Genomic DNA, 56475 nt, shown 5'->3' on the forward strand with positions numbered 1-56475 from the left:
TCACGTGAATGACGGTACTGAGGTACGCGAGTCCTCGGAAAATCATTCTCGCTGCTATTGTTTGGAAAATTAATCTATTCTTCTACTGATATTTTTCTAGTACAGAATTTTTTCAGGAAAACCTCATATGATTTATTGATCCTGAGATAAAAGAAAAGTATGAACTATGATAAGTATTCCATTCGGTTTTTTATTATTCTGATTTGCATTTTGGAATTATGTTGTATTTCAATAATCGCAGAAACCACTGAGTCAGATTCAGAACAAGCATATATTGATCTCACCGTTTCTTCGTCTGCTGTAGAAATCGGAGACACTTTTACCATTGAAGGATTTATTGTCCCCTCCCTTCTTTCCCGACCGGGAGATAAAATTCTCCTGCAGGTTACATCACCTAAAGAGAGTCGGGCGGATACATATTATCAGATAAAAGTAGGGGCGGATGGAATTTTTAGTCTGGAACTCCCTGCTGATGCAATGGGAGACTGGAGTTTTGTAAGTAGATATGAAAGTTACTCCAGTGATGTTGTTCCCCTTACGGTAACCGGTCGGGCAAAAGTAAAAGAGACTGAACTTACAATATCCGGACCTTTTTCAATACTTCATGTCGGAGATAAAGCCCGGTTAAGTGGCTGGCTGAATGATATTGATGGAAATGGAGTTCCCTACCGTCAGGTTTGGTATTCGTTTGGTCTGCCATCATACAGTTGTGTACTTTGTGATGATGATGGACGGAGAATCTGGCAGACACTGGGCCCGGTGACAACAGATGAGATTGGATATTTTGAGTTTGCATTTGATATTCGTGAAAAAGGAACATATGCAGTAAAAGCTTCATTCCCCGGTGATGAAATCTATGCTGCAACAGAATCTGAAACGCATTATCCTCAGGTTTTCTAAAAAATAATCCGGGTTATCCCGGAATTGCAAACTTTTTCTCAAGTGCACTCGCACCAAAAGTTGTGATTGTTACCAATGCAAGGTATACAAGTGCAACGGCAAAAAAAGTCTCATTGTAAGCAAAATATTTTGTTGCGATAAGTTTGCTTGCTCCGGTTAGTTCTATTACCGTTATCATGTATGCCAGTGATGAATACTTTATAAGATAGATAAATTCATTTGAAATGCCCGGAATTGATCGTCTTAAAGCCTGGGGTAGAACAATATTAATTATTGCCTGATTGCGAGTCATTCCAAGTGCTTTTGCTGCAATGAGCTGGCCTTCTTTTATAGAAATTATTGAGCCCCTAATATATTCGGAATTGTAAGCACTGTTACAAAAAATAAATCCGAGAACGGATGCGACAAATGGGGTAAATACAATTCCAATTGATGGCAGACCAAAATACAAGATAAAAAGAAGAAGAAGTAAAGGACAACCCCTGAAAAAAATGGCATACAGTTGCATCAGCCATGAAAGACCCTTTCCGCCATATACTCTCCCACAGGCAACTCCTATACCTATGAGTAGTCCAATCGGGGCAGTAACTGCGACAAGAGCTAAAGTCATAAGGAGGCCGCTTTCGAAGGCCGGAACCATAACGTCAAGAATAAATGTAATCTGGTCCATTGTTCTGGTTTATTGACTATATTCCCTGAATTCACCGATAAAAGCTTTACATCTTTCAAATTCCGGATTATTCAGTAGTTCAGCCGGAGATCCTTCTTCTTTAATGTGGCCATGTTCCATAAAACAGATTTTATTTGCAACAGAGCATGCAAAACCCATTTCATGGGTAACCACAAGCATGGTCATACCTTGTAGTGCCAGTTTTTTCATTACTTCAAGGACTTCCCTGGTAAGTTCAGGATCAAGTGCACTGGTAGGTTCATCAAAGAGCATGATTTCAGGATCCATGGCAAGAGCCCGGGCAATTGATACTCGTTGTGCCTGACCTCCGGATAACTCTGCAGGATAATGGTCTGCCCAGTCAGCCATTCCAACCTGACGAAGTTCATATAATGCCTTTTCACGAGCTTCTTTCGGAGGTAATTTTTTGACTTTCAACAGAGCAATCTCTACATTTCTTACCGCTGTCAGATGATCGAAGAGGAAGAAGTTTTGAAAGACCATTCCGATTTTTTGTCTGAAATAATTTATTCGCGGTCCTGCATGAGTCACTTCTTCGTCATTGAGGAATATTTTCCCGCTATCCGGAATCGTCAGCTGATTGATACAGCGTAAAAGGGTACTTTTCCCGGTACCGGAAGGACCAATAAAACAAACTGTCTCACCTTTTCTGACATTAACAGAAACTCCCTGTAAGACCTGATTTGTCCCAAATGCTTTTTTAATATTTTCGACCCGTAAGATGTATTTTTCTTCAGTCATGTTCTCTATGATCCTCCTGGTCCAAAACCTGGTATTGCAATTTTTTTCTCGAGAATATGGATGCCTGAGGTGCCTGCATAACTTAACAGAATAAAAATGACTGCACATGCAAGATAGATCGGCATTGTAACATATGTTTGCGAAACAATCTGCGATGAGCGTGTTAGGAGTTCAGCAACACCAATGGCATAACATACAGATGACTCGGTAAGAATCTCCGGATATTGGTTTGACCATCCTGGCAGGGCAATTCGCATTGCCTGAGGTAATATAACTGAACGGATTGCCTGAAACCTGGACATGCCCAGAGATCTTGCTGCAGTCATCTGTCCTTCTGATATTGATTGTATCGCTCCCCGGAAAACCTGAGACTGGTACGCTGCACCCCAAAGACCAAGAACAATCGCTCCGACATAAAATGCGGGTAAATCCAGACCTAATGCAGGGAACAATCCAAAATAAAACAGGAAAAGTAGGACAAGGACCGGCAGTCCCCTGAAAAACCAGACATAAATGGAAATGATAAATCTGACTGGTAAGGTTCCATACACTTGTCCAAGAGCTAAAGGAAGACCAAGGCCGACTCCGATTATTAATGCTGCAGCAACAAGTCCGAGGGTAAGGACGATTCCACTGAAAAGATAAGGAAACCAGTCGATTAGAATCTCTAACGCCATAATCAGTAAAACTCCGGCCTAATCATCATGGTCGTCCGGTGAAAAACAGTTCCGCCGGATACATGGTGTATGGCATGGGTCGTGTTGTATTCAATAATAGGTGATAAGAAAAGATGAATTGTATTATTCCATCTCATATTTTTGCTTGAGTTCATCCCATTTTGAAGATGCCATTAAATGGTCAAGTCCTTCGTTCATGGTCTCAAGCAGGGTGGTATCCGTCTTTCTGATTGCGATACCATATTCTTCACCTGTGTCAATTTCTCCAATAATGTGCAGTGGTTTCCCTTCAATTGCATCAAGCATTGGTGGCCGGTCATAGATGGCAAAATCAATTCTCTTGTTCTGAAGATCGGTTGCTACGAGTGGGAAATTATCGTAGGTTATCAGCATATCCGGAGTAATAATGCTCTTATTTACCAGATTTTCTTCAACCCAGAATCCGCCGGTTGTACCGCGCTGTGCACCAACCTTCCCCTTTCCTGCGTTAAAGTCTTCCATGGTAAGACCGGTATCATCATGAGTTGCTACAGACTGGTTGACCTTCCAATATGCCTTACTGAAATTCACCACTTCTTTTCTTTCATCAGTGATGGTCATTCCTGAATAGACCATGTCGATTTTTCCTGCCTGAAGCGCCGGAATTATTCCGTCCCATGCAATGGCCTGAATTTTAACATTAAAACCCATATCATCGGCAATCCACTTAACCGATTCAACATCAAAACCCTCAGGCTCTCCATTTTTATTAATGAAACTGTATGGCGGATATTCCCCATCGATACCTACAATATATGTTGGATTTTCATTCACAACCGGAGCTTCTGTAGCCTCCGGAGCAGTTACCGCATCGGGTGTTTCTGCAGGTTTTTCAGTGCAACCACACAGGCAGACTCCAAAAAGAATGAAAAGAGCCAGAAATATGAATCCTACTTTCCTGTCCATCATCTAGAATTTTCTTGGAAGTCATTTATCCGTTTTGTTTTCATTTGAATAATCTGTCTGAAATATTACCTGACCCTCATCAGGATGCAGGAACAATTCCTAATGCATATGTGTATTCCTGACTAACACAGGAATGATGAACAGGAAAGGGTTAGCACTGGTCATTAGTTTTGGACTGGTATTGATAGTGTTACTGTGTGGATGTACGGGAACAGATAATACTGCTTCTTCACCGGAAGCAACTCCGGTAAATGAACAGCAGGCACCTGTTGAACAACCTGCCGGACAATCATTAAAAGTTGGTATTGATGCAGCCTATCAGCCATTTTCCATGATTGGTTCAGATGGCAAGGCTGCAGGATTTGATGTTGAATCAATGAAATGGATCGCAAAAGATCAGGGTTATGAAGTTGAATTCATTCCGATTGCCTGGGACGGAATAATTCCAGCGCTTCAGGCCGGAAAAATAGACCTGGTCTATGCAGGAATGACCATCACCGAAGAGAGAAAGGAGAAAGTTAACTTTTCAAAGCCATACTGGAAGGTAAATCAGATGGTTGTGGTAAAAGAAGGTTCTCCGATTACTCTTGATGATGTGAAGAATGGAAGTGTATCCATTGGAACTCAGCGCGGGTGTACAGCAGCCATATGGATTGATGAGAATCTGGTTAATACAAGTCTCATGCCGTCAGAAAACCTGAAATTATATGATAATACGCCACTGGCAGTTGATGATCTCATCTCTGGCCGGATTGATGCGGTAATGTATGACAGTACAGTCATGAATGATATTATTGCAGGTAAACCGGCATCGAAAATCGGGTTTATTGAGACCAATGAAGAGTTTGGAATTGCAGTAAGAAAGGATGATACCGAATTGCTTGAGAAACTGAACACCGGTCTTGATAATTTAATGAAATCACCCGAATGGGATGCTCTCATTGCAAAATATAACCTGGAGTAAAAATCCTCTCTTTTTTTCCGAATAACATAAAGCCGGATGACGATATACCTGTCTGGAATATCCTGACCGGATTGTTATCATCATGACTTTTCAAATTCGCCTTTATCTTCCCCTTATCTTTGCAACGTTATCAGCCGTTTTTTTTGGAAGCTGTGCTCCGGTAACAAAATATTTTATTTCAGATACCGATCCCCTGATACTCGCATCTCTCTTTTATCTTGGAAGCGGGTTTGGGATGATGCTGATAATAATCAGCCGGACCTTCATCCGGGGGGATAGGTATCCTGTGGATTCTCCGGTTACCATACATGATATTCCAAGTCTAGCCGGCATGTCATTTTTTGGGGGAATTTTAGCCCCGGTTACTCTCATGTATTCTATGCAGGATACCCCGGCAGCAACCGGATCACTCTTATTAAATTTCGAGCCTGTGGCAACCGGACTGGTTGCAGCATTTCTTTTCAGGGAAGCGGTTGGAAGAAGGATATGGGCAGCAATGGCGCTTATTACTCTTTCATGCCTTGTATTGTCCTACAATCCTGAAGGAGTGTTCGGGTTTTCTCTTGGAGCCATCGGGGTTCTTCTTGCCTGCACATTCTGGGGATTTGATAATAATATCAGTAGGAAAGTTTCAGGAAAGGATCCTTTCATGTGTATCATGATAAAAGGCCTTTCTGCCGGAATTTGCACAGGGATTATTGCTCTTATTATCGGTGAGAATATCCCCGATGTCATGAGTATCCCCTTGTTTCTTCTGATTGGGTTTTTTAGTTTCGGAGGCCTTGCCAGTGTATTCTTTTTAATGGCTCTTCGTTCACTCGGTGCTGCAAGAACAGGACTTTTTCTGGCATTGTCTCCATTTTTTGGAGTGTTATTCTCTTTTATCCTGTTTCAGGATTCCTTTCAGCAGGGATTTCCCCTGGCATTCTGTTTCATGGCTTTAGGAGTATACTTACTGGTCTCTGAAAGTCATACCCATACGCACACCCATCTCCCAATAGTTCATGAACACCGCCACGTACATGATGATTCTCACCATCACCACCAGCATGGCCCTCAGGTTCCCCCGATGTCATCATCCGGTGAACATAGTCATCTGCATGCCCACGAAGCAATAACACATGAACATCCACATAAGCCGGATCTCCATCACCAGCATGAACACGACAAAAAAAGAAGATAGGATAATCCTATAGATATCCACAACAGATAATTCTCATGAATAATGATCTGCGCCGCATCGCACTGATTCAGACGTATGCCGGATCAGATATTGCAAAAAATCTATTAAACGCTGAAACGCTGGTACTTGAAGCTGCCCGTAAGGGAGCAGATATCATCTGTCTTCCTGAATTATTTTCAACTATTTATTTTCCACAATATATCGGACTTGACATTACTCAGTTTTGTATCTCATCAGATCTTATATTTCTAAAAAAATTCAGATCAATTGCAGAAAAAGAACAGATAGTTCTTATTGTTCCTTATTGTGAAAAGGATCCGGAAGGTCGTGTATACAATAGTGCGGTGGTTATTGATACCAATGGTTCTCCGTTCTCTCCTTATCATAAAGTCCACATCCCCCAGGATCCTTTTTTTTACGAAAAAGGGTATTTCTGTCCCGGGGATGGATACAAGGTATTTCATACAAAACATGGAAAAATTGCCGTTTTAATCTGTTATGATCAGTGGTTTTGTGAAGCTGCCCGGTCTGTTGCGCTGATGGGAGCTGAGATTATCATGTATCCGACTGCCATTGGTCATATACGGGGTGAAATACCTGGAGAAGGGAACTGGAAAGACGCATGGCAGACAATTCAGCGATCACATGCCATCGCTAACAGCGTTCCGGTGGCAGCGGTGAACAGGTGTGGATGGGAGGGTGAACTGTTCTTTTTTGGAGGTTCATTTATCTGTGATGCGTTTGGAAATCTGATATCTGAAGCCGGAGAGGAGGAACAGATAATTTATGCAGACCTCTCTCTTTCTGATGGCCCTGCAATTCGTGAGGCATGGGGTTTTTTCAGAAACCGAAGGACTGATACCTATCATTCTCTGGTTTCTCCGGAATGTGAAGACGGAGATAATTCAGTACTTACTCCCGCAAACCAGGGATATCATATGCCTGCCGAGTGGGAACCGCATGAATCGGTCTGGATGTCATGGCCTCATAATGATCTTACCTTTCCTCATCTTGAAGCGGTTGAAGAGACATATCTGAAAATTCTGAAGAACCTGGAAAAATCAGAGCAATTGAACCTCCTGGTAAGGGACGGGGTTATGATGGACAGGATTATGCACATGATGCAGGTACGTAGTATTGATCCTTCGTTTGTCACATTTTATGAAGTTCAGTATTCAGATGTCTGGATCCGTGACTATGGGCCGACATTTGTCATCAATCGTGCATTACGAAAAATATCTGCAGTTTCCTGGAATTTTAATGCCTGGGGGGATAAATATGATGAACTGATTGCTGACGGGACAATTTCCCGGTACATCCCTGCAAAGCTTGGAATTCATTCATATCTTCCTGGAATAATTTTGGAAGGTGGATCAATTGATGTGAACGGTATGGGCTGTGTTTTGACAACACATCAGTGTCTGCTTAATCGAAATCGTAATCCTCACCTTTCACCAGAGGAGATAGAACAGTATCTTTCTGAATATCTCTGTGTAAAAAAAATCATCTGGCTCAATGAGGGTATTGTCGGGGATGATACTGACGGACATATTGATGATATTGCTCGTTTTGTAAACCCGTCTACTATTGTCTGTGCGATTGAGAATAATCCCGCGGATGAAAACTACACTGCCCTGCAGGAAAATCTGAAGATTTTACAAAAAGCACGTGATCAGGATAATAATCCGTTTACGATTATTCCGATACCCATGCCATCAGCGGTTTATGATGAGGAATACCGGTATCCGGCATCTTACCTGAATTTTTTTATTAGCAATTCTGTTGTTTTAGTGCCGGTATTTCAGGTTCCGGAGGATAGGCTTGCACTTGACATTCTGCAAAACCTGTTTCCGGAAAGAAGAGTGATTGGTATTGAATCACGGGAACTTGTTGAGGGATTTGGGACTATCCATTGTGCAACACAGCAGCAGCCATGCATTAATCTCATCATGGAGCGGTAAAAAGATTCATAGGCTTATCCTTATGATATACCTTTGATCTCCATGTCATTCATTACTGAATTTTTGGAATTTTTGAAAGAGTACAAGGTTGTCGCTTTGGCAATTGCTTTCATAATTGGCGTAGCTGCTACCGCTCTGGTAAAATCATTTGTTGACAACCTCATTATGCCCTGGGTAAATGTAATTACTCCCTCCGGGGACTGGAAAGAAGCAGTTCTTGCTATTGGGCCGGTTGACCTCGGCATTGGGCCATTTGCAGCAGAGTGTATCAATTTTATTATTATTGCCCTTGTAGTATTCCTGGTTGCCAAATATGTAATGAAAGAAGATAAAGTTGAAAAGAAGTAAAATGACCGCTCGTAATTATGTCCCTGACATCTGGTATATGATTGCCGGACGGATAGCACCTCCGTTCTGCTGTTCTATCCCACCTATTCCCTATCGTGTATTTCAGATGGCGATGGGTGAAGTCTCTAAAAAAGAAGGGGACATTGACCGGGCAGTTTCACTCCTGCATGATATTATTGCAAATGTACCCCCGGAGTGGATGGTTTTTGAACAGGCAAGTCAGCTTCTCAATGTTATCGGCTGGCGGAATACCTATCACCGGGAATGGTTTTCATCAGATCAGAAAGTCAGTTCTTTCAGACCTGGGACCTGTGGTCCTCATGTAGCTCATGCATATGCACTTATGCAGGCTGCTGTTGATGAGGATGCACTCTCTCTTGCTGATCGGATTATTCGTGAAAGTATTCCATACTCGGATGATTACCGGATGGCACGACTCATTCGGATTTCAATCCTGATTTGTCTGGGAAGGATTGACGAAGGAGAACAAGAACTTTCTTTGATGGATAGCCCTGGTACCTGATTCCCGAATCTTTTTTTTAGCTCTACTACAAGTTCAATAGATGAATCAGAATATTAAGGATGATGAGGGTAAATCCCGGGATGAAATAATCCGGATGCTTGAGGGGCTGGCTCCTCCTGACCTTGCAGAACCATTTGATTCCGGACGCATTGGTCTTATTGTAGAAGGAAAACCAAAGATAACAAAAATATGCACCTGTCTTGATGTTACACCTGCAGTTGTACAGGCTGCAATAAAAATGAAAGCCGATATTCTCATTGCCCATCATACTCCTATCTGGAATCCGCTTACGAGTATTGGAGGTAGTGATGCTCGGTTATTATCCAAAATTCTCAGCAATGAACTCAACATTTATGTGATGCATACGAACTGGGATCACGCCATCGGTGGAGTGAATGATATTCTTGCAGATATCCTGGGCCTTACAGATACCGTCTCCATGAGCCTCGGGCTTGTCGGGTCAGTCACGAAAAATCTCAAAGAGATTGCAGAAATTTTACATGCACCACTTCGTGTCTGGGGAGATATATCAAGTCTCAAACGCCTAGCCATTGCGGCCGGTTCTGGATTTGATATTGAAATAATAAAAGAAGCAGAAAAACTTGGTGCTGATGCATATTTATCTGCAGAATTACGGCATTCTGTCTACCGTTCTTCTCCTATTCCTCTCCTTGAGTCTACTCATTACGCCCTTGAATCTCCCTCAATGCGCGTTTTAGCTCAAAATAATGGATGGGACTACCTTGATGATCCTCCGATGCTTCATGAAATTTCATGAGAACTCCGATAGATTATCTGTTTGAAACAAATGTTCTTGATGAGCGAATGCGTAGAAGCATCTCCCGATATTACAAGAGCAGGGGTGAAAAGGCTCTTGAAATTGTTTTTCAGGATCGGGTAAAAAGATACCGTGATTTCTTTGTAGTGGTGGGTGATTCCGGAGAATATGTCGTAGAAGGGGATTATTGTTCTTGTGAGGATTTTCTCCGCCGGGGAAGTAATTGTGCACATATTCTGGCCGTTTTAATTGCCCGTGCCATTGGCAGATATGAATTGATTGATCTCTGGTATTATGAGGATCTTAAGGATGAGAGAATTAGACCCATATAGAATACAAGCAGATAGCTAAGGCATCACAGGCAATTGTCATGATGGAAGATGAATATCAGCTTGAATATTTCAGGTCCGAAGGTCTGACCCGAAATATCTGTACTTCGTGTGGGAAAGCCTTCTGGACCCGTGATCCTGATCGGACAGTTTGCGGGGATGCTCCCTGTGAACCTTATCAGTTTATAGGAAAACCCATCTTCAGGCCACATACTGTTGATGAGATGCGTGAATCTTATCTCTCTTTTTTTGAAAAACAGGGGCATACCCGGATAGACCGGTACCCGGTTGCAGCACGGTGGCGTGATGATATCTATCTGACAATTGCATCGATTGCGGATTTTCAGCCATTTGTAACCAGTGGTGTTGTTCCACCGCCTGCAAACCCTCTCACTATCTCACAGCCCTGTATCAGGCTTAATGATCTGGATTCAGTTGGTAGATCTGGTCGTCATCTGACCTGTTTTGAGATGATGGCTCATCACGCCTTCAACTCTGATGAGAAGGAGATATACTGGAAAGACAGGACTGTGGAACTTTGTGATCAACTTCTGACCTCACTTGGTGCAAACAAGGATATGGTGACCTATAAGGAACACCCGTGGATTGGAGGAGGAAATGCAGGTCCCAGTGTTGAAGTACTCATCGGTGGTCTTGAAGTTGCAACCCTGGTATTTATGAGTCTTGGGAAACAAAAAACCGAAAAACCTCCGATTAATCTTGAAGGTACCCCTTATTACCCCATGACTCTTCGTATTGTTGATACCGGTTATGGTCTTGAGCGTTTAGTCTGGGCTTCACAAGGGTCACCAACCATTTATGATGCAGTATTTCCTGAGATGGTCAGCCATGTCATGCAGGAAGCAGGTTTTGGCCATCGGCTGCATGATCCGGACTTTATTCATATTCTAGGTGAGAATGCAAAGTTTGCAGGTCTGATGGATATTTCAGGTCAGCGGATCTTTGAACTTCGGCAGAAAGTTGCGGATAAGATAGGCATTCCGGTAGATAAGCTGGAAAAGATGATCGCACCGGTTGAAAGTGTGTATGCAATCGTTGATCATACCCGGTGCCTTTCTTACATGCTTGGTGACTGTATTGTACCCTCCAATGCCAAGGATGGATATCTTGCACGGCTTGTCATCCGCCGGACACTCCGGATGATGCGGGAACTCAACCTGGAAGATGATAAACTGGCTTCCCTTATTGAACGTCAGATGAGAATCATCGGTGTTTCCAGATTTGAGCAGGATATTGATATGGTCATGGAAATTGTCGGCCGTGAGATTGAGAAATACCAGACTACCATGGACCGGGGCGCCCGGACGGTAGAACGGCTTGCCCAGACCTACAAGAAGAAATGTGAAAAGATTCCTCTTGAAGAACTGGTTACTCTGTATGATTCCCATGGTATTCCTCCGGATATGGTTCGTGACCTTGCAACCGCTCAGGGTGCTGTTGTTGACCTTCCGGACGATTTCTATTCCCAGATTGCTGATATGCATTCGGAGTCAGAGCAGGTTCAGGAAAAGAATCCTCTGTTTGATTACCTTGACCGGCTTTCCCATCTTCCTGAGACGAAAAAGCTCTATTATGATCGTCCCGGATCCATGGAATTTGAAGGAAAGGCTCTTGAAATATTTGATAATGAATACGTTGTCCTTGATCAGACCCTCTTTTATCCTGAAGGAGGAGGTCAGCCTGGTGATACCGGACTTTTCCTGACTCCAGATGGCCTCACCGTCAGGGTTTGTGATACCCTGAAACTTGGAGAAACCATTCTGCATAAGATAGCAGGAGGAGTAGTCCGGAAAGGTGATATGCTTCGCGGTATTCTTGACGAAGACCGCAGGTTATCACTGATGCGTCATCACACTGCAACTCACATCCTTCTTTTTGCGGCAAAAGAGGTGCTCGGTGCACATATCCATCAGGCCGGTGCACAGAAGGGTGAATTTAGTTCCCGAATAGATATCCGGCATTATAAGCACATCACCACTGATGAACTAAAAAAGATAGAGGTTGTTGCAAACCGGCTGGTAATGGCAAATACTGCAACTTCAATCGGGTGGGAAGATCGGACAGATGCAGAGCAAAAATACGGGTTCTGTCTATATCAGGGAGGTGTGCCTCCCGGATCAAGTATCCGCGTTGTGAAGGTTGCAGGTGATATTGAAGCATGTGCCGGTACTCATTGTGCGTATACCGGAGATGTCGGGACGATTACTATCATCCGGGTTGAACATGTCCAGGACGGTGTGGAACGACTGGAGTTTGCTGCGGGTCTTGCCGCAATCCAGTATAAACATCACCAGGAAGATATTCTGAACCAGTCCGCAGAGGCATTTTCTGTTCAGGTAGATGCACTTCCGGCAACTGCGAACCGGTTCTTTGATGAATGGAAGGATCAGAAAAAAGAGATTGAACGACTTTCTTCCCGGATATGCGAACTTGAAAGTAAAAACCTTGAAACCTATGAAATAAATGGAATATCTGTCCTTTTGAAACGAATTGATCTTCCAAATCCGGAACTGGTTAAGATTGCAACCAGGATTTCTGATAACGGTGGAATTGCGATTCTTTTAGCGGGAGGAGAAACCGCAAGAGCTGTAGTATCCTCCGGTACACCGAAGATTAAGGCCGGAGAACTCATCGCTGCTGTATGCAGTGTACTTGGCGGTAAAGGAGGAGGAAAACCAACACTGGCCCAGGGTGGAGGTCCGGATGTCTCCAGTATTGATGAGGCTCTTGCTGCTGGAGAAAATTTCATAAAAACTGCTCTTCATGCCTGAAGAATCACCATTACCAGAACATCAGAATGTTCGCCTGCTCTCTCCTGATGACGAACAGGCACGGCTTATTGGAAAGGCCATTGCGAGTGAAACCGCAGGAAAAATTTTATCCTCGATGGCGGGAAGGGAAGTCACTGCAACGGTACTTTCTGATGAACTGGCTGTTCCTGTATCAACTATTATGTATCATCTTGACAATCTGGTGGCAGCAGGCCTGGTTGAAGTCAGTAGGACGAGGTACAGTGTAAAAGGCCGGGAAATGAAAGTCTACGGTCTGGTTGATCAGGTTCTTATCGTTTCATCCGGAAAGCAGGATCTAAAATCGGTTCTGGCAAGATGCATAACACTATCTTCCATACCTCTTGCAATTGCTTCTATCCTGGCATTTTTTGCCCTTAATCAGAATTTCGTGGCAAATGTATCAACATTTGCCGAAAAGGGGGCGGGAGGCGCAGCAAAACTTCAGATGGATACGGCCTGTTATTCGTTAGAAGAAGTTATGGAAGTGGCACCAGCACCGGATGTAGCGGTACCCTCAGTTATCTATAACGCTTTGGAACCTACACTTCCATTTTTGGATATTGCTCTTGGAATAATAATCGGTGCTTTCCTGGTCATTTTTACCGGGTTATTCATTGATTATATCAAAAAAAGGTAATTTCTATTAATATCCGGAAAAGAGGGATTTTAGATTCATATCAGTATTTACTGATATATCTTTCAACTTCCCATGGATGAACAGCAAGACGGAACGCATCGTTTTCTGCAATGGCAATTTTTGTAAGGTTTTCAACAATATGCGGACCTAATGCGTCACAGATTACCTTATCTTTTAAGAGTTCTTCATTTGCTTCGATAAGTGATCCGGGAAGCATCTCGATTCCACGGTTCTTTCTTTCTTCTTCACTCAAGTGGTAGATGTTTACATCTGTTGGCGGTGGTGGAAGGATCTTGTTTTTGATTCCATCAAGTCCGGCTGCTATCATTGCCGCAAAGAGGAGATATGGATTACAGGTCGGGTCAGGGCTTCGAAGTTCTGCCCGGGTACTGTTACCACGAGCTGCCGGAACACGAATCATTGCAGAACGGTTTGCTGCACTCCAGGTAATGTATACCGGGGCTTCATATCCGGGTACCAGACGTTTATATGAGTTAATGGTCGGATTTCCAAGTCGGGCAATTGCTTTTGCATGTTTTATGAGACCGCCAATATAATAGAGCATGGTCTCTGAAAGCTGGTTTTCTGCATTTGGATCGAAGAAAACATTCTTGCCATCTTTACTCAGTGAACCATGGGTATGCATACCGGAACCATTGATGAGTCCGATTGGTTTTGCCATGAATGTTGCATGCATTCCACTCTTTAATGCAAGTGTTTTCGTAGCAAATTTAAAGGTAATAACCTTATCTGCAACTGATAATGCATCACCGTATTTAAAATCGATTTCATGCTGTGAATCTGCTACTTCATGGTGTGAAGCTTCAATTTCAAATCCCATATCGGTGAGGGCAAGGACAATATCCCGCCTCAGGTCTTCCGCCGTATCACTTGGTGCAAGATCGAAATATCCTCCATGATCGACGAATTCTGTAGTTGCCTCTCCCTTTTCATTAATTTTAAAGACAAAAAATTCTAATTCAGGTCCTGTATTAAAGGTATACCCCAATTTTGCTGCTTCGTCGAGGTTTTTCCTTAAGACAGATCGCGGGTCGCCATCAAATGGTTTGTTTCCATATGTATATACATCACAAATAAACCGGGCAACTTTTGTCTCTTCAGATCTCCACGGAAGGATTTGATATGTGTCAATGTCTGGTTTTAGAATCATATCTGATTCATCAATCCGGGCAAATCCTTCTATTGAAGAACCATCTATCCAAATCCCTTCTGTCAGGGCTTTCTCAACCTGAATAACTGGGATTGCTACATTTTTTGGAATGCCGAGGATATCATTGAACTGTAAGCGAATAAATTTTACATTGTCTGAATTTATCTGCCTCAGCATCTCGTCTACCTTTTGATCAGACATCGAAATATGCTTCTACCTGCGTGCACTTAAAATTAACTCATGGTCCTATCAAAAATTTCTGAAAAAACCATTCCTGCTCAGGTCATTTATCTCATATTAATGTCGCTGAATGCTCTTTAAAATCTTATTTTAGTTGTATTTTTGAGATTTTGATCCTCCGTAAACAGGGGCGGCGGCATGCAAGAGCATAAATACGCACTACATATATAGATGTTATACGCAGTCAGCTTCCATCTTGAGTACTAGAAAATTTATTACCTGATGTTATCTGTCGATAGAGTGTATGTGATTATATGTGTGGAATAATTGGAGTAATAGATAAGCAGCGTGAATTCATGGACGGGTCTGCCCTCAGAGATTCCCTTTCGATAATGAATGAGCGTGGAAGCGGTGAAGGGGCTGGATATGCTGCATATGGAGTTTATCCGGATTATTCAGAGCTCTATGCAATCCATGTTTTTTATGATAATCTTGTAGAGCCAAAAACCCAGGTTGAAGACCTTCTTGAAACATGGGGTATGATAGAACATGATGAAGAAATTCCAACATGGGAGCAGAATGGGATTAGAAAGATCCATATTCCCTGGAGATATTTTTTCAGGCCGAAAACCAGGCTCATGCAACGAAGCAGAACCCCGGATGATGAGATTGTCAAGTACATTGTAATGGAGGTGAATAAATCGATCAAAGGGGCACTGGTTTTTTCATCCGGAAAGAATCTCGGTGTTTTTAAAGCCTCCGGATGGCCGGAAGAAGTGGCGAATTTTTACCGGATAGAGAATTACGAAGGATATCTCTGGCTGGCTCACAACCGGTACCCGACAAATACTCCGGGTTGGTGGGGTGGAGCCCATCCGTTTAACCTGTTAAACTGGAGTGTGGTGCATAATGGGGAAATCACGTCATATGGAACAAACCGGAGGTACATTGAAAGTTTCGGGTATGACTGTTCGATGTATACTGATACTGAGGTTGTTGCATATCTGATGGATCTTCTTATTCGAAGACATGAGCTCACCCAGGAACTCGCAGTCAGGGCGTTAGCACCTCCATTCTGGGAAGAAATAGAACGAATGCCGGAAAAAGAGCAAAAATTGACAAAAGCACTTCGCCTTACCTATGGCTCTGCAATGATGAACGGGCCATTTGCAATCGCAGTAGCTTCTCCGGATTCTATGGTGGGTTTTTCAGATCGCATCAAACTCAGACCGTTGGTTATTGGAGAACATGATAACCGGTTATATATCTCAAGTGAAGAAGCGGCAATCAGGACCATTGATTCCTCAATCACCAATATCTACATGCCGAGAGCAGGAGATCCAATAGTCGGGAGGACTATTGCATGATAATAGGTTCCCGCCCGACCAAGTTTCAGGTAGCCATTGATAATGACCAGTGTATGCTCTGTGAACGATGTATTGAAAACTGTTCATATGGCGTATTCCGTCGTGATAATGAAAAAATTCTCATAAATTCCAGAAATTGCGTAGCATGTCACCGGTGTATCTCTCAGTGCCCACGAGATGCCATCATAATTAAAGAACGGCCATGTGACTATCGTTCTCACCCGGTCTGGACTGCCCAGGTGAAAGAAAATATCTTTAAGCAGGCAGAAAGCGGCAAAATTCTGCTGGGAGGAATGGGAAATGCAGCACCATATCCAATTATCTTTGATCAACTGGTTCTTGATGCCTGCCAGATTACCAACCCCTCAATTGACCCGCTTCGGGAACCGATGGAACTTCGGACATACATTGGGAAAAAGCCAAAGAAACTGGAATTTGTAAAAAATGCAACGGGGGATATGGACCTTGTTACAGAGATTGCACCAAATCTGAAGGTTGAAACCCCTATTATGATCGGGCATATGAGTTATGGTGCAATCTCATTGAACGCCCAGCTCTCCCTTGCACGTGCAGTTTCAGAAGTAGGTACCTTCATGGGGACTGGAGAAGGCGGTCTGCATAAAGCGCTCCATCCATATCAGAATAATATGATTGTTCAGATTGCTTCTGGCAGGTTCGGGGTTGATGTAAATTATCTGGAACGGGGAGCAGCCATTGAAATAAAAATCGGTCAGGGGGCAAAACCCGGAATCGGAGGGCACCTTCCCGGTGAAAAAGTTTGTACTGATGTTTCCTGTACCCGGATGATACCGGAGGGAAGTGATGCAATAAGCCCGGCTCCTCACCATGATATTTACTCAATAGAGGATCTCAAACAACTTGTCTTAAGTTTAAAAGAAGCAACAGAATGGAATAAACCGGTATTTGTTAAAGTAGCCGCTGTTCACAATGTTGCAGCAATTGCAGCTGGTATTGCACGTTCCGGAGCTGATGCGGTTGTGATTGACGGCTTTCGGGGAGGAACCGGAGCAGCCCCCACCATTTTCAGAGATCATGTGGGCATTCCGATTGAAACTGCAGTGGCTGCTGTGGATGCCAAACTTCGAAAACAGGGTATCAGAAATGAGGTTTCCATAATTGCCTCCGGAGGTATCAGACAGAGTGCAGACGTTGCAAAAGTTATCTGTCTTGGGGCCGATGCTGTGTATATCGGTACTGCAGCTCTCGTTGCTATGGGATGCAGAGTGTGTGGAACCTGCTATCGGGGCCTTTGTACATGGGGTATAGCGACCCAGAGACCTGATCTGGTTGCCCGTCTAAATCCGGACGAAGCATCTCAGAATGTGAAAAATCTCATCGATGCCTGGACACTGGAACTTGCTGAATTTATGGGAGCGGCTGGGATCAATAGTATTGAATCTCTGAGAGGGAATCGTGACAGACTTCGTGGATATATGCTTGATCAATCAATGCTGGATGTCCTGGATGTCAAAACAATTGGAGCCTGATATGACTCAGATCACGATAAATGCAGAAGGTATGCATTACACTCCCCTCAACAAACTTATCCGGCAGGCAGTTCGCGAAGGTGTTTCTGAAATAATCCTCGATAATGTCATGGGACAACGATTCATCTCTGATGGTCTTATCGGAGATGTAAAAATTACCATAAATGGAATTCCCGGAGGTGATCTCGGGATGTTTATGAAAGGCCCGACTATTGAGGTCTTTGGCAATGCAGATCACGCTCTTGGAAATACGATGGATGATGGTACAATTATTATTCATGGATCAAGCGGGGATGCTACAGCACATAGTATGAGAGGGGGCACTGTTTTCATCCGGGATGATATCGGATACCGGGGTGGAATCCATATGAAACAGTACGAGGACAAACGCCCGAATCTCATTATTGGTGGTTCAGCACGAGCATTCCTGGGAGAATATATGGCCGGTGGCCTTGTCATCATGTTCAGACTCCATGATGATACCCCTTATGCGGAAATGGGGCTCGCAAGCGGGATTCATGGCGGAGAGATTTTTATTCGTGGAACTGTTGAAGAGTGGACTCTTGGAATTGGGAGTAGTGCCCGGGAAGCAACATCTGAAGACATGGAAAAAATTACTCCATACATCCTCGAATTTTCAAAACACTTCAACCTGGCCTCTTCATTTTTACTGAATAGTTCATATACCCGGATTGCACCGGTAAGTTCGCGGCCCTTTGCAGGAAAATACACCTGGGAGTAACAATATGACCAAAAATAAAACATATACTGCATTAAAAGAGGAAGTCTGGGACACTGGAATATGTAGTGGCTGTGGTGCATGTACTGCAGTATGTCCTGCTGATGCCCTGTTTTTTTCTGATGATCCGGGAATAAATCACCCATTATCATCAGGATATTGTAAACAGGAGACTGACCAGGTTCCCTGTGGTGCTTGTTATGATGTCTGTCCCAGAACCAGACCGAAAAAAGAGGAGATACTGGGCAGTTATTTACACGTGACCGGGGCAAGATCTACTTCAGAAATTGCCCATAAGCAAAGTGGTGGAGCAGTAACCGCACTATTGGTGAATGCCTTTCAATCCGGAATGATTGATGGGGTTATTACGGTTACTGAAGATAGGTGGACACATCGTTCAATCTCAATTCTTATAACGAGTGCCGGAGAATTAATTGAACACGCAGGAAGCAGGTATAACTGGAGTGTTCCGGTATTAAAGTCACTTAAATCTGCAATTATTTCAAAGAAACTAAAGCATCTCGCAATTGTGGGTACACCATGCGTTGTCCAGGCTGCACGGTTAATGAAAGAATCATCCCATGATCTGGTTAAACCATACGGAAAATCAATCCGACTAATTATCGGGCTTTTCTGTACTGAAAGTTTTGATTATTATCCTCTGATGGATAAGATCCTAAAAGAACAGCATAATATTCCATCATATACGATAAAAAAAATGGATGTGAAGGGTAAACTTGAGCTCTCACTCACGGATGGATCGCAAACAGCGATAGCCCTTAAAGAGATTGAACCGGCAATCAGGAATGGATGTAAAACCTGTACCGATTTTTCCGCTCTTGATTCAGATATTTCTGCAGGTAGTGTCGGAACAAAAGATGGATGGACAACGCTATTGGTCAGGACCGAAAAGGGTAATCAGTTTGTCCAAAATGCAGTTAACTCACACCAGTTAGAATTATCTGATGAAATTGATATTGATGCAATTATGCATCTGGCAGAAAAAAAATTTAATCGGTAATTTTTTTACCTCAATTCTGAATTTAAATTTTCACTATTTTTAAAAAAGATATTATCTGTTCTTTTTTCCTGCAATCATAACAGCACCTGCAATACTTATGACTGCACTTACCAGTGTCAACGGAGATTTGGTTGGTGTAGGAGAAGGGGGAACTGGCACAGGGGTTGGCGGTGTAGTATTTGTATCCGGTGTTTTAACCGGTTCTATTGTTAACTTAGGAGTTGGTGTTATCGTCATTTCCGGAGTAATGCTTGTTACAACAAATGCATATTCTCCAATGTATCCATTTCTATCTGACATGCTTGCCTGGTACTCTCCGGGTATGGATACTGGAATACTGGTGGAAAACTCTCCAGAATTATCTGTATATCCCTTTTTTGTTATCATCTGTTCCGGACCATACGTAAATTGTTCAGGGCCAAAAACCCGCAGTGTTAATACCCCGTCACCAATATCTTTCATTCTTCCGGAAATGGTAAGTGCCTGGTCTTGTGGCTGTTTTTGTGGTGAAGTGATCTGAATTTCGTCAGACCTGTCTGTAATCTGGACAATTCTTCTGATGGTTGATGATGAACCTAATTGTTGTTCAACAAATAACTCATTGTCTGACATGATATTATGGACTTCAACTTTATACTGTCCCTTTTCAAGATGCCGGGTATCAAAATCAGCCCTGAACAACTGCGTTTTATCTGTTATAATTCGTATCCGTCCGACTTCACTCGCTGTATACTTGGAGTAATACAAAAGCAGGTCAAAATAGGTATCTTCCGGAAATGTTGTACTTCCGGTGACAACGAGAGGTGTGCCTTTTACAATGGTTTTTGGAGCATCAATTTCGATGATATAGCCCTGTACAATACCGACGGTCAGAATTAGCAGGATGAAAGTTGATATTAAGCCAGGTCTGAATTTTTTCATATATATTGATCTGATGAGCTGCTATATTGCGGTGATGGATATGTATTGCTATTCACAGCTCATTGCATAAAACCTGGTAAGTTGTTTCGCAGTATTCTCACCCAGAGCCTCTCGTATTCTCTCCTCAAGTTCATGAAAAAAAATATGGAGGAATACAATGAAGGCTCTCCTCTCCTGTAAAAACCAGATCAACAAGATACATGAGTTCTTCTTTTTTAGTAATTCTATCCTGCGCCTGAAATCACTGGCATTTTGCGCATAATGATTTGCTACCGGAGGAAGTAGTGAGTGGTATGGCATCCCTGACCCGCTGCAGGATTCACCTGAAAACTCAGGTGCAAGTACTTTTAAAAGGCTAATGTCTCTCTCTGATAACAATCGTGACATAAGTGTACTTCTGTATTGTTCTACCTGCTATTCTATTAGATCTGTGAAAGAGGTTTTTTCATTGAGATTCAACATGTATGTATGGTACCATTACCCTGGCATGTGAAATTGGGATGTACTCTTGTTGGTTGTTCTGTCATTGTTTATCTTCTTAAACTGACCCTGATAGATAATCTCCCGGGGACAATCGAATATATTTTCAATTCAGCCGGATTCCTGTTTATTAATGTGTTATTCGTCACCCTGGTAATCAATGGATTACTATCAAGGCGTGCAAAAAATGAACGGCTTGAAAAACTGAACATGGTTATCGGTATATTTTTTATTGAAGTCGGGAATGAACTCTTAAAACGAATTATCCCTGCTGATAATGACCGGTCAGGTTTTGGGAAATCGTTTTTTCTGGATGGAAAAGAAAAACCTGATACTCTGGCAATGCAGAATGCTGCTACCAATCATTCATTCAGATTAAATCCTGAAATAATTGATTTAAAAGAGATGCAGGACTTTTTACAGGAGAAGCGGAATTTTCTGCTTCGGCTAATGGAAAATCCGGTGATGCTTGAACATCAGAGTTTTACTTTTCTTTTACAGTCCGCTTTTCACCTGACAGCAGAACTTGGTCATCGGAAAGATCCGGATAATCTTACTGTTTCTGACAGAACTCATCTGTCTGGAGATATCAGCCGGGTTTATCAGGCTCTGACGAATGAATGGATTAATTACATGGGATATCTGTATCTTAATTACCCATACCTCTATTCACTTGCAGTCAGAACGAATCCCTATGATCCGAATGTGAGTGTGGAAGTGAAATAACCCGAAATCACGGATATTCATTTAAAAAATTATGGCTTAAGGGTGGCAGGAGGGGTGTATGTCCTTGATGCCAGTTCTTTATCAAGCATGAACAACAACCCAACTCCTTTCTCCTGGCTGATCATGGAGATCTGTTCAAGTATGGTTCTGGCATTATCTTCTTCTTCTACCTGTTCATTGACAAACCACTGAAGAAAATTCAATGTGGCATGGTCTTTTTCAGTAATTGACAGGTTTACGAGGTTATTTATGAGGTTTGTAACTTTTAATTCGTGAGCGAGCTGAGTTTCAAATGCATCTTTTGGATTGTTCCATACACTCTGCGGAGCATCAATTTTTGTCATGACTGCCCGGCCACCCCGGGTGAGAAGATAATCAAAGATCTTCATTGCATGGTCTTTCTCTTCCATTGCCTGTATTCGTTCCCAGTTTGCAAATCCCCGGAGACCTACTGAATCAAACCAGGAAGACATTGAGAGATACAGATATGAGGAGTAAAGTTCTGCATTTATCTGTTCATTCAATGCTTTTTCGACTTTTGGGTTCATGCCGCCCACAGGAGCAGCAGCTACCTTCTTTCTTGGAGGCATGAATGGTTGTTATACGTATAGGTATTTCAAGATGCGTGGATCCCTGATTGAGTCACTAGTCAGTTTCCTTCTAACCTGCTATGATAATATTTTCCATATGTCTTTTAAGAGTGACGGAAGGAAAGGGATTATACCATTCACATAGAAAGATAACTTGTTCGGATATACACCGGACTTTCCCATCCGGTAGAGAATTAGGTCTTTGATGATGGATGGTATCATGAATCATACGTCCATCTTTCATTTGAATGGTGGACCGACATTATTCTTTTACTGAATAATTACCGCTTTCATGGGACAAATTGTATAATCTCAGGTGAAATGATGAAAATTGGAATCATTGGTGGTACTGGTGATATTGGTGAGGGCCTTGCCCTTCGGGTATCAGATAAACATGAAATCATTCTTGGGTCGCGTGATCCTGCAAAAGCTGTTGAATCAGCTGATAAGATAAAAAATACCCTGAAAGAGCGAGGGATAGATGGGAACTGTCGCGGGACTACTAACGAAGATGCGGCAAAAGCTGGTGATATGGTTGTTATCTCCTTACCATTCCAACATGTTGCGCCAACTCTTGCAGGAATAAATCCGGATTGTTTTAAGGACAAGATTGTCATCTCCCCCGTAAACCCGATGGTCAGAAAGAACGGGTGTTTTCTCTATTGTCCTCCTGATGAGGGATCTGCTGCTCTTGCCATCAAAAAAATGCTTCCGGAATCATGCAAACTGGTGACCGCGTTTAATAATATAGCTGCACGAAAATGGTCCATGCTGGATTGCGTACTTGACTATACCGTTGCGGTAACCAGTGATGATACTGATGCAAAAATGCAGGTGATGGCACTTGCTCAGCAGATTTCAAAGCTACAGCCGGTTGATGCAGGTGGGCTTGAGCTCGCCGGTATTGTTGAAAGTCTGACTCCGCTTACGATAAATATCGCTCAAAATAACAAGTTAAAAGATCTCAGTATCTATATGAGATAATAATCCCTTCTTTTCAGAAAAGCAACGTCATATAATTTTACTGTACAGTCCATTATTTCGCGCCAACTCCGTTACATTTATTTTCTGCTTTATTTGGAAATCATTGTTGTCTCTTGCTCAGTTTTTGTAAATATTACTCCTGATGTTTGGATGATGTTTAAATTGCGAATTCCTTCTTAAAAGCAAAAACCTGCGCTAAATTTCTCTCATTGTATTTATTGCGGTTGGAGAATATTATTTGACATATGACAAACTTTATATTCGATGGAAGGTAACTTCTTACTTGTCTGATTATGTCTAATCAGATACAGGTCAACCCGATAGTACTGGTGCCAAGGATTCATTCTGATAAAAGGAGTCCGGAAAAGTACCATCCTGGTTGATTGATAGAATGAGGTAGGTGATAGAGAAAAAACCCGAAAAAAAAAATAAAAAAACAATCGGAGGTTGGACTCTCCTTACTGTTATTTGGTGTGGAATCCGGATAATGTTTCTCCATGGCTGGTTTATCATGTCTATGCGGGTTAACAATCCTTTTCACTCCTTACATCGTATCCGGAGTCCTTTTGATGTAGTGAACCAGCCTGGTCGCGATGGTGACAGAGCAGTGAAAGTGATGCTGATGCCTACAGAGAATTTGCATCAGAAAAAACGTGTTCTGAACTTTAGGATCATTGGGAATGATAAACCCGGGAAACAGGTTTAGTATCTCGTCAGGGGTTCATAGACATGAAAGGATGCATGGTTGTGAAAAATAACGGTTTAAGACGAAAAATGACTGCAATTGTCGGATTTTCTCATCCGAAAAAAACAAGGTGCATTATGCAGCATGTCAAAGCAATACTTCATCCAGAAAGGTTCGATGAAGTGAAAGGTGCTCTTGAAAAAGCCGGATTTAAGGACATGGTTACTGATGAAGTCCATAACCGGAACGATAAGGGCGGAATATTTGTTGAATACAGCCATGGCAATATCATAATCAATACAATCCCCATGAGTGAAATTGAGGTTTTTGTTGATGATACAGAGGTAAAAAATGTTGTTGAATCAGTCAGAAAATTTGCCAATTATGGAAAAATTGGTGGATTTAAGGTCTTTATCTGGCCTGAGGCTGTGTCAAATTCATTGCAACTCTCTGATGAAATAACGGAGTGATTATCAGGAAACTCAAACGAAACGAGTTCGGAATATCTGATGATTATGGAAAACTCACTAATGATTCGGGGTCTTTCAGCGGTTAATTACTTTGTATCTGATGTGCCTACTGCGAAAAAATGGTATATGGAACTACTCGGTGTCGTTCCACACCGTGAAAGCCCGGACTATGTTGAATTTCACATAGGAGCCTCTAAACACGAATTAGCCCTGATTGACAAGAAATACGAATGTAAAAATATGCCTGCTGCCCCTTCTGGTGCTGTTGTATACTGGCACACAGACGATGTGGAGGCATTCATGGAAAAATTACTAACGATGGGTGCAAAGGAACATGAACCAATCCGGGACTTTGGTGGAGGGTACTCAACCGCTTCTGTAGTGGATCCCTTTGGGAATATCCTGGGAATTATGTCAAACCCACAATATCACTCGTTAAATCCTCATCCGCTGGTTCTGCTTGATTTCCATGAAAATCCAATGGAATCTGTTGAAAACGGATAAAAAAGGGAAGAAAAGAGGTGTAATTTGGTCATCCTCTAATCCTCTCTGGTTTCACATCATATTTCTCTCTCACGATATTTATATCTGACATCGCCCTGATGAGAGAAGAGATTTTTTCTGTTTTGTCTGACCTTATCAGAAAGATGTTTCCTATATGTTTTATATTTAAGAATGTTGTATCTGTTTTGTCAAATGTGTTCTATTAAAAAATAGAATATGACAAATAACAGTAACAGGGAGAAAAACATGTCAAAGGTAAACCCGTTTGAGATGGCTCAACAACAACTCCTGGATTGTGCAAAGATCCTCAATCTGGAACAGGGCGTTGTTGACATTCTTTTGCAACCACAGAAACAAATTCAGGTTTCCATCCCGGTCAAGATGGATAATGGCACAACCCGGGTGTTCCAGGGATTTCGTGTTCAATACAACAATGCGCTTGGTCCATACAAAGGTGGTATCCGGTTCCATCCTGATGAAACAATTGATACCGTTCGTGCACTTGCCGCATGGATGACCTGGAAGGGTTCTGTTCTTGGTCTGCCCCTTGGAGGAGGAAAAGGAGGAGTTATCTGTAACCCGAAGGAGATGTCCGAGGGTGAACTGGAACGATTAAGCCGTGGGTACATTCGTGCACTTTGGCAGCACATTGGACCAGACATGGATGTTCCGGCACCTGATGTCTATACCACTGGTCAGATCATGGCATGGATGATGGATGAGTACTCCGTTATCAGCGGAAAGAACCAGTATGGTGTTGTCACGGGTAAGCCGATTGTCGTTGGTGGATCACTTGGTCGTGGAGATGCAACCGCAAAAGGTGGTATGTATACCCTTCGTGAAGCCGCAAAAGAACTCAAACTTGATCTTTCCAAGGCTAAAGTGGCAGTTCTCGGTTTTGGAAATGCAGGAACATTTGCAGCAACTCTTGCCCAGGAGATGTTTGGATCAAAGATTGTTGCAGTTACTGACTCCAAGGGTGGTGTGTATGATGAAAACGGTCTTGACATCGCTGCATTAGCCGACCACAAGAACAAAACACGCTCTGTCATCGGATTTAAGGGATTAAAGACGCTGACCAATGAAGACGTCCTTGCTCTTCCTGTTGATATTATTGTAGCAGCTGCACCTGATGAGGGAGCAATCAACGGTAAGGTTGCTGCAACTATTAAGGCAAAAGTAATCTGTGAACTTGCAAACGGGCCGACAACTCCAGACGGTGATGCAACCCTCCATAAAAACGGTGTTCATGTCATACCTGATTTCCTCTGTAATGCCGGTGGAGTGACTGTTTCGTACTATGAAATGGTCCAGAATATGTACATGCACTACTGGTCCATTGATGAGGTCTATGCAAAACTTGACAAGGCAATGACTAAATCATACCATGAAGTTCTTGCCGCCTCAAAAGAATATAAGATTAACATGCGTCAGGCAGCATATGTTGTTGCAGTAAAACGTGTTGTTGAAGCAATGAAGGTCCGTGGCTGGGTATAATCGCCAATTATATACGTAAACTTTTTTTTGGGCGTGTGTGATTTTTAAATCGTTAAAAATCTGATTTATCAATTATCACACGTTATTACAAAACAAGAAAACCCTATGATCCCGGGGGCTGTTTCTCCGGAGCTGAAAAACAGTACTGCGATAACGTTTCAATGAGTTTAATCGCTACCTGAGATCCCAGTTCAGGTTCAAGTGATTCAAGCCAGACATAAAACCCAACTTTTGGTGGCGTCTTTCGTTCATATTTAAAAGTCCCCTGTCCGTCATAGACCATTTTGTAGTATTCTTTTTTCTGCCTGGGTTTAAGGTAAATGAGCGGACTGTAATCCGGAATATCTGCGGCAAGAATTATCTTTGAAAAGTTGTCATTTAACTCCTGTGCGTTAAAAGATTGATCACGATAGACAAAACGGAACTGCTCACAGAGTCTTTTTACTGTTGAGGGGAATAACCTGCCAAAGAGTATCTTTTTTACGAGGGTATGGGTCCGGTAAGGTGAAGGAAGGTTAATAGGCCCATTGTTATTTCCAAGCTGGGAAAAAACCCAGTCTTTTTCCATGTCATGAAATTGTTTATATGGAAATGGGGCTGCGGTGGTAAGTTCTGTGCAAAGACAGGTCTTTCCTGGAGGGTGATAGGGCTTTAATGATTGTTTGCTCCATGTTCCGGCGATATGTTTCCTGAAATTATCGCATGAGCGTGTGCATATCGAGATATGCTCTTCTGATCCGAGGACCTTTCTTCCTCCTTTGTAATTTGTCAGGGGGAATGAAGTAACCAGAATGAATGTCACCGCCTTCTGGTTGAAAAGGTACCTGATTACCTGTTTTTTGTAATAAATCTCCTGGAGAAAATCCTTTAGATCAGAAGGGGAAGTGACTACTTCGACAAAGATGAGTGATCCGTCCGGTTTAGTCATCAGGAGATCGAATTCTGCGAGGTCCTGACCATTTCCCCGGATGGTGATATCTCCGTTTCTTGAATAAAAAAAGCCATTCTGACCCAGTGCCGGAAAAGGTTTTTTTCCTCTGGCATCCGCTCCTTTCAGAACAACACTCTTTAGTGTATCTGTTTTACTGGCAATATCGAGGAATAGTTCGTAGGTTATCATCTCAAACCATCTTCCCTCTGCGGATCGCATGTAGGATATCTCCTCAGAAAAGAGATTTTTTTTCTCAAGCCTGGAAAGGTGCCGTAAGGCCCGTTGTGCATGTTCCTTCCGTGGCTGACATAGTTTCTGGTGTGACTCTATCCATTCGGCGAGATTATCCATTATTTGTTGACACTATCCTCCATATTCTGCTGATTATGGTATTATAAAAAAAATCATCCTCTGTATTTCTCTCCATGACCGGAGAAGGACAATTCCTTTAAAACTAGATTATAATAATTGATATAGGTTATTCCCGCGCAGCAGGTATTTTTTAACATACGTATGCGTGAATTGAGATCTCTTTTTTTCTCTCAATTTTTTGGCAGGAGTGATGGTGAAACCTGGAAAAATTATATATGGAGCTACATCATTCTAATAGTGCTACAGATCAGTGGCCAACGGGGTTCGTAGCTCAGTTTGGCAGAGCGCCTGGCTTTTAACCAGGTGGTCGGGGGTTCAAATCCCCTCGAGCCCGCTCCACGACAGTTGTGGTCTTTTCGTGCAGACTTTTTACCGAAACGCGTTTCCAGGGGGTATGGCGTGACCGCCGAGCTGAATGTACTGAAACATGAGATGGTGCCAGAGCATAGTATCATGAGCGAAGAAGACGTAAAAAATCTTTTCGCCCGATACCAGATCGGACCTGAGCAACTGCCCAAGATCTATCATGATGATCCGGCAGTGCAGGCAATAGGGGCTAGAATTAGCGACGTAATAAAAATCGTCCGAAAAAGTAGGACCGCTGGCCGTGCAGAAGCGTATCGGCTTGTGGTGAGACGACCCAAAAAATAAATTTTCCGGGGCTGATCTGTTGATAGACCTTAGTATACTTTCCCAGGCTTACTTTTCCCGTGAACACGTTGCCCGGCATCAGTTGGATTCTTACAACCATTTTCTCATTAACAATTTACAAAAAGTCGTTGATGAGCAACGAGTAATCGAAACTGATATCGAGTCAAGAGGAAAAGGGAACGAACCGGTCTCTGTTGAACTTGGAGACCTGAAAATTTTAAAACCGCTTGTCCGTGAAGCAGATGGATCGCAGTCTGAACTGTATCCAGGAGAAGCACGGCTTCGTAACATTACGTATGCAGCACCAATTCAACTAGGTCTGACCCTTGTCCAGGGAGGTGTCAGGCATGAACCGGTTATTGCAACAATCGGGCAGCTTCCTATCATGGTGGGCTCTGTTGCCTGTAACCTGTATGGAATGACCGATGAAGAGCGGACCACTCATGGAGAAGATCCTCTGGATCCGGGCGGATATTTCATCGTTAATGGAACTGAGCGTGTGCTCATGACTCTTGAGGATCTTGCTTCAAACAAGATCATGACCGAGTACACCGAGCGGTATAGTGAGCGTATCTATGTTGCAAAGGTGTTTTCCCAGTTCCGTGGATATCGTGCTCTGGTCGTTGTTGAACGAAACAGAAAGAATCTTCTTGAGGTAACGTTCCCGTCCGTTGCTGGGCATCTCCGGTTCGTGGACATGATGCGTGCCCTTGGTATGACAAGTGATGCAGATGTTGTCCGGGCTGTCTCTACCGATGAAGAGATCCTCACATTCATGATGCAGAATCTTGAAGAGAGTGAGTGTGAGACCGTGGAGTGCGGTGTCATGTATGTCGGTAAAAAACTCGCTCCGAACCAGACCCGTGATTATCAGCGAAAACGTGCCGAATTTGTTCTTGATAACTATCTCCTGCCTCATCTGAATTATCTGATGCCAAGAATCGTGAATGAGGAAGATGAAGAGTGTATGAAGATTGTCCACTCGGTTCGTCTTGCAAAAGCACATTTCCTTGGGCGAATGGCTGAAGCCTGTTTTGACCTGGTGCTTGACCGACGTCGTATTGATGACAAAGATCATTACGCAAACAAACGGCTCAAACTTGCCGGAGACTTAATGGAAGATCTCTTCCGTATTTCACTCAACCGACTTACCCGTGATATCAAATATCAGCTTGAACGGGCCAGCATGAGACACCGTGATCTTTCCATTGCAACGGCAGTCCGTGCGGATGTTCTTACCGAGCGTCTGCTTCATCCGCTTGCAACCGGAAACTGGGTCGGAGGAAGAACTGGTGTTTCACAGCTTCTTGACCGGGTTGATCACATGAGTGTTCTTTCACACTTACGAAGGGTCATATCCCCGCTTTCAAGATCTCAGCCTCACTTCGAAGCTCGTGATCTTCATCCGACACAGTGGGGACGTATATGTCCAAGTGAGACTCCGGAAGGACCAAATTGTGGTCTGGTGAAAAACTTTGCCCAGATGGTTGAGATAAGTAAAGGTGTCCATTCAGATGATGAAGTTGTACGGATGCTCTATGGAATGGGAGTAGAGAGAATAGGAGTTGAAATCTGATGATCTCTTCACAGTCCCGGGTTTTTGTTGATGGTGCTCTCATTGGTCTTGTAGATGACCCCCGCGAACTTGTTGGGAAAATCAGGGCAATGAGGCGTCAGGGCGTTATCTCGACCGAAGTGAACTGCTCTTATAAAGAGTTCAACGGCGACGTTATCATTCATACCGATCGTGGCCGGGCCCGAAGACCTCTCATCGTCCTGCAGGACGGAGTTCCGATAATCCCTGATGAAGAAGTGCAGAAACTTAAAAATAAAGAGATTGAGTTTCCTGATCTTATCAAAAAGGGATATATTGAACTTATCGATGCAGAAGAGGAAGAAGATCTCAACATTGCAATAAAACCGGAGAATATCACTCCCCTGCACACTCATCTTGAGGTTGATCCTTCTCTTATTCTTGGAATCGGTGCTGCCCACGTCCCGTTCCCGGAACACAATGCATCTCCCCGTGTTACCATGGGAGCAGGAATGGTCAAGCAGGCACTCGGATTTGGCTGCGCAAATATGAAACTCCGGCCGGATACCCGTGGTCACCTGCTTCATTATGTTCAAAAACCTCTCGTATATACTCAGACCTCTGATGTAATCGGGTCTGATGACCGGGCAGCAGGACAGAATTTTGTTGTTGCCATCCTTTCTTACGAGGGTTATAATATTGAAGATGCTCTGATTTTTAATCAGGCGTCTATTGACCGGGGTGTCGGACGTTCACACTTTTTCAGGACATATGAAGGTGAAGAGCGTCGGTATCCTGGTGGTCAGATTGACCGTATTGAGGTTCCGGACGAAGATGTAACCGGAGCTCATGGTTCTGATTATTACTCCAACCTTGATGACGATGGAATCATCAATCCGGAAACCATCGTGAGGGAAAAGGACGTTATCATTGGAAAGACCTCTCCACCCCGGTTCCTTGAAGAACCGACATCAGAACTTATAACCGTAGAAAAGCGTCGTGACACGTCGGTTACCATGCGTTCCAATGAACACGGTATTGTTGACACGGTTATCCTGACCGAAGGAGAAAATAATTCCAAATTGGTCAAGGTCAGAACCCGTGATCTCCGTGTTCCGGAAGTCGGTGATAAGTTCGCATCCCGTCATGGTCAGAAAGGAGTGGTAGGTCTCATCACTCCGGCAGTTGACATGCCATTTACTGCAGCGGGCCTGACACCGGATCTTGTAATTAATCCCCATGCAATTCCGTCCCGTATGACCATCGGTCACATGCTTGAGATGCTTGGAGGGAAAGTGGGTTCCCTTGAAGGAAGGCGTATTTCGAGTACTGCATTCTCCGGTGAACGTGAAGAGACCCTTCGTGCCTCCCTGAAAAAGTTCGGGTTTTCACACACCGGACGTGAAGCAATGTGGGATGGCATCACCGGAAGACGGTTCTTTGCAGATATCTATGTCGGTGTCATCTACTATCAGAAACTGTACCACATGGTTTCATCCAAGATGCATGCCCGTTCCAGGGGTCCGGTGCAGGTTCTTACCCGTCAGCCGACTGAAGGTCGTGCCCGTGAAGGAGGTCTTCGTTTCGGAGAAATGGAGCGTGATGTGATGATTGGTCATGGAGCAGCCATGGCTCTCAAAGAACGTCTGCTCGAAGAATCTGACAAAGTATCCGAGTTTGTTTGTGCAAAGTGTGGAATGATCGCCATGCTGGACCGCAAGCAGAATATCACCCGGTGCCTGAATTGTGGCAGTGAGACCGATATCTACCCGGTTGAAATGTCCTATGCGTTCAAACTGCTCCTCGATGAGATGAAGAGTATGACCATCGCTCCCCGTCTCAAACTTGAGGATGTTGTTTAAGGAGGAGAAGAGTAATGCCAAGTCCTAAACGGATCGGGAAGATTGAGTTTGGTCTCCTCTCCCCGAAAGAGATTCGACAGATGAGTGTCCGCAAGATCATCTGGGCGGATACCTATGATGATGATGGATTTCCCTATCCCCAGGGTCTTATGGATCTCCATCTTGGTGTTATTGATCCAGGCCTTCGATGTAAGACCTGCAGTCAGAAATCAGGAGAATGTCCTGGTCACTTTGGTCACATCGAACTTGCAAAACCGGTTATCCATGTGGGGTATACCCGGCTCATCAGAAAGTTACTTCGTGTAACCTGCCGTGAGTGTGGTCGTCTGCTTCTGTCTGATGAAGAAATTGAGAAGATCATCGGGCCGGAAGAAGAGATGGGCACAGACTCTGTCAGTGAAAAGGATGTGAAAAAGGAGCGTATCTGTCCTCACTGTGGTGAACAGCAGCTCAAAATCAACTTTGAAAAACCTACCACCTTTGCAGAGATTACAACTGATGACCGTGGTAAGAAAGTTGAAAACAAACTGACTCCTGCTGACATTCGTGCACGTCTTGAAAAGATCCCTGATGATGATCTGCAGAAACTCGGGATTGTCGGAGAGGTAGCCAGACCTGAATGGACCATCATGACGGTGCTTCCGGTTCCTCCGGTTACTATGCGTCCTTCTATCATCCTGGAAAATGGTCAGCGTTCAGAAGATGATCTGACCCACAAACTGGTGGATATCATCAGGATTAATCAGCGGTTTAAAGAAAACCAGGATGCAGGAGCTCCGCAGCTTATCATCGAAGATCTCTGGGAACTGCTTCAGTACCATGTTACTACCTATATAGACAATGAGGTTGCAGGTTGTCCTCCGGCACGTCATCGGTCCGGGCGTCCGCTCAAGACCTTATCCCAGCGTCTGAAAGGAAAGGATGGTCGTTTCAGAGGAAGTTTGTCTGGTAAACGTGTGAACTTCTCATCACGTACGGTTATCTCACCAAACCCGAACCTCTCGGTAAATGAAGTGGGTATTCCCCAGAAGATTGCAAATGAGATGACCATTCCGGTGCAGGTTACCACCTTTAATATCGAAGAGCTTCGCCGGATCGTTCGTGTTGGACCTGAACGTCCGGATCTCAAAAGCCCGTGCGGTGCAAATTATGTTATCAGACCTGACAAGCGCCGTATTCGTCTGGTAAAAGGGACCGGTACTGAAGACGGAAACCTCGACTTTGTGGCAGATCAGATTGAAGTCGGGTGGATAGTAGAGCGCCATCTTCGTGATGGAGATATTGTGCTCTTTAACCGTCAGCCCTCTTTGCACCGGATGTCCATCATGGCACACTGGGTCAGACTTATGGATGGGAAGACCTTCCGTCTTAATCCTGCAGTCTGCCCGCCATATAACGCGGATTTTGATGGTGATGAAATGAACCTGCATATCCCGCAGACTGAAGAGGCCCGTGTTGAAGCGGCCATGCTTGCTGCGGTGCAGGAAAACATTCTCTCACCCCGGTTTGGTGGTCCGATCATCGGTGGTATCCACGATCACATCTCCGGAATATTCCTTCTGACTCATCGGCTCAGATGGTTTACCAAAGAAGAGACCATTGATCTTTTAAAGAACAATCATGTTGACCGGCTTGGAGAGCCCGGAAAAGTTGAAAACGGTATTCCATACTGGTCAAACAAGCAGATATTCTCAAAAATTCTCCCTGATGATCTGAACATGGTATTCCGTGCATCATCATGTATCAACTGTGATGAATGCAAGCGGGTAAACTGTGAACGAGATGCGTATGTGCAGATTATCGACGGTGAGTTGATCTCCGGTGTTATTGATAAAAAAGCCGTTGGTGCATTCGACGGAGCAATTCTTCACCGGATTATCAGACAATATCAGTATACCCGGGCAGCTCAGTTCATCGATGACATGACCCGTCTTTCAATCCGTGGAATTATGCATGACGGGTTTACTTTCGCAATCGATGATGAAGATCTCTCAAAGAGCGATTACGGCCAGATCAAGGAAGTTCTTCATCGTGCTGCACAGGATGTAGAGCGTCGTATCCAGATCTTTGAAGATGGTCAGTTAGAGCCAATGCCAGGTAGAACTCCCGAAGAAACCCTTGAGATGCAGATCATGCAGGTACTTGGAAAGGCTCGTGATAACACGGGAGAGATTGCAGGCCGTCACCTTGGTCTGTCCAACTCTGCAGTGGTCATGGCGGTTTCCGGTGCAAGAGGTTCAATGCTGAACCTGACCCAGATGGCTGGTTGTGTCGGACAGCAGGCAGTTCGTGGTGAGCGAATCATGCGAGGGTACGAAGACCGTACACTCCCGCATTTTAAGAAAGATGACCGGGGCGCAATGGCTCACGGGTTTGTTATGAATAGTTACAAATCCGGACTGGACCCGACTGAGTTCTTCTTCCATGCAATCGGAGGACGTGAAGGTCTTGTCGATACTGCAGTCAGGACATCCCAGTCTGGTTACCTCCAGCGAAGAATGATCAACGCTCTGCAGGATCTCAAAGTTGCGTATGATATGACGGTGAGAACCACCGGTGGCAGAATCATCCAGTTCGAATATGGTGAAGATTCTACCGATCCAATGAAGAGTTCCTTTGGTGAACCGGTGGATGTCGAAGGAATAGTAAGTAACATCCTCAAGGAGGAAATTTAATGGAAAAGTTAAATGTTCCATCTGAAGCAGCATCAAAAGTCCTCCGGTATTTTGAGGAACATAAGGTAAAACGCAAGTTTCCGGATGACATCCCTGAGCATATCCGCGAAGTTCTCATCGAGATGGTTGAGTACCGGATGAAGGAGGAAGATGCGGATGCTGAAGATACCATCGATGATCAGACATTTGTTGCAAAGATGGAAGATCTCATTCACGCGGAAAAATTCTATGACTGGCTGACGGAGAGTTTTACTCCCCTGGTGGTTGAATCTGAAGAAGAACCTGAGGAGGAACAACCCGGTCTTCCCCAGACCATTATCACTCCGACTGCCCGTCCCCGTCTCACTCCTCTTGATAAAAAGTCCATGGAAGTCAGGGAATTTTTCTCTGATCACCAGATGAACCCGGATAATCTTGATATCATTCCTGAAAAGGTCGAAAAGATCTTAAAGGAGCGTATCAAGGATATTAAACGGGATGAAAATCCGAATTTCCGTCTGACTCAGAAGCAATACACGGTATTTCTGACCGATCTTCTCAAAAAAGGAGATTTTGAGTCCTGGGTTATGCAGACATTTCCTCTTCCTGTCGATATGGAACAGGAGGTCTTCACTGTCCGCAAAATAGTCCCTGAAGAAGAGATTAAGATTCCGGACTGGGTTGATGCAGTGGCATTTGAAGCCCTTAACCGGTTTGAACAGGACAAATTCCGTGCATTACTTCGTGATCACCTTGCCCCCCTGACCGATCTTGTTGAACATGAAGAGGTCATCGGGCGGTTATCAAAACGGTTTTTTGAACTGATTGCCATAGGTCTCCCTCACCGGACCAATACAACTCTTGCCCGGATTATTATCTCACGCGAGACCGACGGACTTACTACCCCGTCACGGATCGTTTCCGATGAGGATTATGCAAAGATCCTTGCCCAGATGGTTAAGGAGTACAAACATACCCGGATTGAACCGTGTGAAGCAGTCGGGGTTGTCGCAGCCCAGTCGATTGGTGAACCAGGTACCCAGATGACGATGCGTACCTTCCACTACGCTGGTGTCGCTGAAATTAACGTAACGCTCGGTCTGCCACGTCTGATTGAGATCATGGATGCGAGAAAGGAACCATCCACTCCAACCATGACCATCTTCCTCCGGGAAGGGTATTCCACTGACCGTGATAAGGCCAGACAGGTATCATGGCAGATTGAAGCGGCCCCTCTCCAGGAGTTTGGGGATATTACCACCGATATGGCAAATATGCAGATCGTGGTTCATATCAACAAAGCGGTCTGTGACAAACGAAAAATCTCTGTTCGTGACATCCTGGAAATCGGACCGAAAAAGATACGTGAAAGACGGCACTATCGTGATTTTGATTATGAAACTAATGAATCTGAAGGATTACTTGTGTTCCTTCCCAAGGACCGGGGAAGTTATCAGAACCTGTTCCAGCTGAAAGAACATGTTCGGAATGTCATTGTTCAGGGTATCGATGATATCGAGCGTGTGGTGGTCAGGAAAGAATCCGGTGAGTATATTCTCTACACTGAAGGTTCAAATTTAAAAGACGTCTTTGCAATTCGTGGTGTTGATACAACCAGAACCAGGACAAACAACATTAATGAAATTTCCCAGGTCCTGGGTGTTGAAGCAGCCAGAAATGCAATCATCAATGAAGCTCTTGCAACCTTATCTGAACAGGGTATCATGGTTGATGTGCGTCATATCATGCTGGTTTCTGATATGATGTGCATGGAAGGGGAAGTAAAACAGATCGGTCGTCATGGTATTGCCGGTGAAAAAGAGTCTGTTCTTTCACGAGCAGCATTCGAAGTCACCGTGAATCATCTCCTGGATGCGGCAGTAGCACACGAGTCAGACATACTGTGTGGTGTTACTGAAAATGTCATTGTGGGTCAGCCGATCCAGCTCGGAACAGGGGATGTTAAATTAGTAGTAAAGCAGAAAGTATAGGGGTATCTGATATGGATTTCAATACATCGCTTCGGCGTGCAATTAAGACGGGGAAGGTTATCCTCGGTCAGAATGAGACAAAAGAGAGTATAGAAAGCGGAACTGCGAAACTTGTAGTTGTTGCGGGCAACTGCCCTGCCGAATTTGCAGGTTATGTTGCAGGAAAGGATGGACTCAAGACCTTCAAATTCGAGGGTTCAGGCGTCCAGCTTGGTCGTGCATGCGGTAAACCATTTATGGTCAGCGCACTGGCAATTGAAGAGTCCGGTGATTCTGACATTCTAACTCTTGCACGGTAACGAGGCCCTATGGGAGTAGTCCTGAATGAAGAGACCATCGCTCTTATCGCTCAGTTTGAGCGTCTGACTGGGGCAGGAAGTCGTGATGTCATTGACGATGGTGAAGATGAACGACTGATATTCATCATCAATCCCGGAGATATGGGATTTGCCATCGGGAAAAAAGGTCTGAATATTAAAAAAGCTTCTGAATCCTTCGGGAAAAAGATCGAAGCGGTGGAGTACTCGGACGATCCTGCCCAGTTCATCAGGAACTGCTTTCATCCGGCACAGGTAAAAGAGGTACAGTTTTCAGATTATCATGGGGACCAGATTGCCCATGTTGTTATCCGGGATGAAGACCGGGGACGAGCAATTGGAAAATCGGGGAAAAACCTGGATCGTTCCAAAATGCTTGCCCTCCGTGAACACGATATTAAAAATATCATCATAGAATAACCGGATTATTTCAGGTGTACTCACCTTTTTTTCTATTTCATAATCTTGAAATAGGTAGCAGTAGGATTCTCTCATATGCTTTTTCATATGAGAAGATGGAAACTGTTCATTTGTGGTCTGCTAATTCTGATTGCTGTCCCTGCTTTTTCTGCATTGGCAACAGAAATTGCAGAATCGTCACCATCACTCGGGACGGATGACGTTCCTTCCAACCTGACTGTGTCAGTACAACTTGACCAGGAAGGCAAATCTATCACCGCGACTTTCAGGGGCGGTAAAGGTCAGAGTCTGCTCAAAAAGATAAATCTAAATGTAATTTATCCTGATGGGACGAAAGTGAACGGCGTTTTAGGGAATGTCGTTGGTGAATCCGTGGTTTTGCAGGGGTCCGGATGCGGCGACCAGGTTATGGGGACCTCATATTACCTGAATGGGCAGAGTTATGCGTTCCTTAACGAAAAAATGCATTATATTTCCGGAATTTGTCCGGCAGATTATTCTCCCTATACTGATCCCTGTGCAGAAATTGCAGCATCACCTGCGATGAATCCAGACCCTGTACAGGATATACCGCAGAACAAATCGGTAATAATTCAGGCAAATGTGGATATCAGTACCATTGAGGTTCAGTTCAGAGGAGGTTTTGGTCAGAATATGATAAAAACGTTACAAGTGAGCAGAATCGGTCCTGATGGCTCTGCAGAGACCAAAAATCTTGGAAATATGATCGGAGATGAAGTGACATTTACTGCAACTAATAACTGTATGGATAGAATTGCTGCAAATGTCAGTTTTATTGATGGAACACGGTATCATTTCTATGATGAAGTGCTGCATATCAGCAGATACCAGTAATTTTTTTTAAAAAAGTTATAACGGACCTGGAGGGATTCGAACCCCCGACATTCGGGTTAGAAGCCCGACGCTATATCCTGGCTAAGCCACAGGCCCATAACAGTTGAGCCTTATTTTGTTGTCATTTATACCTGATAATAGTAGCGTATCCGGGTATCAAAAATCATGAGGGCGGGGCTTACCCTGCATGGAAGGCAACCGGCCGTACCACATCAACAATTCTGGGCTCAGTTACTGAACATTTTGTCACATTTGCCCGGATTGTCGTGTTTGAAATGAATTTTAATTTGCACCGTGCGGTTAGTTTCTCACGTTCCATGATGTAATACCCATGTCCGGATTCCACGGTATGTTTCATCGTTACCACGACAGAGATTACTTCGACAACAATTCCTGTATCACTGACAGCGAGATCCTCGCAATCGATGGATGTCAGAAAAATCTGAGATCCCGGACTCACCTGTGCTAGTGATATGACATTGTGAGCGCTGGTCACTTCTACGGTTCTTGGAATTCCTTTCCTGAGTTCTTCGATAACCTTCGGAAAAATCCCGGTAAGAGCTATGCATTCCATGGTTATCACCCATACATCGGAAGTTGCTGATCTTTTCTGATCGGTTGTTCTTCTGCAGTCTGCACTTCTTCTGCAAGCCTGTGCATTTGAGCCTCAATTTCTTCAGCCTGTTCTATTAATCCGGCTGTATCTATCTGCAGATCATAGAGGCTGTTCAGAACCCCGATTGCTCCCGCAGCCGCCCGGGGATCCGGAGCATTAATAGTCTCTCCAAGCAGCCCGATACCCGGAATATTTCTTATCTTACATTCTGTCAGCAGACTGCTTGCAATACCTGATATACTTCCAATCGGGAGCCTGATGGCTGAGTCACCAAGCCGGTCTAGGAGTGGTTTATCTGTAGCCACACAAAAAACCCGTTTTTCTGGTTCGTTTGTAATGATACCAGCCAGGGTGACTACTTCTGCAATCTTAAACGCTGCAAGCCAGTCAAGGATTGCGTTTGCTACTTCATAACAAATCTGGGGATGAATCGGAATATCTGCAAGGATAGCGACAAACTTTTCCTTTTCATAAATCCGGACAGGAACTGCGATCACTCCATCCGACATCATGGCCATCGGCGGGAAGTATTTACTTGTCATTGTTCCTATCAAATCAAATCCAAGTTTGTCAACCATATAGGAAAGTGCGATACTTCCCACGAGGCCACTTCCCGGAAATCCGATGAGAATTATGGATCCCTCGGATGAAAGAGGCCTTGCCTGTACAATAACGTCAGGTATCTGGCTGGTGGTCATAATACAAGATAGGATGACTCAGGAAATAGGTTTGTCGTAATATGCCGAATCAGAAATACATCAAACGGTACTTATCTCATTACAGCGAACGCTCTCCGGTTATTATGCATACACGGGTACCTTTCCATAAACAAAATAACATGGTCTGGTTATCTGTATTGCTGCTGGAGTTCGTATTATTTGTTTTTTTGTCCGGATGCGTGCAATCAAACACGGGCTATACGATAAAACCTGAGGCATTTGAGGTGTCTCCTGATGTGTATGCAGATGAGATGACGAGGGAAATTACCATGCCTCTTCATGGCACCATGCTTGTTTCATATCCCTGGTCACCGGAGGATGGAAGGTACTGGCGTGTCGGAGTTACTGAAGGACTATATGTTACCGGTGATCGGTATGTCCCATCTCCTGCGGATATTCCTGTTGAAGTGTCCGGAACACGTGAATGGATGGTAAAAGCCATCGCCCCCGGAGAAAATACCTTTATTGGAACTCTGAGACCCCGAGGAAATTCATGGAATCAGGAGATAGTCCAACTGAAAATAGATGTTTTAATAACTGAAGAAAGTCCGGAGAGTGGAAATATATGAGGTTTGGAGTAGCGATAAAGCTCCTTTTGGTTATGCTTCTTCTGACCAGTATCATCTTTGTAGTCATTGGAGGAATGTCCTGGATAATGATGGGAAATCTGGGAAACTATGCCACTGATTCAAGTCTTGCCCTTGGAGAGCAGGCAATTGGTGAAAGTACTAATGCCCTTGAAGAGGATGCTGAATCATATCTCCTGCGTCTTGCAACAGACCAGGCAGAAATCTCTGATATGGTCTTTGAGCGGATAACCTCTGAAATGAATGTCATCTATTCGGAAGGAAAAGAGGTCATATCTGGTACTGGTGCAACTCCTGAGAGATGGTATTTCCGTGATGAAAAACCCTCAAAACCAGGAGAAGTCGGGGTAGTTCATCTCCCGGAGGGAGTGTCTATTGATTCTGTCCGGGATGAGATTGAAAATTTGAGTTCATTCCAGTCATTATTTAATCCCCTTTTCCATGCAGACAATCGTCTGACTGCTCTTTATATCGCTTCATCTTCAGGTCCGGTCCTCTTTTTTCCCTGGACTCCCCGGATTGAATCATCATTTGACGCCCGGATAAGGGGATGGTACCAGGAAGCACTCAGTCATGAAGGAATAGTCTGGTCAGACCCATACGTAGATGCACTTGGAAACGGGCTTACAATTACCTGTTCTAAAAGACTTGAAAACCCTGAACAAAACCTTACCTGGGTTATCGGGGCAGATATTACCATTGAAACAATTAATTACCGGATTATTACCACCCAGCTTGGAGAAGACGGATATGCGTTTCTCATTAATCAAAAGGGAGATGTGATATCAAGGCCTGGTCTTTCAGCCGGAAGCACCAGGTGGGATGAATCATATAACACGGAAAACTTCCTTGAGAGTTCGAATAGTGATCTCAGAAATATCACCCGTGATATGATTGCAGGGCTTTCGGGGGTTACCCGGTGCCGGTTCATGGAAGGGGAAAAATACATTGCATATGCACCGGTGAAGAGTGTGGGATGGAGTATCGGACTTGTTGTTCCGGTTGAGGATATCATTGCTCCTGCACAAATTACCGGCGGTGTAATCCGGAATGCAAGTGAGGAGACCCATGCTCATATTACCGAGCAGATGGTATTTTTGCAGCATGTTCTGACAGTCAGTTTTATTCTGCTCTTTTTTGGAGTAATTGCGATTGCAATATTCTTTTCCCGGTTCATTACCGGGCCTCTTCGAATTTTAAGCGAAGGGGTTAAAAAGATAGGTTCCGGTGACCTGCAGACCACGGTAGATATCACCTCTGGTGATGAATTTGAGGATCTGGCCGGAACTTTTAACCGGATGACTGCCGATCTTCGCAATTACGTTCTGGAACTTCGGAGAACTACCGCGGAAAAAGAGCGTTTCACCCGTGAACTTGAAATTGCTCAGGGGATACAACAAAGTTTCCTTCCGGATACCATTCCTGAAATACCCGGAATTGAACTTGCAGTATTTTCAAGTCCGGCCCTTGAAGTCGGAGGAGATTTTTATGATTTCATTCCGGTCGGAGATGATGAATGGGGGCTGGTAATCGCTGATGTAAGCGGAAAAGGTGTCCCTGCAGCCCTTTTTATGGCTCTTTCCAGAACACTTATCAGAGTTAGTACAACCTGGAAGAGTGATCCTGCAAGTGCCATAACAGAAGCGAATTCACTCATCTGTCGTGATTCCAAAACCAGCATGTTTGTAACACTCTTTTACCTGGTCATAGATTCGCAAAAGAGAGAGTTAACATACGTAAATGCAGGACATAATCCTCCACTTATGTTAACCCGGGAGAAAAAGAATGATATCACCCTCCTGAAAGCTGAAGGAATAGCCTTAGGCATTATAGATGGGATTGACCTTGGATCTGTGACCGTCCGATTAAAAGAGGGAGATTTGGTTGCACTGTATACCGATGGTATAACCGAAGCAATGAATGGTGCAGGTGAAGAGTATGGAATGGATAGGTTCTCTGAAATTCTCCTGAAATGTCGTGATAAAAAACCTGATGAAATGATCGAGGATATCAGGGCATCGGTAAAGGAGTTTACCGGGACAACACCACAGTCTGATGATATTACCCTGATTTTAATTAAAGCCGGTCAGGGGATGGGTGCCACCTGAAACGCTAGTATTATCTCTTCTTTTTCTCTTGAGGGAATTTTTTTAACCTTCCCTCCTGTATATCCCGCAGACCTGAGTAAAGATGGGGAGAGAGGGAGTTCTGGATGGCAGCCAGTATCCGGTGTTATAGAAATAATTGCATCATTTGCATGATATGAGATAAAGAAAGTAATTTTCCGGGCATTGTAGGTTTCATAATAATCAATAATCGCATGAAACAGATCAGATAGCCGCATCGAATCAGCGTAAATAAAAACCTGATTTTCGGGTAGGTTTATTGCAATTTCTGCATTTGCATAGCACTGGTTTTCTGAAAGTCTTAAGATAAGATTTCTCCGATAGGCTTTTTCATCATCAATTGATTCTAATAATTCATCATCGCTTATCCGGGATGTTATCCGGGTTTTTCGAGAGTTCCTGATAAGATCCACCGGATCTAGCGCTGTTATGGTTGCAGAAGGAATAATTCCCTGAAGAGTGCTTAAAAAATCTACGCACAGGTTCTCACATCTCCTGAGCATTGTTCCATCGACAATCCATTCCATCTCATGTTTTGGAAGGCATGAACGGATTTTCTGGAGAGTTTGGTGTATTCTCAGGACAACTTCTATATCTTTCTTTTTACCTTCTGTATATGCCTTGTAAAATGCATTAAAATTTGAAAGCAACTGATCAATTTCATCGTCCCGGATAATCTCTGCAAGTCTTTCAGCAATTTCATGTTCTTCCAGTTCATCAAGATGGTACCGAAGAACCATCAACTTTCCAGCAATAACAGGAAAAAGCCGGTGAGCTTCATCAATAAGGTCCATACCATGGAGCATTGCGATATCCACCCGTTTTCTGTCAAATACTCCAACATGCGGATTGGCTTTTAATTCCTTCTCGCTGTTATCCAGAATTTTATGAAGCTGTGCGGGAATGATGGCATTTCCATGTCCGGTGAGAATCACTGATACCGGTCTTTTTTTGAGTATCCATCTGACCCGCTCCAGGGTTTTGTCAAGTTCACGGGGATTGTACCCCACTATCCCCGCTACCCCGGGATTTGTTGCAAAAGGAATATCTCCGACATGTATCATTTTTCCTGCCTGAATTGCCATGCTGTCAGGGGAATGACCTGGTACCTCCCAGAAAATTAGTTCCTGTTTATCCGGAAACACGAGCCTGATGCTTCTTAATGAAATTGTATCCTGAATCGTGTAGAGTTCTGTAATATATGAAAAACCAGAGAGTAACTCTTCGATTTTTATTTTTTCGTCGGGATTTTCAGAGAAAAGAGGGATATCTATTCTGAACGGAGGGGCAGGAAGATCTACAAGAGACGACTGGATATATGTCGCATCTCCATCCATCAGGGGTTTTTCTGCATGGGCATGACATACATAGACGGTATTTCCTACTGCTTCTATTCTTCTGTCAACAAGTCCCTGGTAGATGTGATCAAAATGCGCATGCCCGAAGATGATAATGACCGGTTTTTCTTTGTCGATGGTTTTAGAAATAAGGGTTGAATACACGGTGTTTGTAATATCCTGCCTGTTCCCGGTATCGATAACTATCAGGTAATCTCCGATATTCAGAATAAAAACATTTGAGCAACTCACGTCCGGCTTCCTGATAATGGGGAATATTCTGGCATTTTCCATTCCTGGTACTTCCTGCCAGGTTTCATTCAGGAGCACGTTATTTTCTCCCTCCGGAGACAATCGTATTTTCACAAATCATTAATTCTATGCAAATGGAGTTTTGATCATACATCATAGTAATTACAACAGGAACTGAGTTACATGGAATGCAATCTCAATATAACTGAACGGGAAATTTCCGGGATCACCATTCTGGATATATCCGGAAGGGTCGATGCTGCAACCTCATCAAAAATGGAAGAAGAATTAACAAAAAAAGTTGATGCCGGTGTTATCAATATCATCATGAATATGGAGAATCTGAGTTATATCAGCAGTTCAGGTCTTCGTGTTATCCTGGCCTCACTGAAAAAAGTCAAATCCGCTGGCGGGAAGATTGCACTTTTACAATTACAACCCGGACCTGCAGAGGTTTTTAAGATGACCGGATTTGATAGATTATTCCCCATCTGTTCCTCAATGGAAGGGGCTGTAGAGCAGTTTAGTGCGTGAGATAATCTTATTCCGATAGCGCATACATGGCAACACACCAGATCGAACTATCAGATCCGAAAAAAGCAGTACCAATTTTGTCTGAGTTTTTATCTGACATACTGGCAGAAGAGCAAGTTCCCTTTGAAATTGAAAATGCAATGCAGCTCTGTGCTGAAGAAGCGGTTGTAAACATCTTCAAACATGGGTACAAAGGTGCCGAGGGGCCTGTCAGGGTCAGATTTACTTTGGATGATAACCGGGTGATCCTGGAGATAGAAGATGAAGCACCCTTTTTCAATCCACTAACGCTCCCTTCTCCTGATGTGGATGCAGAACTTGATGAGCGCAAGATTGGAGGTCTAGGGGTATACCTGATTCGTTCACTGATGGATGATGTCAGATACCAGGAAACACCCAAAGGCAACTGCCTGGTCATGGAGAAATCCTTTTCTGGGTGATCTTACTCCGAATTTTTGGGGCATCTTTTGTTACGAGCGGAAACAATTCTAATAATCGTGATACAATGACATGAGAAATGTCGAAATCATATGTTCATGGCTATTCTGAAGTAGAAGCTCAACGCCTCTTTGACCAGGCAGACACTCTGACGTCTATTATTCATCATGATTCTTTTTTTCCTCCGAAAAGCCGGATTCTCGAAGCCGGATGCGGGACCGGGGCACAAACCTGTATTTTGGCTAAACAAAATCCCGATTCTCACTTTACATCGGTAGATATATCGGAATCTTCGCTTGATGAAGCAAAGCGGCGGATTTTAAAGGCCGGTATTTCTAATGTTACATTCATTCATCACGATATTATGGATGCGGATTTTTCATGCGGAATGTTTGATCATGCGATATTCTGTTTTGTCCTTGAACACCTGAAAGAGCCTGAAAAAGCAATTTTACGGGTAATGCAGATGGTAAAACCCGGTGGAACCATCACCGCGATAGAGGGAGATCATGGTTCGGTCTGTTTTCATCCGGAAACAACCATGGCGATGCGGACTATAGAGTGCCAGGTTATCCTACAGAAACAAGCCGGGGGTGATGCCTGTATCGGGAGGAAACTCTATCCGATTCTAGTCCGAGCCGGTCTTAAAGATGTCCGGGTAACTCCGAGAATAGTGTACGCAGATGGAGGAAGACCAGAAATGGTTGACGGATTTACCTTAAAGACATTTATTGCTATGATCAAAGGGGTGAAAGAGCAGGCTCTTGCGGCAGGTCTGATGACAACTGTAGAATGGGAAGAAGGCATAAATGATCTCTCCAGTTCTGCAGAAAAAACAGGGACTTTCAGCTATACTTTTTACAAGGGATCAGGATATATCCCATAAATTTTCCGGTATTTTTTTCATTTTCATTACGCGCCAGTCAAAACAGGGGAAATGCTTTAAGCAACATTGTTCTTTTGTCTGAGTATGTCTTTACTTCTGATTTTTTCCTGATTTTGACCAGTAAGTTCATACCCTATTGCGTTAACCTAGAGAGACATGGATCGGATTGTTACGTTCCTTCTCTTACTGGTTTCAGCAGTTCTGCTGGCACCCGGATGTATTGCAGACGAACAGGCAGTTTCAGAAGTAACTGAAATTGTACCGGAAGTAACCGTTACTGAAGAAGTAACTGAGACTGTCACTGAGGAAGTCACTGCAGAAGTTCCAGCATTCGATGTAACTGCTGACATGAACACCACTGCTCTGAATATGACCCAGAATCAGATTGTCCTTGTAACCCTCCCGGAGACCTCCGGATATGAGTGGAATACAACCGTTTCAGAAGGTCTTACCCTCCTGAATGAGACCCACGTTGATGCAGCCGAGGGTGATGAGAGCGCAACAGCTTTACACCAGATGTTTGTTCAGGCTGTAGCAGCTGGAGAACAGACCATCAAGAGCGTTGAGCAGAAGGCAGATTCAGAAGAGACTGGAAGCGAATACACTCTTACTATCCTTGTAGAGTAAATTTCGAATCATATTGTCTATACGACAATATTGTTTTTTTTAATTGTCTATTGTCCGGACGATCTTTTCCCGTGTTTTCTTCGTTTTGTTATTTGTTCTGTACCTGACCGCTCTTTTAATTTCATAACTCGTTATTTTCAAGGAAATGTCGGTTTCAAATGTCAGAACCATTATATTCATACTCTACCAGGTTAATTTAATAAGACATGGATCGGATTGTAGCGTTCCTTCTCTTACTGGTTTCAGCAGTTCTGCTGGCACCCGGATGTATTGCAGACGAACAGACAGTTTCAGAAGCAACTGAAATTGTACCGGAAGTAACCGTTACTGAAGAAGTAACTGAGACTGTCACTGAGGAAGTCACTGCAGAAGTTCCAGCATTCAATGTTACTGCTGACATGAACACCACTGCTCTGAACATGACCGAGAATCAGGTTGTCCTTGTAACCCTCCCGGAAAACCCGACCACCGGCTACACCTGGAATGTTACCCTTTCTGAGGGACTTACCCTGGTAAATGATACTTACACCCAGGACGCAGCAGAAGAAGGTATGACTGGCGTTGGCGGTGTCCACGAATGGTTCGTTCAGGCTGTCGGAGCCGGAGAACAGTCATTCTTTGGTATCGAAAAGCAGGAATGGGAAGAAGAGACTGGCAACGAAACCACCTATACTCTTAACATTCTCGTTGAGTAATTATCACATCAGATTGTCGGGTAACCGACAATTTTTCTTTTCTCTAAATTTACATCCCGGATTAGAGATTTTTTAAAAAAAGTTTTAGAGATCTTTGAATCAGGATTCGATTGGAATGCCTTTTTCTATTGCCTGGATATGTTGTCTTACCAGGTCCTGCATATTAGGGACATGAAACTGATTTGCTACATCCTGAATCGCTTCAAGGAGATGGACTGCATCTTCAAGGTAACTTAAGATATCTGCAGCATAAATTTCAATTCCAAACTCATCCCGAAGATACTGGCTTATCTGGATATGATCAAGTCCGGATTCACGCAGTTCGATTATTTCTTTTACAAATTTTCGTTCCGGACAGCCACAGAATGGATTGTCCTGGCATTTACACCTAAGAAAACTCTTAACAAAAGATAATATCTGTTCCCTTGTTGACCGGTCAAAGGAGTCATAAGGAACAGATAGAAGAGCTTCAAGGGTAGCACCATGAAATGCTCCCTCAGGAAGCCGGTATCCTATTAATTTCCCTATCTGTCTGTGATATCGAAGTCTTGCACGGGCAGATATCACGAAACTTCGCCTGCTTCTTCATCAAAGTTTTTGAGGGTACCCATGGCTTCGTTCATGCTCTCAATCTGGATGAGCCATTCATCAAAGACACCCATATCTTCCGAATCTTTGATGTAACGTCCACAGCATGACTTACCATTTATGACATTGGCACCAATCTCTGCAGCGACGGCAAGCAGTTCATCGGTATCTTCTTCTTTAATTCCGCGACCTTTCTTGACCAGAGCTTTGATGTCATCACTATATCCGCCCTCAAGAAATTTCTTTGCTGAAGCAAACAGGGCCAGGAGCTGGAAGTGCATTGGAGCAATGAGTTCAATCATATCTTCATCGACTTCCTGTTCCATGATGATCTCCTCGACCTCGATGAGTTTGTTCATTGACTCATCTTTTGAGAACCGGTTGTTCTGGTTGAGTTTGATGATCTTCAGAACTTCAATGCAGATATCCTGGTTAAACCCGTTCAGTAACTGATATCCTTCAGGCATCTCATCCTCATCGCCACCTTCAAAGTCAGCTTCACGCAGGGAATTGATCCAGTTATCCCACCGCTCCTGACTGTAAAAGATATAGAAGAGCTTCATGGGGGTTTCTTCTTGCGCTGATGACGAGTCCTTCTTTTTCCGTGGAGCCATTACATACACCTGTGATTTACCGGGCATAAGAGGTTGTCGGCTGTTCATTCTCAGGTGACATCAGACTCTCTTTTACAACAGTCATTTTTGGACAGAAAATAAAGTACTGACAAGATGGAGCAGGATGCCCGCAAGGTGGTTATGGTCCGGTTCGGAGAAATCTTTTTAAAGAGTGAAGCGGTGCGCAGGGAGTTTTTAAACCGGCTCCGTGACAATATCCGGGCAGCTCTGAAGGCCAGTGGTATAGATGGAACGATTACTATCACCCGGAGCAGGGTTCTGGTCAGTACCGAATCACCCGTTGATCTGGTTCCAGTTTTGTCTCATATTTTCGGGATTATTGACATTGCACCGGTCACCATGACCCCCAGTGATATGGATGGGTTATGTGATGCGGCGGCCCTGCTTGCAAAAAAACATCTCTCTCCTTCAACACGATTTGCAGTCCGGGCCAGACGGGAAGGAGTTGAAGGGTTTTCAAGTCAGGAATTAGGAGCCGAGGCCGGGTCACGGATAATAGATGCAATCCCTGATCTGAAAGTGGACCTGACAAATCCTGAGTACGAGGTCTTTATTGAAGCACGAAAAGGGGGAAGCATGGTCTATGATACCCGGACTCCCGGTCCAGGCGGACTTCCATACGGAACCCAGGGAAAAGCAGTCTCTCTTATCTCCGCCGGGATTGATTCTCCGGTTGCTGCATGGCTTATGATGAAGCGTGGTGTCCGGATGGTCTTTCTTCATATTGCACCAGGCAGGTTTGGTGGAACTGACATCTCTAAAAACCTGACAAGCAATCTGCAAGCACTTTCCCGGTGGACTCCAGGCATCGAATTACGACTTGTTACAGTAAAGGCCGAGCCATTATTTCAGGCACTTATGGATCTTTCCGATCAAAAACTCCGGTGTGTGGTCTGCAAGCGGGCGATGCTGCTACTTGCTGCAGAGTATGCAAAAGAGGCCGGATGCGATGGAATTATTACCGGAGATAATCTTGGACAGGTTGCGACCCAGACACTTCATAATCTTGCTCCTATTTCTGCTGGGATAGATGTTCCAATTTACCGGCCGCTTATCGGGTATGACAAAGAAGAGATTATCACTCTGGCAAGAAAAATCGGGTCATTTTCATCAGAACCCGGAGATACATCCTGTCATGTTCTGCCTTCCCGTCCGGTTACAAAGTCTGATGCCGGACAGATTGATGCATGTATGGATGAGTTATCAATGAATTCAATTATCCGGGATATCCTGAGTCAGGCAACGATAATTAAAATAAAAAATGAGGAGATCCAATCAGGATGAACAAGAGAGTCCTTCTGCTTTTGCAATATCCACAAAAGCATCTGCAACATATTTTGCCTGTTCTTCAGTTACGCCATAACTGTTAAATTTCCAGACCCGGGTAGAGCCTGCAAGGATTCCGGTAATACCTCTTTCTTTCAATGCACTGGTCAGGAAAAATCCCCGTTTTTTATGTGTTTTTGCAATCTTGTCAAATGATTCGGTTGTGTTCATCCTGGTGAGTGTGTGTTTTCTTAAGTATTCACTCTGGACTGTAGTCCCTTCGATGGAAAGGAGGGCATCAACAATCTGGTTCACATATTTTACCTGAGAATCAAACTCTTTCACCCGCTTTTTCACATGGGGGAACGATGCCATCATGCCGACGGAGGTGACGCCCATGAGGGTGCATCCCATCATCTCGACCTCCTTTATTCCGAATGTCCTGCCGGTGAGGTCTCCTTTTACCCTGGTTGTCCGGAATACAGTTTCTGCCCATTCATTTGTGGTTGCAAGAACTCCGGAAGGTGCCGGAGCTGCCATGCTTTTGTGTCCGGAACCGACAAGGAAGTCTGCCCCCAGTGCTTTTCCATCGACTTCCATGATTCCGACGGTATACGCTCCGTTGCAGAGAACCGGGATGTCATACTGGTGAGCAACTTTGATGATATCAGCCACCGGGTGCAGGTTTCCATACTGGTAGTCAACCTGCTCGACAAACATGAGTGCCGGTTTTTTGCCGGTTGTCCGGATGACTTCTTCTATCCGGTCTGCTGCAGCATCCTTTGTGATGATGTGGGATTCATCTGCCGGAATTTCAAATGGCGTTCCCCTCGCCTGTTCAACCGAGATGAATTCTGTATAGTGAGAGTATGCAGTCAGGAGCACCGGGTCATCAGGTTTTACGAGAGCATCTGCAACAGCCTGAAACCCTCTTCTCGCTCCGGGGACAAGACGTGCAGTATCCATATTTACGAATGCTGCAAGGTCTTTATGAAATTCTGCAAGTGGTGGTTTTGATATATAGTCAAGCCGGAAGGGTTTGTTGCAGTGGTCACAGACTGAGTATCCGTCTCCGTAGGCGAGAACTGCTTTCATTGCATCGGTTGTGAGTCTTCCTCCGGCCTGAATGGGATCAAGGTTGATGTAGAGTTCATCAATCTGCCGTGTATCTATTCCTTCACCGCAGTTCATGCAAGTAGTTCCTCCTTAAGTACTGAGATCTGTTTTTCCAGTTTGCCGATGATCTTTTCTGCCTCTTGTTTTTGTTTATCCGAGAGGGTATGGCTTGGGACGGTGTCCCGAAGTATGCCCCGGATATCTGTTAAGAGGTATAGTCCCTGAAATACGGCATCTACTGCCCGCTTTGACATATATTCACCTTAATAGTATGTTGGTGTCCGGATGCAATAAGAGGAACGATACGAATGATTTCACTACTCTGGTTTTTTAGGCAGGTACATATATCAGATGACTCTGATGGATTGCTGTTATATCTAAAATTTGAGAATTTTTGTTGGATTAATGAGGATGGTCTCCTTTTTTTCTGAAGACCGGATAAGAAAGCTTAAGATGGTCTATTAGAAATGTTCCGTTATGATTCCTCGGGTATTACTCTATCTTATTTTCGTATCGTTCCTTGTTTTAAGTACCATTTCCCTTGTATCAGCTTCCGGTGTTGACCTTTATAGTGCTGGTGATTATGATGGGGCCATAGAAGCATTTACTCAGGAACTTGAATCGGTATCCGGAGCAGAGCAGGCTCCACTCCTGAATAATATCGGAACCTGCTATGTTTCTCTCGGGAAGGCGGATGAGGCGATTTCATACTATTCGCAGGCAGTAGATGCTGATCCATCCTATGCACGGGGATGGATAAATCTTGGCGTTGTGCAGGAAAAAACCGGAAAGACGAATGAAGCACTGACAAGTTATGACAATGTGCCGGTTGCAGATACGGTGATGTATGCAGAAGCAATGGTAAAGAAAGGTTCGCTTCTTGCGGCTCTTGGAGAGTTGGATGAAGCGTTATCTGCATTCAACCTGGCAAAACCTGGTGCCAATGGGACAACGGTAGTGGATCTTTACACCGGAATCGGAGCGGTGGAGTTTTTAAAGAAGAATGGTGATGCTGCTGATGAAGCCTTCCAGAAAGCAATAGATGCAGATCCGGAGGGTGCTGCCCTTGCTTATACTAACCTTGGAGTTCTCCGGATATCCCAGGGCAAAAATGATGAAGCGAAGGAATTGTTCGAAAAAGCTGTTGCAAATGATAAATCCGGGCAGACAAATGCTGCAGAGTACCTGAAAAAGCTTGAAGGAATGGAAAATTCAGAGTCAACAGTGACCCCGATCCAAACACCTGTTCCTACTATAGAGCAACAATCGGATAAGGCCACATTAGGTGAGAAGAACGCAGCTAAAAAGGCATTGAGTTACCTTGAATACTCGGCCTTCTCAAAAGAGGGACTCATTAAACAACTAGAGTACGAAGGATTCTCTAATAATGAAGCTGAATACGGAGTTGAACAATCTTATGCTGACTGGAATGAACAGGCCGCGTTAATGGCAAAAAAATACTTAGACTACTCATCCTTTTCACGAGATGGATTACGAAAGCAACTTGAATATGAAGGATTTACCCCACAACAAGCAGAATATGGAGTAAAATCTGTAGGGTATTAAATAAAAAAACTTGAGGATATATTCACCCGGAAATCATAATTGATAAATCCTTTTTAATTATAAGACAAAATTCGGCTCTGTCGATTTATCAAGTGATATGAAATGTGACTTCCAAAATCACTTGACTTATTGGATCCCATATTTTTGAACGAAATGAAAATCTCTACCCAAAAATCATTTAGGAAAATAATCCCGAATATTGATTGAATATTATCACTTGATTTTCACACAGAGCCTAATAACGAAAATCTCAATACACCGTTTGATTCTTCTCTCTCGTCTTCACCTCCGGTAAACATCGTACTCACCGGTGTGTCATTCAATCCAACATCGCCAACACCCGGAAGCAGCGGGAAAGTTACTTTACAGCTTGAAAACACCGGTACCGAGACCCTGTCTCCGGAAACACAAATCTCACTCTCTCCGGAAAATCTCCTTGCCCGGCCGATTGGAGAAAATACTGTCGGGTATAAAGCACCGAACCAGTATGAATCATCATTCTCTCTGACCATTCCGGATAATCCGGGGAGGTACGAATACGTGTTCCAGCCCGACCAACTGACAACCGATCCGGATACCGGTGTAGTGGTCCGGATATCTGCAGGAGATCCCATCCGGTTTACAATAACGGTGTCTGAAGACGGGACGGTTGAATTAACGATATAATATTACATGATACCTTTTTTTGATCCATAGAGAACAAAAGGTTTAGAGAACCATTTATAGAAGGGATAAATGAAAGAATCCATGATATTTTCAGGAGAGAAAGAAATATCCCTGGACAATACCGTAAATCATGCAATCAATTTTTTTACTGCCAGGATTCAGGGGAGATTTGGCGAAAAGATAAAAAAAGTAATCCTCTTTGGATCGTATGCCCGTGGGGAAGCAACTCCGGACTCAAATGTGGAATTGATGGTAATCACTTCGGATAATTCGTTTGATACCAAATATGAGATCATAGGAATGGGTTTTGATCTATTTCTGGAAACAGGAGGGTTATTATCAGTTAAAGTTACAACAGAAACTCTGTTTAGGGAGCGAAATGGATTTCTTTTTTTCAGGGAACTGTCGAGGGATGGTGTCATAGTTGCCTGAAGGAGAGGTTCATTCTCTTAATTTAAAAGCACATAAGAATTGATGCTGCAGTTCTCCTCAATTCTGATGGATTTTATGAGGATGCTGTTTCCGGAGTATATTGTGCCATGTTTTATGCTGCTCGTGCCTTACTTGTGTCTGAAGGTATTGTTGTAAAAACACACCGGGGAACGATAACAAAAATTGGGGAATTGTGTTAAGACCGGTAAAATGGATTGAGAAACCTGGCGAAATTTTGCTTCAGGCGAGTCTCTTCGGGAATCGGCTGAGTATGGGGGTGAGATGATAATTGCCTCTAATGTGATGGTGCGATAGGAATTCGCTTGTAAACTCCCACCATGTTCAGAATAAATTAGGCCAATACCCAGAAAATCTATATCCTGTTGTTATTCAAAATCTTACCTTGAAATATTCTCTCAAATTAAAGAGAGGATCATTTTTCAAAAGAAATTTTTTCTGTTCGATTATTCGACATCAAGATGTGACCTAATTGTTTTACCCTACAAAAAGATATTCCTTCAGGAAGAATATAATATGAATAATGAGTTCTGTTACAATCCAGGAAGTTTATAATAAACTGCTCTCTATTGAAGAGCACATGGTAACAAAAGAGGAACTCGAACCATTTATTGATACTATAGAGATCCTTTCCAACCATGAGACTATGCAGGCACTTTAAAAAAGTGATGATGATATAAAAAAAGGAAACCTCAAGTCGATCGATGGAATTGATGATCTTCTGGCTGAATTGGACTCTGAATGAGTTGGGAATTAATTCGAACTGATACTTTTCTTGAATCCCTAAGGTCATTGAGACAGAATAGGGAGTTTCTTATTGAACTTCAAAAACGCCTCATACTTCTCTAGGAAGACCCACTTCATACCGGCGGTTGGCTATCAGGATCGTTGAAAGGGAAAAAATCTACTCATATATCCGGAAGATATCGACTTATCTTCACTCCAGTAGAATCAAAACAAGTTGTTTATCTGAATCTGATTGATCATCGATCACAAGTATATTCGTAAATATTTCCGCCCCCTGCGACTTTGCTTTTCACCCATGAATTATCTGTTCAGGCCAAACTCTGGAAAAGAGAGGGAATTATAAAATCAACAATTCCTGATTTTGGGAAAAAAAGAATGAAATTATCAAAGGTACCTTTCCCTGAATTGAATTCAACCAGGATATCGATATCACTATCTGTATGTTCGTCTCCCCAGGCATAAGATCCAAAGAGTAAATCCCTTTTACACCCTATTTTTTTTAATATTGGTAAACGATGATTCAAGTCTCTAATTATTGGATTTTTAGGAGTTATCCCGGGTATACAGAGTTTTACCAACTCGATGAATGTGATCAAGGAGATCAGTATTCTCTATACGCTGGATATGTATCAGATCAACGTTAAATGGTAAATTCAAATCATCGATCAACATTTTAAGATGGAGAAGATCGTTAAAAGTTATTTCATCTGAATCTATTGCGATATCAATATCTGATCCATACCGATGCAACCCCATGGCACGTGAACCAAACAAAATAGCCTGTCGTATCCCTGGGTATAATCCAAATACTGACCTGATTCGTGATATTTGAACATCTGAAAGACCTGTTGTAGAAGAATCAACCAGCATCTGCAATGCCCTTCATTTTTATTTCTAATTTCAATAGTATTGGATAATATTCAGTAACAATTTTCTCTAAAATATCATTGGCGGTTTTCTCATCATAAGTATGTGCCGTACTGTTTCTGCTTTCAATCATGTTCATCCAGGTTTCACCATCAAATATCAGGTCCATTGCTATTGCCTGACGGATAGCATCACGAGACCCTCTGATCTCCTGATATCCCTGATATAATGAGTAATCTCTCAAAAGATTCCATGAAAGTTCGTAAGTAAATTCAAATGATTTTATTAATCCCTGTTTCTCCATATTTGAAAGTGGACGAGTTGAATAGAGATCAACTCCTTCCTTTAAAATAATAAGGGCTTTTTGATAATTTGCAAGTCGTTGAATATACCGGATATCTTTCGCCATTATATCCTTCACTTATGTAACTTATCTATCTTACATTATTACATAGATTATTCAATTTTTATTCAATTCATCCAGCATGGTCTGAATATGAGGTTTTAATTCAGTGATATCCCGGGTGGCTGTTTTGTATAGTAACCTGACATCAGTTCTGAAGTAACCATGGATTAGAACATCCCGCATTCCTGCTATCTCATCCCAGGATTTCCGGATGTCTCTCCGTCATCTCATCAGGAATCTGTTTTACAGTTTCTCCAATAATCATAATCTGATCACGAATTGCACTCATGGTTTTGTCATCATCTGAAAAATCATCCAGTGACAGAGACCCAATGAACCGGTCTATCCCATTACAGGCATCGAGTATGTCCTGAAGGAAGAGATGAGGGTTTCTCAGATATACACAACATTAGAGAGAATGGGATTCCTAATTTCTGCCCGGATTGCACGTTCAGGAACTACATCAACAGGTTCCCCAAAAATTTTTTCAAGATAAATCTTTAATCCCGAGTGATCAAGAAGGCTGGCATCATCACTAAAATCAACCAGAATATCTATGTCACTTCCCTGCCCGGTCAGATCATGTATGACCGAGCCAAAGATGCCAATCCGGGTGATATGATACTTCTGGATGAGATCAGATCGTTTTTCTTTCAATACGGAGATGACTTCTTCCTTCTTTTTCATAGGGATGTCCTGATATTTTGTGTAACGAGAGAAATTATCTCCCACCAGACCTGGTGCGATTATATAATTGTACTCTCAATTGTCCTTCTTCTCATAATAACACATGGATGAATCAGATTACAGAACTGACTTCATTACAATCAGGAATCTCGTTCAGATATATCTTATTGTACCGTTTATGAACAACACCTATTGGATAAATATCGGTTACTCTGACAACATCACAATCCAAAAGTTTGGAAAATAATATTGTATCTGTTCGCCCAACATGCATTCGGTATACATCTGTGGCGAATCGTTCAATTCCTTGTGTTTGTAAGGGTTCTTCAAGTTTCCGAAGATAACTGAGAATGATCCCCCGATTTTTTTCCGGAAGATTCCTGACATAATCGTAGGCGTTTCTCTCGATTTCAACCTTCATTATTTCCAATACTCTTCAGCTTCATCCAGGAAAATAAAATCACCATTTTCAGCGACATCTCGCACATGTCTGATGAGATCCAGTTTTGTCTCTCCGAAATAAGTTCTGAAATGAGGTGATCAAAAGTTTCTTCTGGTTTTTTAAGTATTGATAGTTCCTCTCATGTTGAAGGTGCGATAGGAATTCGCTAGTAAACCTGTTGAGAGATATTTTATTGCCTGATAATGTCATATAAAATGAAATATTACTGATAATCAGGATCTCATATGAAACAAGAAAACCTGCCAAAACTCAATAAGAAGGTAATATCACATCTTTCAACG

65 protein-coding genes and 2 tRNA genes (1 of these 67 only partly in view) are annotated in these 56475 nt (G+C 43.4%); 43 read left to right on the forward strand and 24 right to left on the reverse strand.

The genetic code is table 11. The features are described 5' to 3' along the window. Positions 1-159 precede the first annotated feature (159 nt). Complete coding sequence (locus DLD82_RS15805; RefSeq protein WP_109942100.1) at positions 160-900, forward strand: hypothetical protein; 741 nt, start codon at positions 160-162, stop codon at positions 898-900. Between the two features lie 13 nt (positions 901-913). On the opposite strand, the gene DLD82_RS15810 is transcribed toward DLD82_RS15805, so the two are convergent. The 4 genes from DLD82_RS15810 to DLD82_RS15825 form a co-directional block, all read right to left on the reverse strand. Beyond that, positions 914-1570: an amino acid ABC transporter permease gene (locus DLD82_RS15810; RefSeq protein WP_109942101.1), complete on the reverse strand. Its 657-nt coding sequence runs from the start codon at positions 1568-1570 to the stop codon at positions 914-916. 9 nt (positions 1571-1579) lie between these two features. Then, positions 1580-2332 (reverse strand): amino acid ABC transporter ATP-binding protein, encoded by a 753-nt coding sequence (locus DLD82_RS15815; protein ID WP_109942102.1) that lies wholly within the window; start codon positions 2330-2332, stop codon positions 1580-1582. 5 nt (positions 2333-2337) lie between these two features. Then, positions 2338-3009 (reverse strand): amino acid ABC transporter permease, encoded by a 672-nt coding sequence (locus tag DLD82_RS15820; RefSeq protein WP_109942103.1) that lies wholly within the window; start codon positions 3007-3009, stop codon positions 2338-2340. A gap of 123 nt (positions 3010-3132) precedes the next feature. Further along, entirely contained in the window at positions 3133-3957 is an 825-nt protein-coding gene (locus tag DLD82_RS15825; protein ID WP_245920476.1) for an ABC transporter substrate-binding protein, read from the reverse strand. Between the two features lie 130 nt (positions 3958-4087). On the opposite strand from DLD82_RS15825, the gene DLD82_RS15830 reads away from it, so the two are divergent. The 9 genes from DLD82_RS15830 to DLD82_RS15870 all read left to right on the forward strand — a co-directional run bounded on the left by DLD82_RS15830 (position 4088) and on the right by DLD82_RS15870 (position 13490). Next, positions 4088-4918, forward strand: coding sequence for a basic amino acid ABC transporter substrate-binding protein (locus DLD82_RS15830; RefSeq protein WP_109942104.1), 831 nt, complete (start codon positions 4088-4090; stop codon positions 4916-4918). 82 nt (positions 4919-5000) lie between these two features. Further along, on the forward strand, positions 5001-6101 hold the full coding sequence (locus tag DLD82_RS15835) for a DMT family transporter (RefSeq protein ID WP_109942105.1): 1101 nt from the start codon (positions 5001-5003) through the stop codon (positions 6099-6101). A 35-nt stretch (positions 6102-6136) separates the two neighbouring features. Next, on the forward strand, positions 6137-8062 hold the full coding sequence (locus DLD82_RS15840; RefSeq protein WP_109942106.1) for an agmatine deiminase family protein: 1926 nt from the start codon (positions 6137-6139) through the stop codon (positions 8060-8062). A 42-nt stretch (positions 8063-8104) separates the two neighbouring features. Beyond that, positions 8105-8410 (forward strand): MscL family protein, encoded by a 306-nt coding sequence (locus tag DLD82_RS15845; RefSeq protein ID WP_109942107.1) that lies wholly within the window; start codon positions 8105-8107, stop codon positions 8408-8410. 1 nt (position 8411) lies between these two features. After that, positions 8412-8933 carry a hypothetical protein gene (locus DLD82_RS15850; RefSeq protein WP_109942108.1) on the forward strand — a complete coding sequence of 174 codons (522 nt, stop codon included), beginning with the start codon at positions 8412-8414 and terminating at the stop codon, positions 8931-8933. A 40-nt stretch (positions 8934-8973) separates the two neighbouring features. Further along, complete coding sequence (locus DLD82_RS15855; RefSeq protein WP_109942109.1) at positions 8974-9711, forward strand: Nif3-like dinuclear metal center hexameric protein; 738 nt, start codon at positions 8974-8976, stop codon at positions 9709-9711. Then, a complete protein-coding gene (locus tag DLD82_RS15860) occupies positions 9708-10043 on the forward strand; it encodes an SWIM zinc finger family protein (protein ID WP_109942110.1) in 336 nt (111 codons plus the stop codon). Before DLD82_RS15855 ends, DLD82_RS15860 begins: the two co-directional genes overlap by 4 nt. 38 nt (positions 10044-10081) lie before the next feature. Next, positions 10082-12832, forward strand: a complete 2751-nt coding sequence (gene alaS / locus DLD82_RS15865; RefSeq protein WP_109942111.1) for an alanine--tRNA ligase — start codon at positions 10082-10084, stop codon at positions 12830-12832. Continuing rightward, entirely contained in the window at positions 12825-13490 is a 666-nt protein-coding gene (locus DLD82_RS15870; protein ID WP_109942112.1) for an ArsR/SmtB family transcription factor, read from the forward strand. Before alaS ends, DLD82_RS15870 begins: the two co-directional genes overlap by 8 nt. A 40-nt stretch (positions 13491-13530) precedes the next feature. Here the strand turns inward: DLD82_RS15870 and glnA are convergent, their stop codons facing one another. Continuing rightward, entirely contained in the window at positions 13531-14862 is a 1332-nt protein-coding gene (gene glnA, locus DLD82_RS15875) for a type I glutamate--ammonia ligase (RefSeq protein WP_109942113.1), read from the reverse strand. A 293-nt stretch (positions 14863-15155) separates the two neighbouring features. Here glnA and DLD82_RS15880 point away from each other — a divergent pair, with 293 nt between their 5' ends. From DLD82_RS15880 to DLD82_RS15895, 4 genes are read left to right on the forward strand one after another with little or no spacing between them, the layout of a single operon-like run. Further along, positions 15156-16208, forward strand: coding sequence for a class II glutamine amidotransferase (locus DLD82_RS15880; protein WP_109942114.1), 1053 nt, complete (start codon positions 15156-15158; stop codon positions 16206-16208). Then, entirely contained in the window at positions 16205-17716 is a 1512-nt protein-coding gene (locus DLD82_RS15885) for a glutamate synthase-related protein (RefSeq protein WP_109942115.1), read from the forward strand. Before DLD82_RS15880 ends, DLD82_RS15885 begins: the two co-directional genes overlap by 4 nt. A 1-nt stretch (position 17717) precedes the next feature. After that, a complete protein-coding gene (locus DLD82_RS15890; RefSeq protein ID WP_109942116.1) occupies positions 17718-18458 on the forward strand; it encodes a GltB/FmdC/FwdC-like GXGXG domain-containing protein in 741 nt (246 codons plus the stop codon). Positions 18459-18462: 4 nt separating this feature from the next. Continuing rightward, positions 18463-19476, forward strand: coding sequence for a Coenzyme F420 hydrogenase/dehydrogenase, beta subunit C-terminal domain (locus DLD82_RS15895; RefSeq protein WP_109942117.1), 1014 nt, complete (start codon positions 18463-18465; stop codon positions 19474-19476). 51 nt (positions 19477-19527) lie between these two features. Here the strand turns inward: DLD82_RS15895 and DLD82_RS15900 are convergent, their stop codons facing one another. Further along, complete coding sequence (locus DLD82_RS15900) at positions 19528-20397, reverse strand: hypothetical protein (RefSeq protein ID WP_109942118.1); 870 nt, start codon at positions 20395-20397, stop codon at positions 19528-19530. Positions 20398-20445: 48 nt separating this feature from the next. Continuing rightward, a complete protein-coding gene (locus tag DLD82_RS15905; RefSeq protein WP_219968485.1) occupies positions 20446-20784 on the reverse strand; it encodes a hypothetical protein in 339 nt (112 codons plus the stop codon). Between the two features lie 81 nt (positions 20785-20865). Here DLD82_RS15905 and DLD82_RS15910 point away from each other — a divergent pair, with 81 nt between their 5' ends. Continuing rightward, positions 20866-21603: a hypothetical protein gene (locus DLD82_RS15910; RefSeq protein ID WP_109942119.1), complete on the forward strand. Its 738-nt coding sequence runs from the start codon at positions 20866-20868 to the stop codon at positions 21601-21603. A 29-nt stretch (positions 21604-21632) separates the two neighbouring features. Here the strand turns inward: DLD82_RS15910 and DLD82_RS15915 are convergent, their stop codons facing one another. Next, positions 21633-22193, reverse strand: coding sequence for a ferritin (locus tag DLD82_RS15915; RefSeq protein WP_245920477.1), 561 nt, complete (start codon positions 22191-22193; stop codon positions 21633-21635). A 321-nt stretch (positions 22194-22514) separates the two neighbouring features. Between DLD82_RS15915 and npdG the strand changes: the two genes are divergently transcribed. The 5 genes from npdG (at position 22515) to DLD82_RS15940 (ending at position 26333) form a co-directional block, all read left to right on the forward strand. After that, positions 22515-23177, forward strand: a complete 663-nt coding sequence (npdG, locus tag DLD82_RS15920) for an NADPH-dependent F420 reductase (RefSeq protein WP_342764576.1) — start codon at positions 22515-22517, stop codon at positions 23175-23177. Between the two features lie 511 nt (positions 23178-23688). After that, entirely contained in the window at positions 23689-23883 is a 195-nt protein-coding gene (locus DLD82_RS19030; RefSeq protein ID WP_219968486.1) for a hypothetical protein, read from the forward strand. Positions 23884-23906: 23 nt separating this feature from the next. Continuing rightward, positions 23907-24332 carry a P-II family nitrogen regulator gene (locus tag DLD82_RS15930; protein ID WP_109942122.1) on the forward strand — a complete coding sequence of 142 codons (426 nt, stop codon included), beginning with the start codon at positions 23907-23909 and terminating at the stop codon, positions 24330-24332. 45 nt (positions 24333-24377) lie between these two features. Continuing rightward, on the forward strand, positions 24378-24836 hold the full coding sequence (locus DLD82_RS15935) for a VOC family protein (RefSeq protein WP_219968487.1): 459 nt from the start codon (positions 24378-24380) through the stop codon (positions 24834-24836). A 246-nt stretch (positions 24837-25082) separates the two neighbouring features. Then, positions 25083-26333, forward strand: coding sequence for a Glu/Leu/Phe/Val family dehydrogenase (locus tag DLD82_RS15940; protein ID WP_109942123.1), 1251 nt, complete (start codon positions 25083-25085; stop codon positions 26331-26333). Positions 26334-26436: 103 nt separating this feature from the next. Here DLD82_RS15940 and DLD82_RS15945 read toward each other — a convergent pair whose 3' ends face one another. Then, on the reverse strand, positions 26437-27615 hold the full coding sequence (locus tag DLD82_RS15945) for a hypothetical protein (protein ID WP_109942124.1): 1179 nt from the start codon (positions 27613-27615) through the stop codon (positions 26437-26439). 281 nt (positions 27616-27896) lie between these two features. Here DLD82_RS15945 and DLD82_RS15950 point away from each other — a divergent pair. From DLD82_RS15950 to DLD82_RS15990, 9 genes are all read left to right on the forward strand, one after another. Continuing rightward, a tRNA-Lys gene (locus DLD82_RS15950) sits at positions 27897-27970 on the forward strand. A gap of 65 nt (positions 27971-28035) precedes the next feature. After that, a complete protein-coding gene (locus DLD82_RS15955) occupies positions 28036-28287 on the forward strand; it encodes a DNA-directed RNA polymerase subunit H (RefSeq protein ID WP_109942125.1) in 252 nt (83 codons plus the stop codon). Positions 28288-28306: 19 nt separating this feature from the next. Continuing rightward, positions 28307-29863, forward strand: a complete 1557-nt coding sequence (locus DLD82_RS15960) for a DNA-directed RNA polymerase subunit B'' (protein ID WP_181391486.1) — start codon at positions 28307-28309, stop codon at positions 29861-29863. Beyond that, positions 29863-31683, forward strand: coding sequence for a DNA-directed RNA polymerase subunit B (gene rpoB, locus DLD82_RS15965; protein ID WP_109942126.1), 1821 nt, complete (start codon positions 29863-29865; stop codon positions 31681-31683). The genes DLD82_RS15960 and rpoB overlap by 1 nt, the downstream gene beginning before the upstream one ends. A gap of 14 nt (positions 31684-31697) precedes the next feature. Continuing rightward, positions 31698-34358 carry a DNA-directed RNA polymerase subunit A' gene (locus tag DLD82_RS15970; RefSeq protein WP_109942127.1) on the forward strand — a complete coding sequence of 887 codons (2661 nt, stop codon included), beginning with the start codon at positions 31698-31700 and terminating at the stop codon, positions 34356-34358. Between the two features lie 593 nt (positions 34359-34951). Next, positions 34952-36328, forward strand: coding sequence for a DNA-directed RNA polymerase subunit A'' (gene rpoA2, locus DLD82_RS15975; RefSeq protein ID WP_394339586.1), 1377 nt, complete (start codon positions 34952-34954; stop codon positions 36326-36328). A gap of 11 nt (positions 36329-36339) precedes the next feature. After that, positions 36340-36627 carry a 50S ribosomal protein L30e gene (locus DLD82_RS15980; protein ID WP_109942128.1) on the forward strand — a complete coding sequence of 96 codons (288 nt, stop codon included), beginning with the start codon at positions 36340-36342 and terminating at the stop codon, positions 36625-36627. A 9-nt stretch (positions 36628-36636) separates the two neighbouring features. After that, on the forward strand, positions 36637-37065 hold the full coding sequence (locus tag DLD82_RS15985; RefSeq protein WP_109942129.1) for a NusA-like transcription termination signal-binding factor: 429 nt from the start codon (positions 36637-36639) through the stop codon (positions 37063-37065). A gap of 75 nt (positions 37066-37140) precedes the next feature. Then, positions 37141-37920 carry a hypothetical protein gene (locus DLD82_RS15990; RefSeq protein ID WP_109942130.1) on the forward strand — a complete coding sequence of 260 codons (780 nt, stop codon included), beginning with the start codon at positions 37141-37143 and terminating at the stop codon, positions 37918-37920. Between the two features lie 21 nt (positions 37921-37941). On the opposite strand, the gene DLD82_RS15995 is transcribed toward DLD82_RS15990, so the two are convergent. The 3 genes from DLD82_RS15995 to DLD82_RS16005 form a co-directional block, all read right to left on the reverse strand. Continuing rightward, a tRNA-Arg gene (locus DLD82_RS15995) sits at positions 37942-38016 on the reverse strand. Between the two features lie 82 nt (positions 38017-38098). Next, positions 38099-38494 (reverse strand): DUF473 domain-containing protein, encoded by a 396-nt coding sequence (locus tag DLD82_RS16000; protein ID WP_109942131.1) that lies wholly within the window; start codon positions 38492-38494, stop codon positions 38099-38101. A 5-nt stretch (positions 38495-38499) separates the two neighbouring features. Then, positions 38500-39234 (reverse strand): proteasome assembly chaperone family protein, encoded by a 735-nt coding sequence (locus DLD82_RS16005; RefSeq protein WP_109942132.1) that lies wholly within the window; start codon positions 39232-39234, stop codon positions 38500-38502. 200 nt (positions 39235-39434) lie between these two features. Here DLD82_RS16005 and DLD82_RS16010 point away from each other — a divergent pair, with 200 nt between their 5' ends. After that, the gene (locus DLD82_RS16010) at positions 39435-39824 is read left to right on the forward strand and encodes a protease inhibitor I42 family protein (protein ID WP_181391487.1); all 390 of its coding nucleotides are present in this window, start codon (positions 39435-39437) and stop codon (positions 39822-39824) included. Continuing rightward, complete coding sequence (locus DLD82_RS16015; RefSeq protein ID WP_109942134.1) at positions 39821-41950, forward strand: SpoIIE family protein phosphatase; 2130 nt, start codon at positions 39821-39823, stop codon at positions 41948-41950. The genes DLD82_RS16010 and DLD82_RS16015 overlap by 4 nt, the downstream gene beginning before the upstream one ends. Here the strand turns inward: DLD82_RS16015 and DLD82_RS16020 are convergent. After that, positions 41929-43635, reverse strand: coding sequence for an MBL fold metallo-hydrolase (locus DLD82_RS16020; protein WP_109942135.1), 1707 nt, complete (start codon positions 43633-43635; stop codon positions 41929-41931). The genes DLD82_RS16015 and DLD82_RS16020 overlap by 22 nt on opposite strands. A gap of 105 nt (positions 43636-43740) precedes the next feature. Here DLD82_RS16020 and DLD82_RS16025 point away from each other — a divergent pair, with 105 nt between their 5' ends. From DLD82_RS16025 to DLD82_RS16045, 5 genes are all read left to right on the forward strand, one after another. Then, positions 43741-44091, forward strand: coding sequence for an STAS domain-containing protein (locus tag DLD82_RS16025; RefSeq protein WP_109942136.1), 351 nt, complete (start codon positions 43741-43743; stop codon positions 44089-44091). 26 nt (positions 44092-44117) lie between these two features. Further along, positions 44118-44531: an ATP-binding protein gene (locus DLD82_RS16030; protein WP_109942137.1), complete on the forward strand. Its 414-nt coding sequence runs from the start codon at positions 44118-44120 to the stop codon at positions 44529-44531. 77 nt (positions 44532-44608) lie between these two features. After that, positions 44609-45415, forward strand: a complete 807-nt coding sequence (locus tag DLD82_RS16035; protein WP_109942138.1) for a methyltransferase domain-containing protein — start codon at positions 44609-44611, stop codon at positions 45413-45415. A 156-nt stretch (positions 45416-45571) separates the two neighbouring features. After that, positions 45572-46042, forward strand: coding sequence for a protease inhibitor I42 family protein (locus DLD82_RS16040; RefSeq protein WP_109942139.1), 471 nt, complete (start codon positions 45572-45574; stop codon positions 46040-46042). 206 nt (positions 46043-46248) lie between these two features. After that, entirely contained in the window at positions 46249-46737 is a 489-nt protein-coding gene (locus DLD82_RS16045) for a protease inhibitor I42 family protein (RefSeq protein ID WP_109942140.1), read from the forward strand. Between the two features lie 99 nt (positions 46738-46836). On the opposite strand, the gene DLD82_RS16050 is transcribed toward DLD82_RS16045, so the two are convergent. Both DLD82_RS16050 and DLD82_RS16055 read right to left on the reverse strand, forming a co-directional pair. Further along, positions 46837-47304, reverse strand: coding sequence for a DUF5814 domain-containing protein (locus DLD82_RS16050; protein ID WP_109942141.1), 468 nt, complete (start codon positions 47302-47304; stop codon positions 46837-46839). Next, entirely contained in the window at positions 47301-47939 is a 639-nt protein-coding gene (locus tag DLD82_RS16055; protein WP_109942173.1) for a DUF2150 family protein, read from the reverse strand. The genes DLD82_RS16050 and DLD82_RS16055 overlap by 4 nt, the downstream gene beginning before the upstream one ends. A gap of 114 nt (positions 47940-48053) precedes the next feature. Here DLD82_RS16055 and thiI point away from each other — a divergent pair, with 114 nt between their 5' ends. Then, positions 48054-49244, forward strand: a complete 1191-nt coding sequence (gene thiI, locus DLD82_RS16060; protein WP_245920478.1) for a tRNA uracil 4-sulfurtransferase ThiI — start codon at positions 48054-48056, stop codon at positions 49242-49244. On the opposite strand, the gene pscS is transcribed toward thiI, so the two are convergent. Then, positions 49236-50417, reverse strand: coding sequence for an O-phospho-L-seryl-tRNA:Cys-tRNA synthase (gene pscS, locus DLD82_RS16065; protein ID WP_109942142.1), 1182 nt, complete (start codon positions 50415-50417; stop codon positions 49236-49238). The two genes, thiI and pscS, sit on opposite strands and share 9 nt — an antisense overlap. Further along, positions 50414-50596, reverse strand: a complete 183-nt coding sequence (locus DLD82_RS16070) for a hypothetical protein (RefSeq protein ID WP_109942143.1) — start codon at positions 50594-50596, stop codon at positions 50414-50416. Before DLD82_RS16070 ends, pscS begins: the two co-directional genes overlap by 4 nt. A 223-nt stretch (positions 50597-50819) precedes the next feature. On the opposite strand from DLD82_RS16070, the gene DLD82_RS16075 reads away from it, so the two are divergent. From DLD82_RS16075 to DLD82_RS18735, 5 genes are all read left to right on the forward strand, one after another. Then, positions 50820-51908, forward strand: coding sequence for an Ltp family lipoprotein (locus tag DLD82_RS16075; RefSeq protein WP_109942144.1), 1089 nt, complete (start codon positions 50820-50822; stop codon positions 51906-51908). A 312-nt stretch (positions 51909-52220) separates the two neighbouring features. Further along, a complete protein-coding gene (locus DLD82_RS16080; RefSeq protein WP_109942145.1) occupies positions 52221-52574 on the forward strand; it encodes a hypothetical protein in 354 nt (117 codons plus the stop codon). Positions 52575-52643: 69 nt separating this feature from the next. After that, positions 52644-53006, forward strand: coding sequence for a nucleotidyltransferase domain-containing protein (locus DLD82_RS16085; protein WP_109942146.1), 363 nt, complete (start codon positions 52644-52646; stop codon positions 53004-53006). Positions 53007-53044: 38 nt separating this feature from the next. Continuing rightward, positions 53045-53206, forward strand: a complete 162-nt coding sequence (locus tag DLD82_RS16090; protein WP_245920483.1) for a HEPN domain-containing protein — start codon at positions 53045-53047, stop codon at positions 53204-53206. A 341-nt stretch (positions 53207-53547) separates the two neighbouring features. After that, a complete protein-coding gene (locus DLD82_RS18735) occupies positions 53548-53685 on the forward strand; it encodes a hypothetical protein (protein WP_181391488.1) in 138 nt (45 codons plus the stop codon). Positions 53686-54079: 394 nt separating this feature from the next. Here DLD82_RS18735 and DLD82_RS16095 read toward each other — a convergent pair whose 3' ends face one another. The 7 genes from DLD82_RS16095 to DLD82_RS16120 form a co-directional block, all read right to left on the reverse strand. Next, positions 54080-54367, reverse strand: coding sequence for a nucleotidyltransferase family protein (locus tag DLD82_RS16095; RefSeq protein ID WP_342764577.1), 288 nt, complete (start codon positions 54365-54367; stop codon positions 54080-54082). After that, complete coding sequence (locus tag DLD82_RS16100; RefSeq protein WP_109942148.1) at positions 54315-54641, reverse strand: nucleotidyltransferase domain-containing protein; 327 nt, start codon at positions 54639-54641, stop codon at positions 54315-54317. The genes DLD82_RS16095 and DLD82_RS16100 overlap by 53 nt, the downstream gene beginning before the upstream one ends. Further along, the gene (locus DLD82_RS16105) at positions 54631-55047 is read right to left on the reverse strand and encodes a nucleotidyltransferase substrate binding protein (protein ID WP_109942149.1); all 417 of its coding nucleotides are present in this window, start codon (positions 55045-55047) and stop codon (positions 54631-54633) included. The genes DLD82_RS16100 and DLD82_RS16105 overlap by 11 nt, the downstream gene beginning before the upstream one ends. Positions 55048-55098: 51 nt before the next feature. Beyond that, a complete protein-coding gene (locus tag DLD82_RS19625; protein ID WP_109942150.1) occupies positions 55099-55227 on the reverse strand; it encodes a HepT-like ribonuclease domain-containing protein in 129 nt (42 codons plus the stop codon). A 10-nt stretch (positions 55228-55237) separates the two neighbouring features. Further along, positions 55238-55441, reverse strand: coding sequence for a HepT-like ribonuclease domain-containing protein (locus DLD82_RS19460; RefSeq protein WP_342764578.1), 204 nt, complete (start codon positions 55439-55441; stop codon positions 55238-55240). Beyond that, complete coding sequence (locus DLD82_RS16115) at positions 55438-55731, reverse strand: nucleotidyltransferase family protein (RefSeq protein ID WP_109942151.1); 294 nt, start codon at positions 55729-55731, stop codon at positions 55438-55440. Before DLD82_RS16115 ends, DLD82_RS19460 begins: the two co-directional genes overlap by 4 nt. Before the next feature lie 112 nt (positions 55732-55843). Next, the gene (locus DLD82_RS16120; RefSeq protein WP_109942152.1) at positions 55844-56152 is read right to left on the reverse strand and encodes a hypothetical protein; all 309 of its coding nucleotides are present in this window, start codon (positions 56150-56152) and stop codon (positions 55844-55846) included. A gap of 266 nt (positions 56153-56418) precedes the next feature. On the opposite strand from DLD82_RS16120, the gene DLD82_RS16125 reads away from it, so the two are divergent. Then, positions 56419-56475 carry the 5' portion of a nucleotidyltransferase family protein gene (locus DLD82_RS16125; protein WP_109942153.1) on the forward strand. It continues 273 nt past the right edge of the window, so 57 of the gene's 330 nt are visible here — the first part of the coding sequence; the start codon lies at positions 56419-56421; its stop codon lies off the right edge, out of view.

It is taken from the genome of Methanospirillum stamsii (assembly GCF_003173335.1).
In the GTDB taxonomy this organism is placed as follows: Archaea; Halobacteriota; Methanomicrobia; order Methanomicrobiales; family Methanospirillaceae; genus Methanospirillum; species Methanospirillum stamsii.

Excerpts from the sequence above, each read along its gene's own strand:
- DLD82_RS15805 (WP_109942100.1), top strand. The coding sequence starts at position 160 with ATGAACTATGATAAGTATTCCATTCGGTTTTTTATTATTCTGATTTGC.
- DLD82_RS15810 (WP_109942101.1), bottom strand. The coding sequence starts at position 1,570 with ATGGACCAGATTACATTTATTCTTGACGTTATGGTTCCGGCCTTCGAA.
- DLD82_RS15815 (WP_109942102.1), bottom strand. The coding sequence starts at position 2,332 with ATGACTGAAGAAAAATACATCTTACGGGTCGAAAATATTAAAAAAGCA.
- DLD82_RS15820 (WP_109942103.1), bottom strand. The coding sequence starts at position 3,009 with ATGGCGTTAGAGATTCTAATCGACTGGTTTCCTTATCTTTTCAGTGGA.
- DLD82_RS15825 (WP_245920476.1), bottom strand. The coding sequence starts at position 3,957 with ATGATGGACAGGAAAGTAGGATTCATATTTCTGGCTCTTTTCATTCTT.
- DLD82_RS15830 (WP_109942104.1), top strand. The coding sequence starts at position 4,088 with ATGATGAACAGGAAAGGGTTAGCACTGGTCATTAGTTTTGGACTGGTA.
- DLD82_RS15835 (WP_109942105.1), top strand. The coding sequence starts at position 5,001 with ATGACTTTTCAAATTCGCCTTTATCTTCCCCTTATCTTTGCAACGTTA.
- DLD82_RS15840 (WP_109942106.1), top strand. The coding sequence starts at position 6,137 with ATGAATAATGATCTGCGCCGCATCGCACTGATTCAGACGTATGCCGGA.
- DLD82_RS15845 (WP_109942107.1), top strand. The coding sequence starts at position 8,105 with ATGTCATTCATTACTGAATTTTTGGAATTTTTGAAAGAGTACAAGGTT.
- DLD82_RS15850 (WP_109942108.1), top strand. The coding sequence starts at position 8,412 with ATGACCGCTCGTAATTATGTCCCTGACATCTGGTATATGATTGCCGGA.
- DLD82_RS15855 (WP_109942109.1), top strand. The coding sequence starts at position 8,974 with ATGAATCAGAATATTAAGGATGATGAGGGTAAATCCCGGGATGAAATA.
- DLD82_RS15860 (WP_109942110.1), top strand. The coding sequence starts at position 9,708 with ATGAGAACTCCGATAGATTATCTGTTTGAAACAAATGTTCTTGATGAG.
- alaS (WP_109942111.1), top strand. The coding sequence starts at position 10,082 with ATGATGGAAGATGAATATCAGCTTGAATATTTCAGGTCCGAAGGTCTG.
- DLD82_RS15870 (WP_109942112.1), top strand. The coding sequence starts at position 12,825 with ATGCCTGAAGAATCACCATTACCAGAACATCAGAATGTTCGCCTGCTC.
- glnA (WP_109942113.1), bottom strand. The coding sequence starts at position 14,862 with ATGTCTGATCAAAAGGTAGACGAGATGCTGAGGCAGATAAATTCAGAC.
- DLD82_RS15880 (WP_109942114.1), top strand. The coding sequence starts at position 15,156 with ATGTGTGGAATAATTGGAGTAATAGATAAGCAGCGTGAATTCATGGAC.
- DLD82_RS15885 (WP_109942115.1), top strand. The coding sequence starts at position 16,205 with ATGATAATAGGTTCCCGCCCGACCAAGTTTCAGGTAGCCATTGATAAT.
- DLD82_RS15890 (WP_109942116.1), top strand. The coding sequence starts at position 17,718 with ATGACTCAGATCACGATAAATGCAGAAGGTATGCATTACACTCCCCTC.
- DLD82_RS15895 (WP_109942117.1), top strand. The coding sequence starts at position 18,463 with ATGACCAAAAATAAAACATATACTGCATTAAAAGAGGAAGTCTGGGAC.
- DLD82_RS15900 (WP_109942118.1), bottom strand. The coding sequence starts at position 20,397 with ATGAAAAAATTCAGACCTGGCTTAATATCAACTTTCATCCTGCTAATT.
- DLD82_RS15905 (WP_219968485.1), bottom strand. The coding sequence starts at position 20,784 with ATGTCACGATTGTTATCAGAGAGAGACATTAGCCTTTTAAAAGTACTT.
- DLD82_RS15910 (WP_109942119.1), top strand. The coding sequence starts at position 20,866 with ATGGTACCATTACCCTGGCATGTGAAATTGGGATGTACTCTTGTTGGT.
- DLD82_RS15915 (WP_245920477.1), bottom strand. The coding sequence starts at position 22,193 with ATGCCTCCAAGAAAGAAGGTAGCTGCTGCTCCTGTGGGCGGCATGAAC.
- npdG (WP_342764576.1), top strand. The coding sequence starts at position 22,515 with ATGATGAAAATTGGAATCATTGGTGGTACTGGTGATATTGGTGAGGGC.
- DLD82_RS19030 (WP_219968486.1), top strand. The coding sequence starts at position 23,689 with ATGTCTATGCGGGTTAACAATCCTTTTCACTCCTTACATCGTATCCGG.
- DLD82_RS15930 (WP_109942122.1), top strand. The coding sequence starts at position 23,907 with ATGAAAGGATGCATGGTTGTGAAAAATAACGGTTTAAGACGAAAAATG.
- DLD82_RS15935 (WP_219968487.1), top strand. The coding sequence starts at position 24,378 with ATGGAAAACTCACTAATGATTCGGGGTCTTTCAGCGGTTAATTACTTT.
- DLD82_RS15940 (WP_109942123.1), top strand. The coding sequence starts at position 25,083 with ATGTCAAAGGTAAACCCGTTTGAGATGGCTCAACAACAACTCCTGGAT.
- DLD82_RS15945 (WP_109942124.1), bottom strand. The coding sequence starts at position 27,615 with ATGGATAATCTCGCCGAATGGATAGAGTCACACCAGAAACTATGTCAG.
- rpoB (WP_109942126.1), top strand. The coding sequence starts at position 29,863 with ATGATCTCTTCACAGTCCCGGGTTTTTGTTGATGGTGCTCTCATTGGT.
- DLD82_RS15970 (WP_109942127.1), top strand. The coding sequence starts at position 31,698 with ATGCCAAGTCCTAAACGGATCGGGAAGATTGAGTTTGGTCTCCTCTCC.
- rpoA2 (WP_394339586.1), top strand. The coding sequence starts at position 34,952 with ATGGAACAGGAGGTCTTCACTGTCCGCAAAATAGTCCCTGAAGAAGAG.
- DLD82_RS15980 (WP_109942128.1), top strand. The coding sequence starts at position 36,340 with ATGGATTTCAATACATCGCTTCGGCGTGCAATTAAGACGGGGAAGGTT.
- DLD82_RS15985 (WP_109942129.1), top strand. The coding sequence starts at position 36,637 with ATGGGAGTAGTCCTGAATGAAGAGACCATCGCTCTTATCGCTCAGTTT.
- DLD82_RS15990 (WP_109942130.1), top strand. The coding sequence starts at position 37,141 with ATGCTTTTTCATATGAGAAGATGGAAACTGTTCATTTGTGGTCTGCTA.
- DLD82_RS16000 (WP_109942131.1), bottom strand. The coding sequence starts at position 38,494 with ATGGAATGCATAGCTCTTACCGGGATTTTTCCGAAGGTTATCGAAGAA.
- DLD82_RS16005 (WP_109942132.1), bottom strand. The coding sequence starts at position 39,234 with ATGACCACCAGCCAGATACCTGACGTTATTGTACAGGCAAGGCCTCTT.
- DLD82_RS16015 (WP_109942134.1), top strand. The coding sequence starts at position 39,821 with ATGAGGTTTGGAGTAGCGATAAAGCTCCTTTTGGTTATGCTTCTTCTG.
- DLD82_RS16025 (WP_109942136.1), top strand. The coding sequence starts at position 43,741 with ATGGAATGCAATCTCAATATAACTGAACGGGAAATTTCCGGGATCACC.
- DLD82_RS16030 (WP_109942137.1), top strand. The coding sequence starts at position 44,118 with ATGGCAACACACCAGATCGAACTATCAGATCCGAAAAAAGCAGTACCA.
- DLD82_RS16035 (WP_109942138.1), top strand. The coding sequence starts at position 44,609 with ATGTCGAAATCATATGTTCATGGCTATTCTGAAGTAGAAGCTCAACGC.
- DLD82_RS16040 (WP_109942139.1), top strand. The coding sequence starts at position 45,572 with ATGGATCGGATTGTTACGTTCCTTCTCTTACTGGTTTCAGCAGTTCTG.
- DLD82_RS16045 (WP_109942140.1), top strand. The coding sequence starts at position 46,249 with ATGGATCGGATTGTAGCGTTCCTTCTCTTACTGGTTTCAGCAGTTCTG.
- DLD82_RS16055 (WP_109942173.1), bottom strand. The coding sequence starts at position 47,939 with ATGGCTCCACGGAAAAAGAAGGACTCGTCATCAGCGCAAGAAGAAACC.
- thiI (WP_245920478.1), top strand. The coding sequence starts at position 48,054 with ATGGAGCAGGATGCCCGCAAGGTGGTTATGGTCCGGTTCGGAGAAATC.
- pscS (WP_109942142.1), bottom strand. The coding sequence starts at position 50,417 with ATGAACTGCGGTGAAGGAATAGATACACGGCAGATTGATGAACTCTAC.
- DLD82_RS16070 (WP_109942143.1), bottom strand. The coding sequence starts at position 50,596 with ATGTCAAAGCGGGCAGTAGATGCCGTATTTCAGGGACTATACCTCTTA.
- DLD82_RS16075 (WP_109942144.1), top strand. The coding sequence starts at position 50,820 with ATGATTCCTCGGGTATTACTCTATCTTATTTTCGTATCGTTCCTTGTT.
- DLD82_RS16085 (WP_109942146.1), top strand. The coding sequence starts at position 52,644 with ATGAAAGAATCCATGATATTTTCAGGAGAGAAAGAAATATCCCTGGAC.
- DLD82_RS18735 (WP_181391488.1), top strand. The coding sequence starts at position 53,548 with ATGAGTTCTGTTACAATCCAGGAAGTTTATAATAAACTGCTCTCTATT.
- DLD82_RS16100 (WP_109942148.1), bottom strand. The coding sequence starts at position 54,641 with ATGCTGGTTGATTCTTCTACAACAGGTCTTTCAGATGTTCAAATATCA.
- DLD82_RS16105 (WP_109942149.1), bottom strand. The coding sequence starts at position 55,047 with ATGGCGAAAGATATCCGGTATATTCAACGACTTGCAAATTATCAAAAA.
- DLD82_RS19625 (WP_109942150.1), bottom strand. The coding sequence starts at position 55,227 with ATGCGGGATGTTCTAATCCATGGTTACTTCAGAACTGATGTCAGGTTA.
- DLD82_RS16115 (WP_109942151.1), bottom strand. The coding sequence starts at position 55,731 with ATGAAAAAGAAGGAAGAAGTCATCTCCGTATTGAAAGAAAAACGATCT.
- DLD82_RS16120 (WP_109942152.1), bottom strand. The coding sequence starts at position 56,152 with ATGAAGGTTGAAATCGAGAGAAACGCCTACGATTATGTCAGGAATCTT.